Consider the following 56,694-nt stretch of genomic DNA (forward strand, 5'->3'; position numbering starts at 1 on the left):
GCGCGCACCCCGTCCAGCACCGCGGCGGCCATAACTTCCGCCGCCAGCATTCCGACGATATTGACGCTGGCATCCACGCCGCCGGTGGTGGCGGCAAACAGCGTATCGCCGTCGCTCAGGGTGTGTACCGGGTAAATGGTGCGCGCCAGGCCGTCATGGGCCATTTGCGCCACTTTCTGCATCTGGCTTTTGGTGAAGGCGGCGTTACAACAGATAATCCCGATGGTGGTGTTGGTGCCCGCGCTGAAGTGGCTGTCGCGGTTATTCAGCACGCTGGTCTGTAAATCAAGCAGGTTGCCCTGTGCATCGCAGGCACCGGCAATAGTTTGCCCGGTATGCGGATCGCGAATTTCGCCTACCGCGTTGACCGCGACCATCGCCGCGACGATTAACCCATCCGGCCCGGTGGCCGATGCCGTACCCAACCCGCCCTTCATGGCTTTTTCCATCCCCGCCATTTTGCCGAGGGTGGCCCCGACGCCTGCGCCGGTATTGCCGGACGGGAACGGCTTTTCCGATGCGGCATTCACCGCGCGGTAGCCCATCCGGGCATCGGGCCGCACCGCCGGGTCGCCAAAGGTTAAATCAAACAGTACCGCCGCCGGCACGATGGGCACCACCGTCACGCCGACGTCAAAGCCGATGTTGCGCTGCTCCAGCCACCGCATCACGCCAGAAGCGGCATCCAGCCCGAAAGCACTGCCGCCGCTCAGCACGACCGCGTGAACCTTGTCGATAAGGTTGGTGGGATTGAGTAAATCGGTTTCGCGGGTGCCGGGCGCCGCGCCGCGGACGTCCACGCCGCACACGGCGCCCGCTTCGAACAGCACCACGCTGCAACCGGTCTGCTTTAACGCATCGGCGGCATGACCCACTTTGACGCCGGGAACATCAACAATACTGCCGTGTGCGCTTTGCATGTATGTCTCCCCAGGCTAGTTGATTTCGTTATAGATGGCTTTCTGGATCGCCGCCCATTTTTCATCGCTTTTATCGCGGGTGGCGGCGGCTCGCGCCTGGGCCTGAGCCGCATCGTTGGCCTGCCGCTTCACCACGGCGGGCGTGGTGCAGAACGCTTTTAAATACGTTTTACGAATGGAGGTGAATGGCTGCCCCTGCGACAGCGCGTGCCCGAGGTTGGCGATCATCCGCCGACAGGGTTTGGGCTCGTTCATTTGCATACGATAGCTGAGCAGCAGATCCAGCACGTTATGCTGCTTGCTCGCCAGCGCCTGTTCGGTCCAGGAGACTTTCCATTCCATGCCCGCCTGTAGAAATAGCCGGGCGATGCGGTCATCATCGCGGTCAATAGCGGAGCGAAAATGGTTTTCGTCCCAGGCGATACCCAGACGATTTAATTGCTGGCGCGGCGTGCTTTCGCGCGCGTCAAGGGGTTCTACGGGGGCGGCATAGGCCACTGACGGGCTTGCCGTCACGGGTTTTCGGTTCTGGTTTACCAGGTGCAGCCCGCCCACGGCAATTGCCACCGCCACCAGCCCCACAGCCCCCCATAACACGCCGACCACCAGCTGCTCGCGCTGTTCACGGGTGCGCGGCGGCTTGTGGCGTGGCGAATCAATCACATCACGGATCTCGAAAATATCGCCGCTCATCGCCTGATGCTTTTGTTCGGCGTCGGCAAACCAGGCCTCCAGCTCGTTATCATCACAGGCGCTGAAGCTGGCCGGATCCACCGGGGTTTTGCCCTGCACATAGCGTTGCCGTAGGGGCGCGGTAATGGCGGTGGCGTAATTCTCCAGCAGCGTCATCTGCACCGGGGAAAGCGACTGCTGGCCCAGCGCGTGATTGCGGATCAAACGCACATCGTCCAGAAACGTCAGCAGGGATTTACGGGGTTCAACCAGAAAACTTAACGCGCCGCTTTCCGGGAAATGGGCGGCGTAATGTTTGGCGAACTCTTTTTTATCCACCACCAGTTGCGCCAGCTCGCTAAACTGCATGCCGCTGAGAATGTCGCCAGGTTTGGCGAATTTGAGCCAGCGCCGCACTTTGTTGGCCCCAAAGAGCAGTTTGAGATGGTTCACCCGCGCGACCTCATCCGGCCAGGCTTCACGGATAAGTCCCTTAAGAGTGAGCTCCAGGCTTCGTAGTTGAACGCGCGCGGCGCGCGGCTGCGGCGGCTGGCTGAGCGCCAGTTCCGTGTTGTAATGCAGCAAAGGTTGGCGCAGGCGGACCCGTTCCAGCGTCGCGACAAAACGCAGCGCGGCGATCAGCGCCGTGGAACTGACCTCGGCCCCGCTTTCATACTGCGGCACCAACTGCTGGAGGTGGCGCAACTGGAGAGTAAACTGCGACAGTTCGGCATCGTTGACGTGCAGCCGCTTCGCCACCAGCCCCCAGCTGCCGAGATGCTGCCGGGCGTTATCCATCTGCTGTAAAAACCATTGCGGATCTTTGGCTTCCGCAACCGGATTGCCGAGCAGGGAGAGGATCGCTTTTGACGCTTCACGTATCGTCTGCAAGGCCGCTTCGAATTGTTCTCTTGCGATAAGCTGTGCTGAACGAGTCATGGTTATCCTTACACTCGTTAATGCGCTACGCCGCTTTGTCCGGCATAGCGCCTGATCATTATGATTATGTATATTGCTGTGTTGAGACGTTCTGACAGTTAACTCAAAGATAGACTATTCACTCGTCATACCATCGGGCGAAAAGCATTCGATATATTCTTTAATTAACAGGAGCCCGTGTGCAACCGGCAGACTACGTAACTTCAACCCGCATCACTTATCAACAAATCACCCCGGAAGACTGGGCTTTTTTTGTCGCGCTCCAGCGCGATCCGCGTATTTCGCGCTATCTGGCGTCGTCCCGCGACGATGAAGCCATGCGCGTCGCGTTTGACAGCCGATTACCGCGCTGGGAGCCGGGCAGCAATCACTGGCTGTGCCTGGTGATGCGCGAAAAGCGCGGCGGTGAGCCGTTCGGCGTGACGGGGTTTATCGATCGCGGCGACGGGATTGCGGAAGTCGGGTATCTGCTGGCGACGCGGGTGCACGGTCAGGGGCTGGGCTATGAATCGTTGCAGGCGATTTGCGACTACGCGTTTCAGATCTGCGGCTACCGGAAACTGGTGGCGACGGTGACGGTAGGCAATGAGCCGTCGAAGCGGGTGCTGGAAAAGGCCGGATTTGTGCTGGAAGGGACGCTGCGGGAAAACTACTTTCTCGACGAACGCTGGCAGGACGACTGGTTGTTCGGCCTGCTGGCGCGTGAATTTACGCCGGGCTGATAGCGCCGCCCGGCGTGTCCAGGCATCAGATATACATGCCGCCCGACACTTCAATGCGCTGGGCATTCATCCAGCCGAGGCCGTCGCCCAGCAGCGCGGCGATAGCCTCGCCAATATCATCCGGCAGGCCTACGCGCCCTAAGGCGGTTTGCGCCGCGATAGCCTTATTCAGTTCGGCGTTGTCGCGCACCGCGCCGCCGCCGAAGTCGGTTTCAATCGCACCCGGGGCGATGATATTGGCGGAGATGCCGCGGGCGCCCAGCTCTTTGGCCTGATAGTGAGTAAGCACTTCCATCGCACCTTTCATGGCGGCGTAGGCCGAATAGCCCGGCAGTGCAAATCGCGTCAGGCCGCTGGAGACGTTCAGGATACGTCCGCCATTTTTCATCAGCGGTAACAGATGCTGCGTCAAAAAGAAGGGTCCTTTGAAGTGAATGTTCACTAACTGATCGAACTGCGCCTCGGTAATGTCAGTAAACGGCGCGTTAATGCCGATCCCGGCATTGTTCAATAAATAGTCGAAGCTATCGCGCTGCCAGACGTGTTTAAGCTGTTGCTTCACTTCATTGGCGAATGCGGAAAAACTCGCGCTTTCGGCGACGTTAAGCTGTAATGCCAGCGCTTTTACGCCTTTTTTCTCAATTTCTCGCACCACGTCATCCGCGTCTTCACGCTGGCTGTTGTAGGTGAGGATAATGGCAATTCCCTTCTCAGCCAGCTTTAGCGCTGCGTTTTTCCCAAGGCCGCGGCTGCCGCCGGTCACAATTGCGATACGTTGCGTCATAAAAACCTCGTCTGCGTTATTACGGTGGTTGAGGGAAAGCTTATTAGCTGCTATGAAATCAATAAAGATGCCTCGCTGCGCATCACTGTTTCATTAATAACAACAATAAGCCCAACCGATGGATAAAATTCACGCAATGCAGTTGTTCATTCGGGTGGCGGATCTGGAGAGTTTTTCCCAGGCCGCGCAAACACTCGGACTCCCTAAAGGTAGCGTATCGCGCCAAATCCAGGCGCTGGAAAATGCGTTAGGCACGCGGCTATTGCACCGCACCACGCGGCGGGTGCAGCTCACCCAGGACGGCATGGTCTACTACGAGCGCTGCCGCGACTTGCTGGCCAATCTGGAAGAGCTCGACGGGCTGTTTCTGCACGATCCCTCCAGCGTCAGCGGGCGTCTGCGCGTGGATATGCCGGTTGGCATCGCAAAAAATCTGGTGATGCCAAAATTGCCCGCCTTTCTGCAACAGTATCCGGGGATTGAGCTGGAGCTGAGCAGCAGCGACCGGCTGGTGGACGTGGTACGCGAAGGGTTCGACTGCGTGGTGCGCGTCGGCCATCTGAAAGATTCCGGTCTGGTGGCGCGCCCGCTCGGTAAACTCACCGTCGTCAATTGCGCCAGTCCGGGCTATCTGGAGCGTTTTGGTTTTCCGGAACGGCTGGACGATTTAGCGACCCATGCGGTGGTGCATTATTCCACGCACTTCGGCAGCCGCCCCCAGGGGTTTGAATATGCGGTGGATAAGCAAACCCACTGGATAAAAACCGGCGGCATCTTAACGGTCAACAGTACCGAGACCTACCAGGCGGCGGCGCTGACCGGGCTGGGCATTATTCAGGTGCCGCGCGTAGGGATTAAAGACGCCCTGCGCAGCGGGACGCTGATTGAAATCCTGCCCCAGTACCGGCCGGAACCGATGCCGGTGTCGCTGCTTTATCCGCATCGACGCAATCTGTCGCGGCGGGTGCATTTGTTTATGGAATGGTTAGGCGGCGTGATGAAAGGTTACGTTGATTAACGTAAGTCTATACTTTTCCCATGATGCTTATCACTGACAAGGAATTGCGTTCAATGACAACACCGGAGAACACCCCGAAACGCCCAACCAACGATCTGGACTATAAGCCAGTGCCACAACTGGATACCCGCTCTGAAGAGGCGAAAAAAGATCAGCCTGAACAGGGTGATAGTCATGAAAAAGGTGAGGGGCCGATTGCGAAGGTCACCGAGACGGTGGAAAAACTGGAGCGCCGCCCGATGATTGCCCACCTGATTCGGGCCACGGAGCGTTTTAATGACCGGCTCGGTAACCAGTTCGGCGCGGCGATAACCTATTTCTCTTTCTTATCAATGATCCCGATTTTGATGGTGTCATTTGCGGCGGCGGGCTTTATCCTGGCGTCGCATCCGACGCTGTTGCAGGATATTTTTAATAAAATTCTGATGAACGTCAGCGACCAGACGCTGGCAACCACCCTGAAAAGCACCATCAACACCGCCGTGCAGCAGCGCACCACCGTGGGCATTGTCGGTCTCGCCGTGGCGCTCTATTCCGGGGTGAACTGGATGGGTAACCTGCGCGAGGCCATCCGCGCCCAGTCGCGCGATGTCTGGGAGCGCAACGCTCAGGACGAAGAGAAGTGGTGGGCGAAATATCTGCGCGATTTCGTCTCGCTGATTGGCCTGCTGGTGGCGCTGATCATCACCATTTCCATTACCTCCGTGGCCGGCTCGGCCCAGGAAATGATCATCCGCTGGCTGTATCTCGACTATATCCCGTGGCTGAAGCCGGTCTGGCAGCTGATTGGCCTGGCGATTTCCATGTGCGCCAACTTCCTGCTGTTCTTCTGGATCTTCTGGCGGCTGCCGCGCCACCGTCCGCGTAAAAAGGCGCTGATCCGCGGCAGTATTCTGGCTGCCGTGGGGTTTGAGGTGATCAAAATCATTATGACCTGGACGCTGCCGTCGCTAATGACCTCGCCTTCCGGCGCGGCATTTGGATCGGTGCTGGGGCTGATGGCGTTCTTCTATTTCTTTGCCCGTCTGACGCTGTTCTGTGCGGCGTGGATCGCCACCGCAGAGTACAAAGACGATAAGCGGATGCCGGGTAAACCCCACCGTTAATCAGGCCGGGCTGGAGTAAAACGCAAAAAACTTCAGCCCGGACCAGCGTTTTAGAGGATAAATCCATTCCGTAACTTTTATTTAACCAATTTCTGGTTTTTCATGCTGATTTGAAATTTGTGTGAAGCATTTCATAGAAGTGAAATGGCGAGCATGAAAATTATCCTCTTTTTGCCGCTTTTCTGAACAAGTTCACGTTTTGTGGCGCATTGAAATGTGGCTTTTGCTATGCGTAATATGGAATTTCGTTTCACATAAATAAGAAAAAAATATGCAAGCATCCATCACCACATCCGTTGATCACGACGCACCTCCGGTTAATTCGCGCAGTAAAGTGGTTGTCGCCTCGCTCATTGGCACCGCCATTGAGTTTTTCGATTTCTACATTTATGCCACTGCGGCGGTTATTGTTTTTCCTCATATTTTCTTCCCGCAGGGCGACCCGACTGCCGCTACGCTACAGTCGCTGGCGACCTTCGCCATCGCGTTTGTGGCGCGTCCTATCGGTTCCGCCGTGTTTGGGCACTTTGGCGATCGCGTCGGGCGTAAAGCCACGCTGGTGGCCTCGCTGTTAACCATGGGTATTTCCACGGTGGTGATCGGCCTGCTGCCGGGCTACGAAACCATTGGCGTATTAGCGCCGCTGTTGCTGGCGCTGGCGCGTTTCGGCCAGGGTCTGGGCCTGGGCGGCGAATGGGGCGGGGCAGCGCTGCTGGCCACTGAAAACGCGCCTGCCGGGAAACGCGCGCTGTACGGCTCCTTCCCGCAGCTGGGCGCGCCGATCGGCTTCTTCTTCGCTAACGGCACCTTCCTGCTGCTGTCGTGGGTTTTGACCGATGAGCAATTTATGTCCTGGGGCTGGCGCGTGCCGTTCGTGTTCTCTGCGGTACTGGTGCTGATTGGCCTGTATGTGCGCGTCTCTCTGCATGAAACGCCAGTGTTCGCGAAAATCGCCAAAGCCAACAAACAGGTGAAAGTGCCCCTGGGTACGCTGCTGACCAAACATCTGCGCGTCACCATCCTCGGCACCTTTATCATGCTGGCGACCTATACGCTGTTCTATATCATGACGGTGTATTCCATGACCTTCAGTACCGCGGCGGCTCCGAACGGGCTGGGCTTTCCGCGTAACGAAGTGCTGTGGATGTTGATGATGGCGGTTATCGGCTTTGGCGTGATGGTGCCGATTGCCGGCGTGCTGGCGGATAAATTTGGCCGCCGTAAGAGCATGATCGTGATCACCACGCTGATTATTCTGTTTGCGCTGTTCGTGTTCCCGCCGCTGTTGCAGTCCGGCAACCCGGCAATGGTGATGGCGTACCTGCTGATTGGCCTGAGCATCATGGGCCTGACCTTCGGCCCGATGGGCGCGCTGCTGCCGGAGCTGTTCCCGACCGAAGTGCGTTACACCGGAGCGTCATTCTCCTATAACGTGGCGTCGATCCTGGGTGCGTCCGTGGCGCCGTATATCGCCACCTGGTTACAGGCGAACTACGGGCTGTTTTACGTGGGGATTTATCTGGCATCGATGGCGGCGCTGACGCTGATTGCGCTGCTGCTGACCCATGAGACGAAACACCAGTCGCTGTAAGTCCTGAAAGGGCGCAGGCCGCGTGTCGCCTGCGCCCATCCTGCTTTAGATTTTCTCTTCCGGCGTGGCAATCATTCGGTTCAGCCACGGCACCATCAAGCCCATCACGATCGATACGCCCAGCGTCACCAGGCCAATTTTACTGAATACCCCGGTATAAATCGGCAAGGTTTGCAGCGGATCGGTGATCCCTTCGGGAACGGCGGTAAAGGTAGCGACGTAACCGCCCAGCAGGAACGCGGCGGCCTGAGTCAGAAACCACATCCCGAGAATAAAGCCCATCAGGTGCTGCGGCACCAGCGCGGCGACCATCGCCAGCCCCAGCGCGCTGATCAGCAGTTCGCCCAGGCTCTGGAACAGATACACCAGCACAATAAACCACGGTGAGGTCAGCCCCTGGGCGTCGGCGAACCACATGCCTGCGGCAGCGGCAGTCAAGAAACCGAGGGCGCACAGAAACATCCCGAGCGTAAATTTCATCGGCATGGTCAGGTCTTTGCCCCGGCTGCCCAGCCGGGTATAAATCATCGCCAGCACCGGGCTTGCCACCACCACCCAGAACGGGTTCAGCGCCTGGAAGCTCACCGGGTTAAGGGTGAAGCCGAGGATCTCATGATGGACGTTGTTAATGGCGAAGAAGTTCAGCGAGGTGGGCATCTGGGCGTAGAGGATGTAAAACAGCACCGCTTCCAGCATCAGAATAAACGCCACAAACATCTTGTTGCGACCGGTTTTATCCAGCCGGAACGCTTCGCGGAAGAAGAAAATAATCACCACGATGGACAACACAATCAGCACCAGATTGGCGACCTGCACGTTATGCATCAGCCAGGCGCAGAGGAAAATCATGGCGACCGTGCCCACCAGCACCAGCAGCAGGTTTTTGAAACTCATCGGCGCGTGGTCCGGCTCGGAACCGATGTGCTTCACCATGCCCCGGCAGGCAAAATAGACCAGCAGGGCGATAATCAGTCCAATGCCGCACAGGTTATACGTTACTGCGTAGCCGTAACGCTCGGCGATCACCGGCGCCAGCGACAGCGACAGCAGCGACCCGATGTTGATCGACATATAAAACAGCGTAAAAGCGCCGTCGAGACGCGGGTCTTTGGGAGGATAGCATTTGGACAGCAGGCTGGCGGGGTTAGCCTTGAACAGCCCGTTGCCCACTGCGATGGTGCCTAAGGCGATGAAAATCAGGTCAGGCTGGTGTAGTGACAGCCCGGTCATAAAATACCCGACGGCCAGCACAATCGCGCCCAACACCAGGGTGCGTTTGGTGCCGAGCAGGTGGTCGCCCACGTAGCCGCCGATAGAGATCAGTCCGTACACCAGCGCGGCAAACGCCCCAAAGGTGACGAAAGCTTGTTCCTGCGAGAAGCCGAGCTGCTGGACGAAGAAAACCGCCAGAATGCCCTGTACGCCGTAGTAGCCAAAGCGCTCCCACAGCTCGACAAAGAAGATCATAAAAAAGGGTTTCGGCTGTTGCAGTAAACCGACAGGTGCAGTGTTGTTCATTTTTACGTTGCCTTAAGGTGACGCCAGTAAAAGTATGTACGCGGCCTCAGGATCGCGCCGCCATGCCATTTATCGGCGAGTAATGCCGAATAAGAGCGTTAAAGCAGGTTATTGTATTGTCTAAAAACGATCGCAGCGGCAGATCACACTAATGAATTTATTGAAGTCAGTGATTTACGTTGGCAAGGCGGAAATAAAAACGCCCGCATTAGCGGGCGTTGGGGGTAAGAAAGGACGATTATTCCTCTTCTTCGTCGCGCAGCGGCACAATCAGCATATCAATGTGCACGGTGTTTATCAGCTGGCGGGCAGACGACATCAGTTTGCTCCAGAAATCCTGGTGATGGCCGCACAGCACTAAATCGACGTCGTATTTTTTAATCGCGTCAACCAGCACCTGGCCCAGGTCGCCGCTGCCGCTGAGGGTTTCCGCAATCGGGTAACCTGCATTGGTGGACAGCTCAGTCAGCGCGTGGTGGGTTTCTTCAGAGATGCGTTTCTGCATATCGCCCAGATTTACGTCGATGAGGCCGGTGTAGAGATCGGAATAATTTACATCGACATGAATCAGTGAAACTTTGGCGTTATACGGGCGTGCCATGGAGACGGCTTTTTCGACCAGCACTTTACTTTCTGGGGAGAGGTCGACTGCGATAAGTATATGTTTGTAAGCCATAATTTTACTCCTTCCATAAGATGTCGATGACAATGGATCAGACAACGCTTTAGGTTATCGATGATGTCCTTGCCCCGCGTCCTGCATACCGCTCTCGCGGGAACCTGAAACGATATCCTTTAGCCTGAAGCATGAGGATATAGAAAGACTTAAGCATAACGGTCTCTTTTTACCTTATCGCCCAGGAAGAAATCCGTCAATCCGCTGCATCGGCATTCATTCTAAATCGAAATACAGTTATCACGAATGATTGACCAGAACGATGTGGCAAAAAAATAACCTGATCTTCTACACTATTAAATGAGTCACTCGGGTAAATAAATGTGAACCCGATCGACTTTTGGTATCTCTCTCATTTGGAACGAGTTGACTGACTTGGTATCGGGGGTGCGGTTGTCCCGGGGAGTGACTCCGTGGCTATCGCCGGGGAGGTGTTATGATAAGCACTGTTGCGCTGTTTTGGGCCTTATGTGTGGTATGCGTCGTCAATATGGCACGCTACTTCTCATCGTTGCGTGCGCTGCTTGTGGTGCTTCGTGGTTGTGATCCCTTGCTCTACCAGTATGTAGATGGCAGCGGTTTTTTCACATCCCATGGTCAGCCAAATAAGCAAATGCGACTGGTCTGGTACATTTATGCTCAACGTTACCGCGATCATCATGACGACGAATTCATCCGCCGCTGTGAGCGAGTCCGGTGTCATTTTATATTAACCAGTGCGTTGTGCGGCCTTGTAACGGTCTGCCTCATCGCCATGATGATATGGCACTAATAAAAAAAGCGGGCAAAGCCCGCTCTTTTTTTAATTGCTCGCGCTGTCAGATAAAGTGCAGCGAAATCCAGTACAGCGCGCCGGAGAGGGCAATTGAGGCCGGCAGGGTGAACACCCAGGCCATCAGAATGCTTTTCACCGTGCGGCTCTGCAATCCGCCACCGTCAACCAGCATGGTGCCCGCAACGGACGACGACAGCACGTGCGTGGTGGAAACCGGCATACCGGTATAACTCGCCACCCCGATAGAAATCGCCGCGGTCATTTGCGCCGACATCCCCTGAGCGTAAGTCATGCCTTTCTTACCGATTTTCTCACCGATGGTGGTGGCGACGCGACGCCAGCCGATCATGGTGCCGATACCTAATGCCAGCGCCACCGCCATAATGATCCACACCGGTGCGTATTCGATGGTGTAGAGCAGGTCGGCTTTCAGCTCTTTCAGGTAGCGTTTGTCGTCTTTAGAGGTTTCCGGCAGGCCAGCCACTTTGTCGGCGGTATCAGAGATACACAGCAGCATACGGCGCATATGGCTGCGCTCTTCAATGCTCAGCTTGTCGTAGCTCTCAAGGCCGGTCAGCATGGTTTTGGCGCGTTGCAGGGCCAGCATGGCGCGGTTCGCGTCACAGTGGAATTCCTGCGGTTGGCTCTTCACCTCTTCCGGCGTCGGGATCACCGGATTCATATCAATCACGTGCTTGATGGCTTCGCCGTGCTGCTGGAAATAGCTCTCAACGTGGTTGATGGCGTCGCGGGTACGAGTGATGTCGTAGCCAGAGGCGTTCATGTTGACCACGAAGCCTGCGGGCGCCACGCCAATCAGCACCAGCATGATCAAGCCGATGCCTTTCTGGCCGTCGTTAGCGCCGTGAGAGAAGCTCACGCCAATGGCTGACAGGATCAGCGCGATACGGGTCCAGAACGGCGGTTTTTTCTTGCCGTCTTTTTTCTCACGCTCGGCAGGCGTCAGGTGGATACGGGCGCGTTTTTTAGTGCCGCTCCAGTAGCGACGCAGCAAAAACACCAGACCGCCTGCGAACACCAGACCGACAACAGGAGAAATAATCAGCGAGCCGAAAATGTTGATCACTTTCGGGATATTTAATGCATCGACCACTGACGTGCCGGTCATCAGGGCGTTGGTTAAACCAATGCCGATAATCGCGCCAATCAGGGTGTGGGAGCTGGACGCCGGCAGACCCAGATACCAGGTGCCGAGGTTCCAGATGATCGCCGCCAGCAACATAGAGAACACCATGGCCAGGCCATGTGCGGAACCTACGTTAAGCAACAGATCGGTGGGAAGCATATGAACAATGGCATAGGCTACGCTTAACCCGCCCAGCAAAACGCCGAGGAAGTTAAACACCGCTGCCATGACTACTGCCAGTTGCGAACGCATCGCTCGCGTGTATATAACGGTTGCAACTGCGTTCGCTGTGTCATGAAAGCCGTTAATGGCTTCATAAAACAGGACAAAGCCCAGAGCAAGCAAAAGCAAAAGGCCGGTATGAAGATCCAGGCCGGCAAATAAATGTAGCATAGACGTTACGCCATCTTGAGGACATGAACGCGCCGCATTATCAGGGACTTTCGCGGCAGGGGCAAAGTGAAATATAGACTTTTTTTGATGCAACGTCGCTTAACGTCAACGATTGAAAAGATTTACCCTTTAAAAAACAACTGGCTGCATTCTTGCAAAGGCATATCGCTGGTGCGACCAGCTAAGAAACTTTACAATTCGCAGCCTTATTTTCAGGGGAGCAGGGTGTGGAACAGTTTGATGCAGTGATTATCGGCGCAGGCGCGGCGGGGTTATTTTGCGCGGCCCAGGCCGGGCAGGCGGGTTTACGGGTGTTGCTTCTCGATAACGGCAAAAAGCCGGGGCGCAAGATCCTGATGTCCGGCGGCGGGCGCTGTAACTTCACCAACCTGTATGTCGAACCGGCGGCCTACCTGAGCGCCAATCCGCATTTCTGCAAATCCGCCCTGGCGCGCTACACCCAGTGGGATTTTATCGATCTGGTGGGAAAATACGGTATCGCCTGGCATGAGAAAACCCTCGGTCAGCTGTTTTGCGATGACTCGGCGCAGCAAATTGTCGATATGCTGATGGCGGAGTGCCAGAAAGGCAATGTCAACCTGCGCCTGCGTAGCGAAGTGCTGAGCATTGAGCGCGACGAGCAGGGTTACCTGCTGACGCTCAACGGCGACAGCGTGCGGACGGCGAAACTGGTGATCGCCAGCGGCGGGCTCTCGATGCCGGGGCTGGGCGCGTCGCCGTTTGGCTATAAAGTGGCGGAACAGTTTGGCCTGAAAGTCTTGCCGACCCGCGCCGGGCTGGTGCCGTTTACCCTGCATAAACCGCTGCTGGAGGCGCTACAGGTGCTGTCCGGCGTCTCCGTGCCGTCAGTGGTCAGCGCCCAGGACGGCACTCTTTTTCGTGAAAACGTGCTGTTCACCCACCGTGGGCTATCCGGCCCGGCCATTCTGCAAATTTCCAGCTACTGGCAGCCGGGTGAAAAGGTCACCATTAATCTGCTGCCCGATAGCGATGTGAATGCGTTTATTGATGAGCAGCGCAACGCGCACCCCAATCAGAGCCTGAAAAACACGCTGGCGATACTGCTGCCGAAGCGGCTGATCGAGATCCTCCAGCAGATGGGGCAAATCCCTGACTGTACCCTGAAGCAGCTTAATGCCCGCCAGCAGGAGGCCCTGGTCGAACTGCTGACCGCCTGGCAGGTACAGCCGAACGGCACTGAAGGCTATCGCACCGCCGAAGTCACGCTGGGCGGGGTGGACACCCACGCGCTCTCCTCGCGCACCATGGAAGCCCGCGACGTGCCGGGGCTTTATTTTATCGGCGAAGTGGTGGACGTTACCGGCTGGCTGGGCGGGTATAACTTCCAGTGGGCCTGGGCATCGGCGTGGGCCTGCGCCCAGGCGTTGAAGAAAGAGAAAGCGTAACCGCCTCCTCCCTGTGCAGCATAAAACGAAGAACGCGTTATGCTGCACGTAGGTCATTCAGGCTGGTGGGCAAGCATGCTGTATGCGCTTCTTTAACGTTTGATACCAACCGGCGGGATTTTTCAACTCAGTTTCCATCATGCGATGCATTCTTTCACACGTAAATCCGGCAGCGAGTACGGTTTCGAGCCCCTGATCGTCTGCCGTAATATGCAATAATTGTCTGTCAGATAGTTCAATGTTTTGCTTAACAAGGGTCTGTAAAAGCAGACCAAAGTTATGATGGATTGCAGGGTTATTAAAATCTCTTCGGTGCTGGAAGTCTATAATAATATCATTATTCGCACTTTTGTTATCGATATAAAGCGACCAGTTAATCATTCCAGTATTGAGTATGGCTTCGACAGTCTCAGAAGAGGAAGTTGTGAAGATATAACTCACCAGGCTTTGCCAGAGTGGTTCATCGGGCAAGAGATAATCAGGCGTAAGCATTAATTCTTTTACTAATTGTTCTTTTTTATTCATTGCCGCCAATTCTTTTAACATCAACAAACGATCTTCTGGCGGTTTTTTATTCCAAAAAAAAGCAATGACTTCATTGTCTCTGCTATTAATAATATTTTGATGGACAGCGTCAGTAATCAGTTCCGGTATGATGGGGTAAATAAGATTGGTTAGCGCAAACAGTGCGGTCCGTTCATTTTGACTATACTGAAAATTATAGGTTTTGGGGACGAGAGGGTTATCCTCGATAAGGATCTCGCGATGATGTTGAGCACGGTATTCAGATCCGATTAACTGTTCGCTAAATATGCGTACGGCATTAATATTATTGGCCTGAAACGCGATATAAAAGGGCGTATCCCCGTTGCTGTAACTAAATTCGCCAGCGGCGAGTGTGACTTCATATGGTGAATTTACCTGGTCAGTTAAATACTGTAAAACCTTAACAGGAGTGGCAGGGTCCGCTGCAGCCAGTTTTAATAACTTCTCCCGCGTAGCAATCCCCTCGAACAACGCCAGTTCGCGTGTATTGCCATGGCTGGCTCTCGCCAGGACCCTGAGCAACAGGCGCTTTTCCCATGCCTCGCTGATCTCTGTAAATCCGCGGTTATCTTGCATGTAATGGGTCATCGACACTGTTAGCGTCAGGCAAAGAATATGGCTGGTAATAATGACCCGTAACGTATTGCGCAAGTATTTGTTTCCCAATGGCGCAAGGCACAACAGAAGTGAGAAGCAGCAGGAGAAGATTAGGCCTAACCTCAGTGCGAGGAGATCCAGTTCCAGCCATAATAAAAAAATAATGCCGGTCAGCATCACCAATAGTTGCGGAATAATGAGCCGCGTGAGGGCGATTTGACAAAACCTTGACGCCATAGAATTCGATAAATACACGATAAATATTATAAACAATATCATGGGGGAGCTATAGAGCGCCGCAATAATCAAAAAATCAGTCAGTGTAAAGCCCATTCACACATCCTTAGTTATGTTTAGAACCCTGTGATGACGAGAATGTAGTGAGCATTTGTGTGTTTATTGTGAAGTATTGGCAATATGGCCCGATGAGGTTTTGTATGAGACGCAAAAGAAGTTTTAATGCAAATGTTAGTATGATGTGAAAATTATAATGGATATATTAAATATAATGAAATCAATGAGTGAATAATCAGATCTTGAGATTATAAAAATGAAAATTAACTAACAAAATCCTGAATAATCGGATTTTATAAAATTCTGCCTGTTCAATAAAAAACAATTGAATAGTTCCGTTTTAGCATATTCGTAGCAATGTTATAGCATCTTTTAAGATTTAATTCAGAACAAAGCTTCATAAGGAATGAAGCGCTGTTTTATTTTTCACAAGCTTAAGTAAAATATATTTTCTTATTTTTACTTTTTAAAAAAGTCCTCTCCCGATTTGGGAGAGGTTGTTAAGTTCGTTACTACAAAGGTTATTATTATGTTTAAGATGAATTTTACCATTCCTCTTTCAGTATTTATTGCGCTTTCATGCGGAAGTGTGAACGCTGCCGATAAAAGCACGGCATTTGATGATGCGGTAGCGAATTTAGCCGGCGCGCAATCGTTCAGGGATGCGGCTCAGCGTAATTACAAAACCCAGCTTAATGCTGCTCATCATGCGCAAGCCGCCCAGCAGGATGCGTTGAATAATTATAATAACGCAACGCCTGGTGACGATCGGTTGGCTGCGGGCGCACCCCTGAATAAAGCGACCCAGGACGCCGATGACGCGCAGCATGCCGTGCAGCAAGCGCATCGTGACGTACAATTTGCAGAAGCCATGATTGAGAAAACGCAGAATCAGATAAATGGTACGAATTACCGTACCCAGATTCAGGCACTCCAGGCGACAATGATCGGGCCCCAGACGCCTCCGCAACCCATCCAGCAGCAGACGCCTCCGCAGCCCACTCAGCAGCAGACGCCTCCGCAGCCCACCCAGCAGCAGACGCCTCCGCAACCCATCCAGCAGCAGACGCCTCCGCAACCCATCCAGCAGCAGACGCCTCCACAACCCATCCAGCAGCAGACGCCTCCGCAGCCCACCCAGTTGCAGACGCCTTTGCAGCCCACCCAGCCGCAACCGACTCAACCGCAGCCGCAGATCCCTGTGCAACACTATACTGCCGCGCTCCCCGGCGTGACCGACACCATTCAACAGGCGGCATCCAGTCTGCCGAAAAATATCCCTGTCGATGTCACTCTTGGCGATAAAGTGTTACACACAACCGTCGGTGAAATCGCCAAAGTCAATCCACAGGCGCAAATCAGCATGCCGTTCGTCAGTGCGTTTACCCCCTCAACACGCAGAGGGAATAATAACGCTACCGGCAATAACGGGATGCGCGCAGGCCATGAAGGCCGCGGTGCGGATAACGCGCATTCCCATGCGTTCGGCGGCCACGGTTACGGCCATGACAACAGCCGTTCAGAAGGATTTGGCGGGCATTCCCACTTCCATTAATTCACCAAACGGGCAATAAAAAACGGCGCCTTGATGAAGGCGCCGTTTTGTTTGTAAAGCCCGCTCATTACTCCTGAGCGTCTTCCGCTTTCTGCACTTTGCGATACCAGCGCGGGTGGTGTTTAGCCGCCCAGCGACGGCTGACTTTGCCTTCGATCATGCCTTTGATCGATCCTTTGACCCAGAACGCCATATACATATGGATCAGGATCGCATGGATCAGCACGATGGCCGCCAGCGCGTGAACCAGCAGGCTCCAGCGCACCATCCACATGGGGAAAAAGTGCGTGAAGTAAGGACGCCAGATAATAATGCCGGTCACCAGCAGCACAAAAATCATGCTCATGATGCTCCAGAACATCATTTTCTGTCCGGCGTTGTATTTGCCCACGTCCGCCACATGGTGTTCGTTGCCTTTCAGCACTTCCACAATGTTCTTCAGCCACGGCAAATCCTGCTTGTCCGGGATGTTATGTCTGACGAAGCGAACAAACATAAACATCAGCGCGAAGAAGATCAGCACACCGAAGAAGGGGTGCAGAATACGCCCCATCTGCGGCGTCCCGAAGGTTTGCGTCAGCCATTGCAGAGTCGGGAAAAACAGCGCGATGCCCGATAACGCCACCAGGAAAAAGCAGATCACCACCGTCCAGTGACACGCCCGGTCGATAAAGCTGGTCCGAACGATCATCTTACTTTTCTTAGTCATGGTGCTCCTCCTCTTCGTCGTCATCGACTTCCTTGTTCGGACCGACGCCCACATAGTGGAAAATCAGACCGGCGAAGGTTGCGATAAAGCCCGCAGCGGAGAGCGGTTTGAGGATCCCTTTCCACAGGCTAATCGGCGTATCGATTTGCGGATCTTTCGGCAGGCCGTGATACAGCTCCGGCTGGTCGTTGTGGTGCAGCACGTAAATCACGTGAGTGCCGCCCACGCCCGCCGGATCGTAAATACCCGCGTGCGGGTAACCGCGTTTTTTCAGCTTCTCCACGCGCTCGCTCGCCACTTCCAGCATCTCTTTTTTGGTGCCGAAGTGGATTGCGCCGGTGGGGCAGGTTTTCACGCACGCCGGCTCCTGGCCCACGCTCACCCGGTCGACGCACAGGGTGCATTTGTACACCCGGTTGTCTTGCGGATTGAGGCGCGGCACGTTGAACGGGCAGCCCGCGATGCAGTAACCGCAACCGATGCAGTGTTCCGACTGAAAATCGACGATGCCGTTGGCGTACTGGATAATCGCACCCGCAGACGGGCACGCCTTCAGGCAGCCCGGATCTTCACAGTGCATACAGCCGTCTTTGCGGATCAGCCACTCCAGCTTTCCGTTGGCGCGGGTTTCGCTAAAGCGCATCACCGTCCAGGCTTTGGCGGTTAAATCCGTCGGGTTGTCGTAGACGCCCACGCAGTGACCGACCTCAGCGCGGATGTCATTCCACTCCGAGCACGCCACCTGGCAGGCTTTACAGCCGATACAGGTGGAGACGTCGATAAGCTTCGCGACTTCTTCCTTGAAGTCACGCGCCTGAGGCGGCGGGGTCATTCCGTTGGTGGCGGAACGTTTAATAATGTCCTGAGATTGCATTGACATGAGTTCGCCCCTTACGCCTTCTCAATGTTAACCAGGAACGCCTTGTACTCCGGCGTCTGTGAGTTAGCATCACCCACCGGCGGCGTCAGGGTGTTCGCCAGGTAACCTTTGCGCGCGGTGCCTTCAAAGCCCCAGTGCAGCGGAATACCCACGGTTTCAACCTGCTTGCCGTCCACGTTCAGCACCTGCAGACGCGGCGTCACCACCGCAACCGCACGGATAAACCCGCGCTTGCTGCTGACCTTCACCGTATCGCCGTTCGCGATGCCTTTCGCTTTCGCGAGGGTTTCGCTAATCTCCACGAACTGCTCCGGCTGGGCGATGGCGTTGAGCAACGCATGCTTGGTCCAGGTGTGGAAATGCTCGGTTAAACGGTACGTGGTGCCCACATACGGGAACTCGCTGCGATCGCCGATACGTTTGGCGTCTTCCGGCAACAGGCGCGCCGCCGGGTTGGACACCACGTTCGGGTGCAGCGGGTTAGTGCCAATCGGCGTTTCCACCGGCTCGTAGTGTTCCGGGAACGGCCCTTCCGCCATTTTGTCGATGGCGAACAGGCGGCCCAGCCCTTCCGGCTGCATGATAAACGGACCGGTGCCGCTGCCTGGCGCGGCGGTGTTGTAGTCCGGGATATCGTTCCCGACCCACTTGCTGCCGTTCCATTTGATCAGCATGCGTTTGCTGTCCCAGGGTTTACCCATCGGATCGGCGGACGCGCGGTTGTAAATGATGCGGCGGTTAAGCGGCCATGCCCAGGCCCAGCCCAGCGTGTTGCCCAGACCGGACGGATCGCTGTTGTCGCGGTTCGCCATCTGGTTGCCTTTCTCGGTCCAGCTCCCGGCGTAAATCCAGCAGGAAGATGCGGTGGTGCCGTCGTCGCGCATCAGTGCAAACGAACTGAGCAGCTCGCCTTTCTTCGCCAGCAGATTGCCGTTCGGATCGTAAAGGTCCGCCAGCGCCACGCCGTTGTTCTCTTTCGCCACTTCCGCCGATTCCGGATGATCCGGGCGTTTGTACGTCCAGCTCATTTTCAGCAACGGTTCTACGCCTTTGCCGCCTTCGCTGCGGTACATCTCGCGCAGACGATGGTACAGGCCGGCGAGGATTTCCCCGTCATTCAGCGCTTCGCCCGGGGCGTCCGCCGCTTTCCAGTGCCACTGCAACCAGCGTCCGGAGTTGGCGATGGAGCCGTCTTCTTCCGCAAAGCAGGTCGATGGCAGACGGAACACCTCGGTCTGAATGTTCGCCGGATCGACGTCGTTCATGTCGCCGTGGTTCTGCCAGAAATTACTGGTTTCGGTAACCAGCGGGTCGATGACGATCAGGTACTTCAGCTTGCTGAGGCGGCTGACGATCTTATTTTTATCCGGCAATGACGCCACCGGGTTAAAGCCCTGGCAGATGTAACCGTTCACTTCGCCGCGATCCATCATGTCGAAGTACTTCATGGCGTCGTAAACCTGGTCCCACTTCGGCAACCAGTCATAACCCCACTGGTTCTCTTTCTGCGCATCATCGCCGTAGAACGACTTCATCAGGCTGACGAAGAACTTCGGATAGTTGCTCCAGTAGTTCACCTGATTCGGCAGCGTCGCTACCGGCGTATTGGCCTTCAGATAGCTTTCCAGATCGGCTTGCTTCTCCGACGGCAGCGTCAGGTAGCCCGGCAGGCTGGTGGACAGCAGGCCGAGGTCGGTCAGGCCCTGGATGTTGGAGTGACCGCGCAGGGCGTTCACGCCGCCGCCCGCCATCCCCATGTTGCCGAGCAGCAGCTGGATCATCGCCATAGTGCGGATGTTCTGCGCGCCGACGGTGTGCTGCGTCCAGCCAAGGGCATACAGGAACGTGGTGGTCCGGTCCGGGGCGCTGGTGGAGGCCAGCACTTCACACACTTTCAGGAAGTCCGCCTTCGGCGTGCCGCAGATGTTCTCCACCATGTCCGGCGTATAACGGGAAACGTGCTGTTTCAGCAGGTTCCAGACGCAGCGCGGGTTGGTCAGCGTCTCGTCGCGCAGGGCATAGCCGTTTTCGTCGAACTGATAGTTCCAGGTGGTTTTATCGTATTTACGTTTTTCCGCGTCATAGCCGCTGAACAGACCGTCCTCGAAGGAATAGTCTTCGCGCACCAGCAGGTTCGCGTTGGTGTAGTGCTTAACGTATTCGGCGTTAATCTTGTTGTTTTCGATCAGGTACAGCAAAACCCCTGACAGGAAGGTAATGTCAGTACCGGAACGGATAGGGACGTAGAGATCGGCAACCGACGCCGTGCGCGTAAAGCGCGGGTCGACCACGATCAGCGTCGCGTCATTGTTGTTTTTCGCTTCCATCGCCCAGCGGAAACCCACCGGATGCGCTTCAGCGGCGTTACCGCCCATCACCATCACAACGTTGGCGTTTTTGATATCAACCCAGTGGTTGGTCATCGCACCGCGACCAAATGTTGGAGCAAGACTTGCTACCGTTGGTCCGTGTCAGACGCGCGCCTGGTTATCTACCGCCACCATGCCTAAGGAACGAGCGAATTTCTGGGTCAGCATCCCGGTTTCGTTGCTGGCGGCAGACGCGCACAGCATGCCGGTTGTGGTCCAGCGGTTCACCGTGGTGCCTGCCGCGTTTTGCTCGATAAAGTTAGCGTCGCGGTCCGCTTTCATCAGCCGCGTGATGCGGTTGAAGGCGTCGTCCCAGCTGATGCGCTGCCATTTATCCGAGCCCGGCGCCCGGTATTCCGGGTAGCGCAGACGGCCTTCGCTATGAACGTAATCCAGCAACCCTGCGCCTTTCGGGCACAGCGCGCCGCGGCTCACCGGATGGTCCGGATCCCCTTCGACGTGGAACAGCGCGGATTTCGCGTTCATCGAGCCGTCGCCGAGGCTATACATCAATAATCCGCAGCCAACGGAACAATAGGTACAGGTGTTGCGGGTTTCGGTAGAGCGCAACAATTTATAGTCGCGAATACCCGCCAGTGCCGTCTTGGGCGCAAATCCCAGAGCGGCAACGGTGGTACCTGCCAGGCCACCGGCGCAAATCCGGAAAAATTGCCTGCGATTCACATCCATTGTTTACCCCATGTGATGGTGAATGTTTTTGTTTTGAACCTCATTCCTTAACCAAAAACAGACGTTATTTTTCTGTTCATCTTTATTGGTCAAGGGTGATGCCAGTTAAATAATCCCGCCGCTAACTAAAATTAATTACTCATTAATGGTTAGTTATTGGCCGGAGAAATTTCCCGGGTGTTGGGTGTAGGAAAAGCACCACATTGCAGAAATTGCCGTGCGAAAATTATCACAGGCAAAAACGTCTATTTTTGTTCAAGGTCAATTTGTAGGATGAGTGTTACTGAGGGGTGGGCGTTTTGTGATCTCAAATAGCGTTGTTAAAACGGGTTAAATGTTGACCATAAGGTAAAAAAACGCCTGATACAGACTATTAAAATCCGCGAATAACTATTAATGCTACGTAATCCTATGAAAATTATCGCATTTAAGTTAAATCTTTCATGGCGATTTTTTTGGCGAAAACAGCAAGGTATTTAGGGGAGAAAAATTATACTTAAAAGGGAGTATTTAACGAGGGTAAATTATTCATCCCCTTTGCTTTTTTTAATTAACGACGAAATGTTAAATATCCAAAACTGCCATCAATATCTGAAAAAATAAATGCTTCCTGAACCCCTGATATTGTTGAAAGCAGGCTCTGTAAATTTTGAAAATAAAATGATGGCCAGAACCGTTGTGACTCGATTCAGCGCTGCATAGTTTATTTCATTGATGCGGACAGGGGAGATGCGGATAAATCGCCCTGCCCAACGACTCCGGGAAGGTTCGCCAGGCAAATGCCCAAAATTTTACGCCAGGCAAAACGCGCCCTGACGCCCTGATTTGAATCCCTTATACTGGCGAAAAACGATTAAAAAATTATCAACTTCGTGATTCGGCAGGGATAAGAATGGAATCAATCGGCTTTTTTGGGCAACTCTCGCATCAGGTTGTGCTTTCGGCGCCGCTGTTTTTATTGATGGCAACCGGTTATGGCATCGGGCGCTTCGCCGGCTGGCCGGATTCCGTGGCGGAAGGGCTCAACCGCTTCTGCTTTACCGTGGCGCTGCCGTGCATGTTGTTTAAGGTCATGAGCAAGTTCTACGAAAGCCCGCCGGTTGACATGCGCTTATTGATCGCCTTTTTCGGCAGCTGCTTCGTGGTCTATTTCATTGGCCGGCTGGTGGCGAAACATCTGTTTCATCTGGACGCGGTTTCTTCGTCGGTGTTCAGCCTCGGCGGGATTTTCTCCAACAACGTGATGCTCGGCATTCCGGTGGCGATTATCCTGCTGGGGCAATCCAGCCTGCCCTCGGTGGCGCTGGTGCTGGTGTTTAACAGCCTGATCCTCTGGACGCTGGTGACGGTCTCGGTGGAATGGGCGCAAAGCGGCAGCTTCTCTCTGCGCGGCATCATGAAAACGCTGCTTAACGTGGTGCGCAACCCGATCATTATCGGCATCTTCACCGGCTTCGCCTGGAGCCTGCTGCATCGCCCGCTGCCGTATGTCATCGATTCGCCGGTGACCATGCTGGGCCAGGTGTCCGCGCCGCTAACGCTGGTGACGCTGGGCATGAGCCTGGCGCGCTATAAAATTCGCCACGGTCTGCGGGAAAGCGCGGCCATCAGCATTTTAAAATTAATCGTCATGCCGCTGATGGTCTGGGGCGCGGCGATTTTACTGCATCTGCCGCAGCAGGAAAGCCAGGTGGTGGTGCTGCTGGGGTCGATGGCCGTTGGCGTTAACGTCTATCTGATGGCGCAAAAATTCAATGCGCTCCAGGGCGCAACGGCGACCAGCATGTTGCTGACCACGGTGCTTTCCACGGTGACCACGCCGTTGCTGATGCTGATGATGGCGCGCTTTTATCCCTAGCGACGACGCAGTGAGATTTCGGTTAAGTGATTATTTTATCTTGATTTTAACCCAGTCACGCCGCTGAGATAAAACTGTCACAATTGCCTCATACCCTAAGATAATTCTTACGGTAATGAGTTATCACCCATCATGGATTTACCTCTGGCAATGGTTTCTTCGTCACGTGAGCTGAACGCGGGGATGCTGCGTATCGTGGTGCCGCACGTGACGCCCTCGTCCAATAACCAACAGGTTATGGCGCTGTTTAATCAACATAAATCGTTGATTGGCCTGCCGGTGCTGGAGCTGAACCGGCCTGTCGGCATGATTAACCGCCATATTTTCCTCTCCCAGATGAGCCGCCCGTTCTTTCATGAACTCTACGATCAGAAAAGCTGCATCGCCTTTATGGATAAAACGCCGCTGATCGTCGAGGCCGACGCCGGGCTGGATTATCTGGCGGATCGGGTGATCGAAACCGGCGATAAGGCGGTGACGGAGGGGTTTATCCTCACCGACGACGGTCATTATGTGGGTATCGGGCTGGGCATCGACCTGATTAAAACCGTGTCCGAACTCCAGGCGAAGCAGCATCAGCAGATTATGCAGAGCATTGAGTATGCGCGGGTGATCCAGGAATCGATGCTCAACCGCTCGCGCCAGTCGATGGAAAGCCATCTTGATGACTGGTGCCTGTACTGGCATCCGCGCGATTGCGTGGGCGGCGACATCTACGCCTTTTACCCGTTCGAACACGGCTGGCTTCAGGTGGTGGCGGACTGTACCGGCCACGGCGTGCCGGGCGCGTTTATGACCTTTATTTTCTCCTCGGCGCTGGAAAAAGCGCTGACCCTGGTGCCGCCCCACGAGCCGGAGCGCCTGCTGAGCATCATCAATCAGCATATTAAACAGACTCTGAGCCAGCTTCATCCCAGCGCCGGGAAAAGCCAGTCCAACGACGGCTGTGACGCAATCGCACTGTTTGTCGACACCGACAACCAGCAGCTGATTTGGGCCAATGCGCAGATGCACGCCTTTCAACTGGCGAGCGACGCGGATGCAGTGGCCGTACTCGGCGGCAACCGCCAGGGCCTGGGCTACATCGACACGCCGTCCGACTATCAGTGGCAGCGCCATCAGTGTCCGCTCAGGCGCGGCGATCAACTGCTGATTGTCAGCGATGGTGTTACCGATCAGATTGGCGGCGAGCGCGGGATCATGTTCGGTAAAAAACGTATCCAGGCGCTGCTGTTGCAGGAGCGCGAGCGGCCAATGACGCAACGTTCCGACGCGCTGCTGGCGGTGCTAAAAAGCTGGCAGGGCGAGCAAATGCGCCGGGACGACATGACATGGTTTGGCTTTCGCTGGTGAGACACAGATGAAAATGAACGACATTCAGGTAAAAGACGCGGTGCTGATGCCTCTGTTCGGGCTGTCGCGCCACAGCGACGTCGCGCTGTTTTATACCGGCTATTTTTCCCAACAAAACATTATTGCGATGGGGGAGGTGATTCGGGTCTGGCTGGATAAGCACGAATCCTCTTCGGCGATCCGCCGTCGGCTGTTTTCGGTATTTGTCGAGATGGGGCAAAACATTGTCCGCTACTCGTCAGATGAACGCTATCTGTGTACCGGGCAGGAGGAGTTGCGCTTCGGCTCGCTGTGCTTCCACACCGATCATCGCCACTACTACCTGGAAACGGCCAATCTGGTGGGCGAGGAGGAGTCCTCGCTGCTCCAGACCAATCTGGACGTCTTGCGCACCATGACTCAGGACGAAATTAAACAGGCCTGGAAGCAGGGCCTGCGCAGCGAAGCGCCGCCGACCAGCAAGGGGGCCAATATCGGCTTGCTGACTATGGCGCGAGACACCAGCGAACCGCTGGAATATCGCTTACATCCACTGGCGGCCAGCCCGTTGTCCGCCTTCCACCTGAAGGCAACCTTTTGCCATGACTGATACTACGTTAACGCCGTCCATTACGCTTGCCGCCACGCACTCCACGCCGGAAGTCCATTTTGACTTTGCGGCCTGCCGCCTGATGATGAAAGGCGAAGCCTACCCTGAAAATGCCGCCGCGTTTTTTCGCCCGCTGCTGGAAGCGGTTGAAGCCTGGCTACAGGAGCGCGCCGCCGTGACTCAGCCCGTGGAGGTTCACGTGGCGCTGAGCTACTTCAACAGTTCCAGCACCAAGCTGCTGTTTGAATTATTCGACTGTCTGAACCGCTTTGCCCAGGCGGGTAAACCGTGCCATCTGCACTGGTACTACGACGCCGGGGATGATATTTCCGAAGAGTTCGGCCAGGAATTGAGCCTTGATTTCCCGGCGCTGAACGTCACGCCCATCGCGGATTTGAGCGCATGCTAGATATTAACGAACTGTTCAGGGATGAATTTTCGGTGCTGGAAGAGGCGCGGGAAGCCGCCGCGAATACCTCGCTGCCTGCGGACGCCTGCCGCGAAGAACTGCTGGTGCTGGCCCTGCGCTATCAGCGCCTGATCCGCGAATCCTACCGGCTTATCTCGCGCAGCGACCGCGCGGAGCGCGAGCTAAACCGCATCAACGAGCAACTGCAACAGCTGGCGAAACAGCTGGAATACGAAGCCACTCACGATCCGCTCACGGCGGTGTTTAACCGCAGCGCGATCATCACTCAAATCAACCAGGCGTTAACCCAGGGCAACGTAGCGCTGATCCTGCTGGATATCGATCATTTCAAACGGATCAACGATGCGCACGGCCACCCGATGGGCGATAAAGTGATTTGCTCGCTGGTGGCGCGGGTTCGCCGCGCGGTGCCGGAATTTGCCGCCATCGGCCGGGTAGGCGGCGAAGAGTTCACCATTCTGCTGCCCAACGCGCGGATTGAGGACGCCATGATCACGGCGGGTTATATTCACGCGTCATTAAACGCGTCGCCGCTGGATGCGCTGCCGGGCCAACTGGTGACTGCCAGTATTGGCGTCAGCCTGGGTTTACGCGGCAGCGATTTTGAATCGTTATACGGCGCGGCGGATACCGCGCTCTATTCCGCTAAACACCGGGGCCGAAATCAGGTGGCGCTGCACGATGCTTTTTTTCGCGGGGTCTGTGAAACCCGGACACTCAAAATTTATTCAGCCTGAACAAATGATGCTTTTCTTTTTTTAGCCAGCCGGCTGGTTTATATATCACGCCGCCTTTGCGCAGGATCAGGCAAAGTTTATTGCCAATGCGTACCGGGAAAAACAGATCGTGTATCGCGCCTTTTTTATGAACCAGCCAGTGCGAAACCATAATAATCTCCATTACCAGGTTGATGGTTAAGTATCAAAGTGTTAACGGAAACAACAAAACGTGAATCTGATTCACGTTTATTTTTAGAATGAAGCGTCATTTTGTGTATCAGAACAATCCTGAACCCCGCGCAAAAATAAACGAAGCGGTAAAGCGCGACCGCAGCGAGAATAAATTTTGGGTATGACAAATCCGCCAGCCTGGACCATACTTTTTAGGCTGAAAATATTTCATCAGAATATATCGACCGTCAGTTCAGGCAATCATTGAGGAGGCACAATGAAATTATTCGCTAATTTACACGTAGATGAAAAAGAAAAAGACGATCCGACTAATGCGCCAGAATCGGGTGATAAAAAACCCGAACAGAAATAACGCTCATAAGCTTATGCCACCGGGATCTCTCCCCGGTGGTTCACCTTATTTCACTTAGGTGATGAAAGAATTTCATTTTAATAGAATTTTTGCTTTATTTTCATGCCACTATCCTCCGTTTACACCTAAAAATCACGCCTTTATCCCTTAATTGATTATGGCTTTTATGCGCATACTCCTCTGACTACTTTATTTCTTAGTCAGGCTGGTTGTTATTTCCAAAAAATTAAAGGTATTCTGAGACGGCTTTCACTCGCTACACTTAGCTTATCTCCTTAGTGTGTCTCCTGGGCAAAAGGACTTGATTTGATGCTTTCGACGTTAATCTACCGGAGTCGCTTACATTCAGGATGCAGTCCTGAACAATTACCGCCGCTGGTGGCCAGGGCGCAGGCGAAAAATGAAAGCTTACAGGTCACGGGCATCCTGCTTTTTGACGGTACGCATTTTCTGCAAGTGCTTGAGGGACCACTGGAATCGGTTAATTTGCTGTACCAGACCATCCGCCAGGACCCCCGGCACGACAGCGTGGTGGAGCTGATGCGCGATTATGCGCCGCGGCGGCGCTTTAATAATCTGGGCATGGAGTTAATCGACCTGCGCAGCGCGCAGCAAAGCGCGGTGTTCCGCACGCCCGCTATTAAACGTTCGCGGTTTTTCGACCTGGCGGGCGAAGATCGCGTTTATAAGTTTATTAAAGCCTTTATTAAAGGCGACTGGAAAACGCTACTCACGCACAGCACCGAACCGCGCGACTGGTCGTTTATCCAGGACAGCCGCGCCTTTGAATCCATTACCGTTCCGCTGGCGTCGGCGCAGCCCTGCCAGTTTGCGTTGCAGCCTATCGTCGAGCCGCTGGAAGGCAAAATCAGCTCCCTTGAAGCCCTGATCCGCAGCCCGGACGGCGGTTCTCCCCAGGAATATTTCAACGCCATTCCGCACAATAAGCTGCACGAGGCCGATCTCTACTCCAAAGCCTGGGCTTTTGCGCTGGCCAGTAAAATCGGCATTGGCGACCATAAAATTTCCATCAATTTGCTGCCGATGTCGCTGGTGACGGTGCCGAACGCGGTGAATATTTTGCTGGAGCAGATCGCTCGTAACGGCCTGGTGCCGGAGCAGGTGATTGTCGAGGTGACGGAAGATGAAGTGATTTCCCGCTTCGACGCCTTCCAGGTGGCGGTGCGCGAGCTGCGTTCGGCTGGCATCGGCCTGGCGATTGACGACTTTGGTTCCGGGTTTGCCGGGCTGTCGCTGTTAACCCGCTTTCAGCCGGACAAACTCAAAATCGACCGCAGCATCGTCAGCGATATCCACGTGCATGGACCAAAACAGGCGATTGTCCAGGCGATCCTGAGCTGCTGTTCGGCGCTGGAAATCAGCGTGGTTGCCGAAGGCGTGGAAAAGGTCGAAGAGTGGTGCTGGCTGGAGGCCGCTGGCGTACAGCGCTTTCAGGGCTTTTTATTCGCCAGACCGGTGCTCAATGGCGTGCCAAATGTGGTGTGGCCGGAAAGGGTACTGTAACGTATCGCCGCCGTTACGCGCATGGCGCAACGGCGGCCAGGGTTACTCGTCGTCTTTCACCCAGAAGCGGTTTCCGGCGATGCCGTCCGCCGCGCAGATCAGCGCCAGATGGCTTAAGCCCTGCGGCACGTTGCCGCGCCATTCACCGGTGCGGACGTCGAACATCTCATTAAAGGTTTCGACGTTGCCTTTATCGCACAGTGTTTCCAGGATCTGATTCATATAATCGCGCGCTTTTTGCCGATCGCCCAGCCGCGCCCAGGCTTCCACCAGCCAGAACGAGCAGGCGACAAAGGTGCTTTCTTCGCGCTCGACTTCGCTGTAGCGGTAGAGCATCGGGGTGCCGTGCCCCAGCTCTTTGACCATCGCGTCATAGGTGGATTTCATGCGCTCCGGGTTAACCTTCAGCCCGTAATACCACACCAGCCCCAGGGCGGCGTCGAGTTTGTCGGTCCCGGCGTAAAAGGTATAGGCCTGCTTTGCCTCAGACCAGCAGTGGTTCTCGACCCAGTCGCTGATGCGGGTTTTTTCCCGTTCCCAGCGGTGCAGCCAGGTGGTCTCGATATGGCCTTCCTCCGCCAGGCGGATGGCGATATCCAGCGTGATCCAGCAGGCGATTTTCGAATGGGTGTAATGGCGGCGTTCGTGCAGCTCCCAGATACCGGAATCGTCCTGCCGCCACAGATCGGCGCATTCGTTGGCGAGCTTGGTCAGCAGGCGCGCGGTCGTCAAATCCAACACGTGCCCGGCGTTGACGAACAAAAACGCCGTTTCCAGCATATCGCCATACATGCTGAGCTGCTGCTGGCTCTGGGCGTTATTGCCGAGCCGTACCGGCTGAGAACCCATATAGCCTTCCAGCGGCAGGAATTTTTCGTCCGGTACGATATCGCCGTCAAGGGTGTAGCAGGCCCGCAATGACCCTTCATGGCGAATAATGGTGTTGGTCAACCATGAAAACGCCGCTTTACACTCCGCCAGCGCGCCGATAAACGCGAAGGCTCGAATAATCAGACAGGCGTCGCGTATCCAGGCGTAACGATAATCGTAGTTCTTGATCCCGCCAATACCTTCCGGCAGCGAAGTGGTTGGGGCTGCCGCCAGCGCGCCGGTCGGGGAGTAGAGCAGGAATTTCAACGCCAACGCCGAGCGGTTGACGTGGGTTTTGAATTCACCCTGATAGGTTAAATGCTCGGTCCAGTGCCGCCAGGCGTGATCGCTGTTTTCAATACGCTCGTCAATCGACTCCATGGTCGGCACCGCCAGCGGCTCTTTCTGGCTAACCAGCAGCGCCACCAGGGCGCGTTCCCCTTTAGCGACCCGGAATCTGCCCTCGATCTTTTGGTCATCCTTGAGGGTACATTCCATGTTTTCGGGGGTTCGCAGCATCGCCATCAGGTCGCCGATATGCACCACATCCCCCAGGCGGGAGGGCGCTATCCACGGCGCGCGAGTGCAGGCCGCCGTCCCGGGCGCGAAGGTCAGTTTCAGTTCAACGTCGCCTTCCACCCCTTCAACCCGCCGCGCCAACTCGCACCAGGGCAAGCGTCCGGCAAAAGTGCTGTTCAGGGATTCAGTAAAGCGCACCTCGCCGGATGCGGTTTTATAACAGGTTTCCAGCACATTGCTGTTTTCCCGGTAGCGCCGCTCGGTCCGATAGTCGCCCACAGGCTCTATCTGAAAGTATCCGCCCGACGCCGCGTCGAGGATGCGGTCAAACAGCGGCGGCGAATCCATATTGGGAGCGCACCACCAGTCGATCGCGCCGTCTGGCGCGATCAGGGCGACGGAACGTCCGTCGCCGATGGCGGCGTAATCGCCCAGGCCCGCATAACCGTTAATGCGTGGGTGATGGTGATACGACTGGTTTTTCATCAGGCAATCCCCTTGCGCCAGCGACGGCCGTCGGTAGCGACGACCGTCTAATTATAGCGTTCCTGTACCGCCGTCTGAGCACCACACCTGGCCGGACGCGAACGAGCACACGTCAGAGGCGAAAGTCACATACAGCGGCGCGATTTCCGCCGGCTGGCCCGGACGGCCCAGCGGCGCGGTAGCGCCGAACTGCATCACTTTCTCCTGCGGCTGACCACCACTGGACTGCAATGGCGTCCAGTAAGGGCCTGGCGCAACGGCGTTAACGCGGATGCCTTTCTTGCCCAGCTGCTTCGCCAGCGATTTCGTGAAGGCCACATTACAGGCTTTGGTCTGGGCGTAATCGAGTAAGATGTCACTCGGATTGTAGGCCTGTACCGAGGAGGTATTGATGATCACGGCGCCTTCCTGAAGATGCGGAACAGCGGCTTTGGTGATCCAGAACGGGGCATACACGTTGGTTTTAAAGGTATCGTCGAAGGCTTCGGTGGTCAGTTCTTCAATCGATTCGCAATACTGTTGGCGACCGGCGTTGTTCACCAGAATATCCAGACCGCCCAGTTGTTGAACGGCTTTTTCAACTAACTGTTGGCAAAAGGTTTCTGAACGAATATCGCCGGGGATCGCCACAGCATTTTTTCCTTCTGCGGCAATTAACGCAATAACCGCAGCGGCATCGGTTTCTTCTTCCGGCAGATAATTAATCGCCACGTCTGCGCCTTCACGGGCAAAGGCAATGGCTACCGCGCGACCAATACCGGAATCCCCTCCGGTAATTAATGCTTTTTTTCCTTCCAGTTTGCCCGAGCCGATATAGCTGGTTTCGCCATGATCCGGCAGCGGCTTCATTTCTGATGCCAGTCCCGGCGCTTTTTGCGGTTGTTCAGCAAACGGGGGGCGGGGATAGTGAAGATGGTGTTTATCATTAATCGTCATGGTTCGCGTCTCGTTTATATGCGGGATTAATAAAGGTAGACGTCATGCGGCGAACCCGCGAATAGTTTTGATTTTCTGTTCGGATATTTAATTGACTTTACATAGCTTTGCTTGAGTAATTTTCAGAATGTTCTATGCGGTAAAAATAAATGCCTGGGTTTTTACGACGTTTACCCACAATAAAAATGAAAAGGCGGGTGCAGAATATATTTAATTTTTACAGTGAATAATCTTAATTTTATTTGTACTGGTCTATTTGCTGCTATTTTAAAGGCGATCGCGCTACCTCCCGATAAGTAAACGAAGCGCAAAAAAAAGCACATATCATACATCATATATTTTTGGGTAATTATTAACCCTTGATTATTATAGGGAATAATTATTCGCTAAATTAATCAGGATGGTTAATAAATAAACGTATATTTCCCCGCTATAAAGGTCCACAATGGGTCTCCATCCCCGGATTAAATCCGACGGCCATTCCCCTCACTAAGGGGTTCGAATGAAAACTTTTTCAACCGAAGCGATTTGCGCAATAACCGGCAGTCACCCTGCCTGTCTCCTGCGCTGGTCAAAAGCGGGATTAATCAGCCTTCATGATTCAAAAACCGGCTGGAAGGTTGAGCAGATTGGCGATATTCATCGCGTCGTTAATATGGCAGCCAGCGGTGCATCGTTAACTGAAATCCGCGTCTGGCAATTAGAAGGTAAGCGCAGCTGGACGGCAGGCTGGCCCGCCCATCGCGGTGAACTATTATGGCAGCTTGAATATGGTTCCGATCGTGCGCTGGCGCGTATGATGCGTAAAATTGACCATGATTATTGCGGCGATGATTATATTAATTCTGTACTGCGCCCCTTAAATAAGTGGCTGCGCGAACAGGATACCATGACAGGCGCGACGCGACGCCTCGCCCGATTTCATGAGGCGGTATTACATCGCGCCCATTGCGTGATGCGCGATGGTTACCGACATAAACGCGCGCCGCTGTTTCTTGAAGCGATAAGCGTCGCCGACGAAACGGAGATCTGGATGGAGGCAATCCGCCTGACGCGTCAGGGGTTTGATGTTGAGCTTTCCTCGCAGGTCTGTGATAACCCGGCGGTATCCACCAAAAGCTATGAACATCACCTGCTGTGGTGCGGTCACGGGATCAGCACGACTAAACACAGCCAGTTCCTGGAAAAACTCAGCGCCGGGCAGCCGATTCGCCTGTGCGGGCCGGACATCCGCATCACGCTGTCATGACGGCGCGTGCTCAACGTTCTGTTGCTGAGTAAGCTGGCGATAACGTACGTCGGCTTGCTCCAGCACCTCCCCTGAAACCGAGACTTCCCATCCGCAGTGAAACAGATACCGGGCGACTTCATCCACCAGCGTGTATTCCATGAGCCGTGTGTCGCTACCGCGCAGAAATAACCCCAGGGTTAACATTCCCGGTAAATCTTCCAGAATGCGGATTTCCGACACGCGCGCCGGCAGATAAGTGAAAAATTGATTCATCAGTTTCTGGATAACGCTTTCCAGAGGCGTACCCGGCGTAATGTACTGTGTGATAAGCGGCATCTCTATGGATAGCAATGCATCTTCGACAGCGTACGTTTTACCATAAACCGTAAGTCTGGCATTTGCCTTATCAAAATTGCGCGCCAGCCAGGTTAAATTAATCAACGCCATTTTTTTACGGGCACGTTTTTTAACGTGCCGTAAATGTAACGCGTTCCGAATGAAATCCCACTTCATGAAATGTTGTGCCTTGCCAGTGGCTAAATAAGACGCCATATTTTTTTGCCGCGATTAAGCGATTGTTTTTGTTATTTTGCCGCAAACCGACAATAACGCGAATGAAATTATGACGGACGGCTTTAACTTCAGATTAATCTGTAGTGGCAGAAAAAAACATTAACATTGTTGCGTTAGTCGTTTATTAACTCATTGAAAAATAAAAATAACATATGGCTTAATCACTTTTTTAGTGGATATAAATTGAGCAAACCATAGTCGGTTGTTAGTGTGTGCTCCTCGAAAAGGTTATTCGAAAGCGGGTAATACCCTTAAGTAAGGAGCGAATCACTCAGCGATTAATGGTTATGATTAAGTTATTATTTATTGTTTTATTGGTTGTTATTTCACGAGTAACTTTTGCAGCTGAATTCGTATCGCCTTTTTTTGTCGATCGCATGCACAGCGGGCAAATGTTTATTGCTCGCGATATGACAAATGAAGTTTTGAAGGCGCGGTTATTAAAGCAATATTCTGCCTGGAAAGGCACCCGGTATCACAGGGGCGGTAGCAGCCACCGTGGGGTGGATTGTTCGGCGCTGATGCAACACCTGTTTTCTGAATCCGCTGACTTATCATTACCGCGCACCGCCGCAGAACAGATGCAGCGTGGGAAAGCGGTGTCGCGCGGGGAACTCAAACCTGGCGATTTAGTCTTTTTTAAAACGGGTCGTAACCAGCGTCACGTGGGGGTATTTATTGGTGGCGATGAGTTTATTCACGCCTCGACCCGCCAGGGCGTAACGATTTCATCCCTGAGCAATGAATACTGGGGCGCGCATTATCAGGCCGCGCGGCGCGTGGCGGTCAAGGCGGTAGGTTAAGCGCCAGTCATCGCGCTAAGATTAAGTTCAAACGGATGGGCGGCGCAGACGGCAATCATTGCCGTCGCGCTCTGATGCCATCCGGTAAATAAATTCTGCTGGTTCAGCGCGTCGGGCGAGACGTCCAGCGCCGCCATTTGCCAGACGCTGCCGCCACGCTGTTTCAACACCGCTTCCCGCAGGGTCCAGCCGCGCCAGAAGGCCAGTAACTGTTCAGCGTGCGGCAGGGCGACTAAGCGCTGGCGTTCAGTCTCGCCGAAGTAGTCGGCGGCGATGCGCTGCCAGGCGCGGCGCGGGCGCAGGATCTCGATATCCACGCCGACCGGCGTATGGGGGTCAACAGCCAGCACAATCCGGTCGCCGCTGTGGCTCATATTGAAATGCGGCGCGCCGGCGCGGGCGAACGTGGGTTTGCCGTGCTGATTATAAGTAAGCGCCTGCAAACTCTCTGACGGGCAATTTGCCGCCAGCATTACCCGGCCCGCCAGCCAGCTCTGGCGGCGCGGGCCTTCGGGCGCGGCGGCGGCGATGTCCGCTGGCAGCCAGCGCGCCACGGCTTCCGGCGCGCTGAGCCGGGAAATCTCACCTTCAATCAGCCGCAGCATAATTATGACCAGCGGCGGATCACCAGCGACGTATTGATGCCGCCAAAGGCGAAGTTATTGCTTTGCAGGAACTCGCAGTCGATATAGCGCGGCTCGCCCATGATGTAATCCAGTTCACCGCACTGTTCGTCGGGTTGCTGGAGGTTCAGGGTCGGGGCAAACCAGCCTTCACGCATCATCTCCAGGCCCATCCAGGCTTCCAGCGCGCCGCACGCGCCCAGCGTGTGCCCAAAATAGCTTTTCAGCGAGGAGATCGGCGTCTGCGCGCCGAACAGCGCCGCGGTAGCCTGGCTTTCGGCGATGTCGCCGCGATCGGTTGCCGTGCCGTGGGCGCTGATATAGCCGATATCGCGCGGTCCGAGGCCCGCCATCTTCAGCGCTTTTTCGATGCAAATCTGCATAGTTTCCCGCTGCGGCTGGGTGATATGCGCCGCATCGCAGTTGGTGGCGAAGCTGACGATCTCTCCGTAAATGGTCGCGCCGCGCGCTTTGGCGTGCTCCAGCTCTTCCAGAATCAATGTTCCCGCGCCTTCGCCAATCACCAGGCCGTCGCGGTGTTTATCAAACGGCGACGGGGTGGTTTTCGGCGCGTCGTTGCGCTGGCTGGTGGCAAACAGGGTATCGAATACCGCCGCTTCCGACGGACACAGCTCTTCCGCGCCGCCCGCCACCATTACCGTCTGGTAGCCGTGGCGAATCGCTTCCCAGGCGTAGCCAATCGCCTGGCTGCCGGAGGTGCAGGCGCTGGAGGTGGGGATGACCCGGCCTTTCAGCCCGAAGAACAGCCCGGTATTCACCGCCGTGGTGTGCGGCATCATCTGCACATAGGTGGTGCCGGTGATGTTGTTGGTATGCTTCTCGGTCAGCATGGTGGCGAATTCGCTCACCGGCCCGGTGCTGCCGGTGGAGGAACCGTAGGCGATCCCGGTTTCGCCATTAGTGAGTACTTCCTCACCAATCAACCCAGCCTGCTCAAGGGCCAGTTCGGTGGCGCGGGTCGACATCAGCGATACCCGGCCCATCGAACGGATGCGCTTGCGGGTGTAATGCTCCGGCAGCGTGAAATCATCAATCGGCGCGCCCAGCAGCGTGTGCAGCCCGTCGTAAACCTGCCATTCCGGCATCTGGCGCACCGCGTTCTCGCCCTGTTTCAGCCGTGCCGCCACCTGTTGCCAGGTTTCGCCAAACGCGGTGACCCCGGCCATACCGGTAATAACTACGCGACGTGTCATAACATCCCTCCGTTTACAGAGATAACCTGGCGGGTGACGTAACCGGCAATATCCGACATCAGGTAGCTGGCGAGCCCGGCGACTTCGTCCGCCTGGCCCATACGTTTCATGGGAATGATGCTCATCGCTTCTTTCAGCGCGGCCTCTTCCATCTCAATCATCCCGGTGTCGATCAGGCCGGGAGCAATGCAGTTAACAGTGATTTTGCGCTTCGCCAGTTCGATCGCCAGCGCTTTGGTCGCGCCGATAATCCCGGCTTTGGCGGCGCTGTAGTTCACCTGGCCGCGATTGCCCATCATGCCGGACACCGATGACAGGGTGATAATGCGCCCGCCGCTGCGCAGGCCGATCATCGGCATCACGCAGGGCTGGATCACGTTATAAAAGCTGTCGAGATTGGTATGGATCACCCCGTCCCAGTCTTCGTCGCTCAGCGCCGGAAACGCGCCGTCGCGGGCGATGCCGGCGTTGCTCACTACGCCGTACCATGCGCCGTGGGCCTCGATATCCTGTTCAATTACCGTGCGGCACTGCTGCCGGTTGCCGACGTCAAAACTCAGCAAACGGCCCTGGCCGCCCGCCGCCGCGATCTGCTCCAGCGTCTGCTGTGCGCCTGCATGGTCGCGATGGTAATGCACGCCGACGGTAAACCCGTCCGCAGCCAGTTTTACGGCGATGGCCCGGCCAATGCCTTTGCTGGCCCCGGTGACCAGAACTGAACGACTCATTGTGGTGATCCCTGATTAAATAACTGTGCTAATTCAGCCTCGTCCGGCTGAAACGTATTAATACGCCCCGTCGCCAGGGGCTGTTGGCCCTGAAAAATCGTCGCCTCGAAGCTGCCGAAACGGCTGTCCTGCATCAGCAGGTGTACCGCGATATCCAGCGTGGCGTCGGCGGGGAAGTGGCTGACTTTCGCTTCCAGATCCCGCGCGCCCAGCACCATGCCGAGCGAAATCCGCTTTTCGCCCTGCTGGTGGCGGTGCCAGCCGGACCAGACGCCGACGGTTTGCGCCATCAGCTCCAGCGCGTACCAGCCGGGCAGGCGGCCTTCGTCGTCAAGAAACGGCGCAAGCACGCCGTCGGCACTCAGCGTTACCCGGCAACGGGCGCTGTCGGCGCTGACGTTGACCACGTCATCCAGCAATAGCATCGGCGCGTCGTGGGGTAAATAGTCGCCTGGTGTGAGGTAACCGCTCATCAACATCTCCCAATAATCAGGCTGGCGTTATTACCGCCGAACGCGAAGGAATTCGACAGGATAACCGGGCGGGCCAACGGCGTGGGCGCATGCAGCAGCCCGCACGGCGGCAGGCTGTCGTCCGGCGTCGAGTGGCGGAAGTCCTGAGCCGGTAAATCCAGCCCGCGCAGCAATATCAGCGCGCTGAGCGCCGCTTCGGTCACGCCCGCCGCCCCCAGGGTATGCCCGGTTAAGTGTTTGGTGGAGCTGCCTGGCGTGTCAGCGCCGAAAATCGCGTTAACCACTTTCGACTCAATCTGGTCGTTAAGCGGCGTGGCGGTGCCGTGCAGGTTGATGTAGCCGATATCCTGCGGCGTTAATCCGGCATCCTGTAGCGCCTGGTGAATGGCGCGGATCGCCCCTTCGCCTTCGGGGTGCGGCGCGGAAATATGAAACGCGTCGCTGGATTCGCCCACCCCCAGCAGCGCCAGCGGTTGCGGCTCGCGGGTGAGCAGCAGCAGGCCCGCCGCTTCGCCGATGGTGATGCCGCAGCGCTCGCGGGCAAACGGCTGGCAAAGCGTGGTGGAAAACGACTCCAGGCTGTCGAAACCGTTCACCGGCATCCGGCTCAGCGAGTCTGCGCCGCCGACAATCGCCACGTCCGCCAGACCGGCTTCAATCAGGCGGCGGCCGCTGATGATGGCACGGGCGCTGGAGGAGCAGGCGGTGGAAAGCGTGTACGCCGGGCCAGCCAGGTTCAGATACTGGCTCAGGAAACGCGACGGATCCCCCAGTTCCTGCTGGTAATAGTGCCAGTTATCGTCGCGTTCGCTGTGATGGTGATGGCTCACAAACCTGTCGCCCTCATCCAGCCCGGACGTGCTGGTGCCGAGGATCACCGCCACGCGCTCGTTGCCGTAGCGGGCGATGGCCTCGTCCACCTGCGGCTGGATCTGCGCCAGCGCCGCCAGCAACAGCTGATTGTTGCGCGAGCGGTGGGCCGCCAGATGCGTGGGAATGGCGGGCAGCTCGCCCTCCACGCCGCCCAGTACCGCGTCCACGCCGTTAACCAGCCAGCCCTGGCGCGGCTTCATGCCTGGCGCGACGCCGAGCGACAGCTGGCGGGCGATATCGTCGAGCGTGTTGCCCAACGCGTTAACCATGCCGATGGCAGAGATATAAATCATGTCAGTCACCAAGGTATTGAATGGTGATGTGATAGTGGAACACGTGCTGCTGGATGCTGATCGGTTCACGTTTGCCTTTGCGCAGCAGGTAGGTGATTTCCGTGACAAGGTTGCCGCTGGCGTCGCGCAGCTCGCGGCGATCGCCAGTATCGCGCAGCGTCCAGCCCTTCGGCAGCTGGGTTTGCCAGGCGGCGAGCGGCCAGTGGCTGAGCATCACGTCCGCCAGCACCTGGCTGGCAGGGGGCAACTGCGGCACCACAATTGACTGCTCGGTGTGGATGCCCGCTTTGTCATAGGTCAATAAAAACAGGCGGATGCCCACTGACGACAATCCCGCCAGCGAGAGCTTTTGCTCATCGGCATTCAGCAGCACCAGCAGCGACTGGCTTTGCCCGTTAAAGCTGCCGGTCAACAACTGCTGGGAGCTTACCGCCGGAGTGATGCCCGGCGGCGGTAGCGTGACCTGCACCCCCGGCTTCAGCCAGGCTTTGGGGCGCGTTTCCGTTGGCGTGGAGTGGCTGCAACCGGCGAGCCACAGCGCCGCAAGCAACAGGCCCGCGCGCCAGAGTGTCTGCTTCATCGTTTCTTTCTCTCTTTTCGGTCCGGCATCGCCAGCGGCGATAGCAAAAAGGCGGTAAAAATGCCGCTGCACAACACAATCCCAAAGCTGGCGATGGCCTGAGTGCTGCTGAACACCAGCATCCCGAGGGTCAGCAGCGTAGTGATCATCGCCACGGTAACGGCGAGCAGCGAGGTCAGCGGCGTGCCGCGTGGATTGCTGAAAAACAGCGTGTAGTTAATGCCTATCCCTAATACCAGCACTAACGCCAGCAGGGAAAACAGGTTCAGGCTGTGGCCGGTCAACGCCAGCACCGCCAGCCCGGTGGAGAGCGACAGCAGCGACGGCACCAGGCTTATCGCGCCTTTGCGCAGGCCCAGCCGCGCCACCGCGCCGGTGGCGATGATCGCCAGCGCCACGCCCAGCAAGCCGCCCAGCAGAGTGCGGTACAGCGCAAACAGGCTATCAAAGCTGGCTTTGCGATCCACCCACACCACGCCGGTGGCCTGTTCCGCCAGCTGATTCAGCGCGTCGCTGGCTTTCACGCCGTTGACCGGCACCAGCACGCCGCTCTGGCCGTTTTTCAGGGTGATCCACATCAGCCGCCAGCCTTCGCTCACCGGGCTGTTCAGCCACTGCGCCGGCGTGACCGGCATCGGGCGGGTGTCCGGGGCATTTAGCGTAATGCCCGCCTGGCTCAGCACCTGGCGCACGGCGGGCACGCTCTGTTCAATCAGCGCCACATCCTGCTGCTGGCGGGCAAGGGAGTTGAGCGGGATCTGCCGCCAGCTGTCAATCAGCCCCTGGTCTTTAGCCTGCGCCAGCACGGGCGTAAAAGCTTCGAGGCGCTGAAGCGTTTGCTCAGGGTTATCCCCATACACCACGAACCACTTCTGGTCGACGCTCTGGCCGGTTAGCGCGGTGATGGTTTTTTCCTGGGCCAGGATACCGGCGGGCAGCGCCTGGAGCTGGGCGATATCGTCGTTCACTTTCAACAGGCTGAACCCGGCGACAGAAACGGCGACCAGCGCCACCGGCAACCCGATGCGCAGCGCATTATTGCGCCGCCAGGCCGCCAGCCAGCGCATCAGCCATACCATGCCCGGCACCGGACGCACCGGCAAACGGCGGCACAGCCACGGATGCCAGAAAATCACCGTCAGGCACGAGGCGCTCAGGCCCGCCGCCGCGAACAGCGCCATCTGGCGGATGCCGGGGAACGGCGCGAGCATCATGATCAAATAGGCCGCCACGGTGGTGAGCAGCGCCAGCAGCAGCGCGTTGCGCACTTTGGCGAGGCTCTGCCACGGCGACATCTCCGCGCCGTGCACCATGCGTTCGGTCAGATAGTAAAGCGTGTAATCCGCCGAGATGCCGATGATGCTCATGCTCATCACCAGGGTCATTAAATGCAGCTCGCCGAACACCAGCAGCACCGACACGCTGCCCGCCAGCGCGCCGACGCCCACCGACAGCAGGCACAACAGCAGCGGCGTCACTGAGCGGAACACCGCGACGATCAGCAAGATCACTCCCAGCACCGTGGCGACGCCGAGCGTCGAGACATCGTGCTTCGCCTGCTGGCTGGCGTAATCGCTGTAGAACAAGGTGCCGCGCGACAAAATCTGCGCCTGCGGGAATTCGCTTTTCAGTTGAGCTTGCAGGGCATTCAGCGTCTCCACCATCTGGTGGGTCTGCTGCATATCGAACGACGAACCGGCCAGCTCGCCATGCAGCAGATACCAGTAATTGCCCTGCGCGTCCTGCGTCACCAGCCAGCCGTTGAGCAGCCGCAGATGGCTGGCGTTTTGCGCCAGATTCATCTGCGCGCCGCGCACCAGCATCAGCGGATCGTGCTGTAGCTCCTTGCCGCTGACGCCGGAAAATGCCGAATAGACCTGGGATAAAATCCACTGCGCCTGGGCGTTGCCGCCGTCCTGCAACCGGGCGCGGGTCGCGCTGTCGAGGCTGCCGTTGCGGTGCGTAAAGAAAAATTCGCCCCACGCCTGCTGCGCGGCAGCATCCACCGGGCCGCCGATGCTGGCCAGCGCGGGCTGCTGGCGCAACAAATCCAGATAGCGCTGGGCGGCAGCCGGATCGGCCTGCTTGCCGGGGCTGACCATCCACACCAGCTGCTGGTCGAGGCGCTGCATAAAGCCGTCGTTAAGCGCAGGCGGCACCGCACCGAGGCTCTGGCTCGGCAGCAGCGCCAGCACTGAACTGTTGATCCGCGCGCCGGGCAGCAGCGCCGCCAGCGTCGCCGCAAGTAGCAGGCAGACGGCCAGCCAGATCAGCGCGCCGCTGCGGCGCGGCTCAGAATGCAAAACGTTGGCGTTCGTCATCGGTCAGGGTCGCTGGCGTCAGGCGGTGTTGGCTGAAGGTGATGTTGGTTTTATCGCCCTGTTTATCGTCTAACCGGATGGCGTCGAGATACGCGCTGCCGTTCAGCGTAATAGCGGCGAAAATTTTATCCAGCGGCGTGGTGATGGGCGTTAACACCAGTTGCCAGGCATTGTTGCCTTTGTCCTGGAAATCGAGCCGGAAATTTTGCTCCAGCGCCTTGCGGTCAGCCTGGAACAGGGCGCGCAGCAGATGATTGAACTGGAACATCTGCGGGTTGGTTTGCGCGGTGATCACCTGCGGCGTCTGGCCGTTGATCACCTGAACCATCTGGCTGTCGTTGAGCATCAGCGTCATCGGGAACGGCGCGGTTTGCTGCCACAGCAGGCCGTTATCCCGGGCGATAATCATCTCGCCGGAAGATCGCAGCGGCTGGGGCATATCTTTAATCTGCCGCTCCTGCACAAAGTGCGCGCGCACCACCGGTTGTGAGGTAAAGCGCTGTTGCAGATCATCCAGCGTGACGGCGTGAACCAGCGGGCTAAGTAATAACAGGACCAGGGTCAGCGCTCTCATGGCATCACTCCCATACGTTCGAAAAGAATGGCGGGGCTCACGAAGCAGAGTTCGCGGGTGGCTTCTTCCACCGCCACCTGGATGGTGTAACCGGTGGTGGTGCGTTTGCCGGTGGCGGCGTCGAAAATTTCATAGCCGATGCGCAGCCGGTTCTCAAACTCTTCGATGCGCGCCCGCACCCGGATGCGCTGCTCAAAGGTCAGCACATCGCGGTATTTCACCCGGGTATCGACCACCGGCCACAGATAGCCGGACTCTTTCATCTGGCGGTAGCCGTAATCAAACTGATTCAGCAGCGCCTCGCGGGCCACTTCGAAATAGCGGAAATAGTTGCCGTGCCACGTCACGCCCATCATATCGACATCGTGAAACGGGATAGCCAGCTCAACCTCGGCGGTAAAACGCGGATCGTTCAGCACCTGTTACTCCTTATCTTCATGGCGCGCCGCGTCGGGCAACTGCCAGAAATCGAAAAAATTAAACCAGTCGAGCGGCGAGCGCAGGGCATAGTGTTCAAGCCGCGCGGCATAGCGATCCACCGTCTCCTGCAGCGCCTGCTGGCGGGTAGCGCGCGGCAGCGTCAGCGGGTCGGCGAACGGCTCGCAGTGCAGCACCAGACGGCCCTGCTCACGCAGCGCGAACAGCAGCACTACCGGGCAGCGCAGCGCCGAGGCCAGAATAAACGGACCCTGCGGGAACGGGGCGGGGCGGCCCATAAAGCGGCTCCAGATCACCCGCCAGTCGCCGCCGCGCTGCGGGTTAATCGCGATGCGATCGCCGACAATCGCCACCCATTCACCGGCATCCAGCTTCTCTTTCAACAGCATGGCGGTGTCGGGGCCGATATGGCTCACCGGGATCAGGTTAACGCCCGCCTGGGGCGCCATCTCTTCCATAATCTGCGTAAAGCGTCGGGCGTTATCGGTAAACACCAGCGCATTAACGGTGCGCGCGCCGCTGCGCTGGGCCAGCGCCCGGCAGGCTTCTACATCGCCAAGGTGCGAAGCGAGGATCAGCTTGCCGTCCGGCCCGGTAATATCCAGCGCCGCTTCCGCGCCTGGCGCAAATACCACCTGCTTGCCGAGCTGCAACTCGCCGCGCCAGCTGGCGACTTTATCGAGCATCGCGCTGCCGAAGCGCAAAAAGTGGCGATAGCTGCTCAGGCGCTGATTGTCGTGGATTTGCTGCGCGGCCCGCTGTTGCGTCACCGTGTCGATCCATTGCTGCGAGGCGCGGCGCGCGTCGTGAGCCAGCAGCCAGTAAACGCCCACCACCGGGCGCAGCAGCAGTTCAAACGCGCCGCGTCCCAACAGGCGCCAGACGGTGAGCATGATGCGCATCCCCAGCAGGCCCTTGACCTCTTCGGTGCGCGCCCAGTGCCGGCGGCGCTTGCGCATCAGCAGCCCCGGCGCGCGCGGCAGCATGCCGAAGAACAGCCGGGTGTGCATCCAGGAGATGCGCAGGTTGTCGCGCAGGGCGTCAAAATGCGACAGCCCGTCCTGCGGATAGGTGACGCGGGTCGGGATGAAATAGCTCGGATGGCCGCGCCAGTAGAGGCGCACCATCACTTCAGTATCAAAATCCATGCGCCTGCCAAGGGCGATATGCTGCGCCAGCGCCAGGGTCGGCGCGACCGGGTAAACGCGAAACCCGCACATGCTGTCTTTCAGGCTCAGGGACAAAGTTTCGATCCACACCCATACATGAGTAACCCAGCGGCCATACAGGCGCGAGCGCGGGATGGAGTCGTCGTAAATCGGCTGGCCGGAGATCAGCGCCTCGGGATGGCGTTCGGCCTCGGCGAGAAACTGCGGGATGTCTTCAATGGCGTGCTGCCCGTCGGCGTCCACCTGAACCGCGTGGCTGTACCCGGCGTCGCGGGCCACTTCCAGCCCGCGGATCACCGCCGCGCCCTTACCGGCGTTTTGCGCCAGCCGCACCAGCGTCAGCGCCGGGAAATCGGCCTGCAACCGCGCCAGCGCCTGCTGGGTAGCGGCGTCGCTGCCGTCGTCCACCACAATGCACGGCAAACCGAACGGCGCGAGGCGCGTCAGCACCTGCGCCATCATCGCACCGTGGTTGTAGCAGGGGATCACCACACAGGGCGAGAAGAGGTGGCTTACTGGCATAACCGGATTTTCCCGCTGCTGGCAGGCAGACGCTGTTCACCGCACAGGCGCTGATAGCTAAAGGAGAGCGTGTGGCGCTCCGGCTGCCAGTCGAGGGTTAAACACACCTCGTTTTCCGGCAGCAGCGGGGCCTGGAATTTCACGTTGATGATTTTATGGAACCGGGCCTCCGGGACCAGCAGTTCCCGGGCGTAATGCATGACCCAGTCGAGCTGGGCCACCCCCGGCAGCAGCGGCTGCACGGCGAAATGGCCTTTAAACCAGAACAGCGCCGGGTCGAGGCGCAAATGAAGCTCCCAGCAATGGGGAGCAAGCCGCGTGCGGGCAATTTCATGCGGGGTCATGGAAAAACTCCTGCAGTTGCGCATAGACGCGTTTATTCATGCTGTTAACCGGGATCGTGTCGATCACCCGCCAGTAGCGCGGGATCGCCACCGGCTCCAGCCACGGGATCAGCGCTTTGCGCCAGGCCAGCTCCAGCTGTTTGCCTGCGGCGGCGTTGAGGCGGGCACGGGTGGCGTCATCCACCACCACCAGCACGCCGATGCCCTGGCGGCCGTTACGGGTGATCGGCAGGGCGGCGGCTTCTACGATGCCGTCCAGCGCCAGTAGCCGTTGTTCTACTTCGCACAGCGAAATACGTTTTTCTTCAATTTTTACTACCCGGCCCCGTCGGCCATGCAGGCGAAACAGGCCGTTGTCTTCAAAGGCCAGATTATCGTCCAGCAGCAGACCGGCGGGATCGGGGATCAGCGGGGAGAACGCCCGCCAGGCGTCGTTTTCCTGCACGAAACGTATCCCGCTGAAGGGCAGCCAGGGCGTATCGTCCCCGGCGCGATAGCGCCAGGCGAGAATGCCGGTTTCGGTGCTGCCGTAAATTTCATCCGGCGTGACGTTGGCCCATGCCTGCGTTTGCACTACATCGCCCCAGGGCAGCATGCCGCCTGCGGAGACAATCAGGGCAATCGGCGGCGGCGTGAGGGTGTGATCGAGCCGCTTTAAAAACGCGGGGCTGCTGATAAAACCGTAGCGGCGCGTCGCGGGCAGCGCCGACAGTTGCTCCGCGTAGTACGTCATGGCGGCGTGCAGCGGTAACCCAAGGGACATCGGCAGGAAGATGCGGAACGTCAGGCCGTAGAGATGTTGCGGCACCACCGAAGCGACAATGTGGCAGCCCGTCAGCCGTTCAGCGAAGCGTTCCGCCAGCAGCGCGGCTTCGCGGTCAAGCGACGCGATGGGCTTGATCACCCGGCGCGGCGTGCCGGTGGATCCGGAGGTGAAGATCTCCACATAACTCTCGGGATCGATCGCCGGCAGGTCGATCGCCCCGGACGAACGCTTCGCCGAGGCCACCACCACCATCGGGCCATTCCAGCCAAGGGTGCGGTCGCTCAGGACGCCGCTAAACAGTTCACGCTGCTCGTCCAGCAGCGACAGGCGGCTGTGGCCGGGGATCACCGGCGTTTTGCCCGCATGCAGCGCGCCGAGTAGCGCCACGATAAACAGGTAGCTGTCTTCAAAGCACAGCGCCCAGCGCTCGCCGGGCTGCGTGCGCAGATGCCGGGTCAGGGTTGCGACGTCATGGCGCATCTGCCCCAGCGTCCAGGTGTGGTCGCCCAGCCAGGCGACGGGCGCGTCGTCAGGGCGCTGCGCGCTCAGCCACTGCGCCAGAGGTAAGGTGGTCATCATGATACATCCCGCTGGATCACGCGTTGGCGCACCAGCCATTCCCCCGCCATCAAAGCGCCCATCAACAGATAGGCGATCATGCCGTTCCACAGGGTCCAGAGATCGGTGTCGCCGTACCAGCAGGTAAAGGCCGCGACACTGCCGTTAACAATAAAAAAGCCGCACCACACCTGGGTGACGCGCCGGGTATAACGCACGCCCGCAGGCGGCAGATCCGGCTCTTTCAGGCGGGCGATGCGCTCCACCAGCGGCATGCTGCTCCACAGCGACGCGCCAAACATCCCCAGCAGCAGCGTGTTCACCACCACCGGATACCACAGCAGCAGATGATGGCTGCGCAGTACCAGACTCGCCACGCACAGCACCACGCCGGTCAGGGCGACGCCTTTGGCAATCAGCCGCAGCGGGCCGCCGCGCAGCCGCGCCTGGCGCAGGCGAATCAACAGCAGCAGCACCATCACCGGCAGCAGCCAGGCGAGGGCGTGATGCGTGATGCCGAACCAGATAATGAACGGCCAGGCGACCATCACCAGGGCAATGGCTGGCTGCGTCAGACGCCGCGCGACCGTGAGGGCAGCGTGCAGCATCAATTACGCGTCGTTCAGCAGATGTTCAACCGCGTCTACCACGTCCTGAACGGTACGCACCGATTTGAACGTTTCCGGTTTGATTTTTTTGCCGGTTTTCTTTTGCAGATGTACGACCATGTCCACGGCGTCGATGCTGTCGAGTTCCAGATCCTCGTACAGACGCGCCTCAGGGGAGATGTCCTCGGCGGGAATATCGAAAAGCTGGGTCAGAAGTGCGGAGACTTCCTGGTAAATCGCGTGTTTATCAACCATATCGTGCTCGTCTTCAGGCGCGTTGAGAATCAATGAAAGCAGCCAGTGTGGCGACGGAATAGAAATGCTGGCGCATCTCTTCGCTTTCGGCAGAAAGCACTACGCCATACTGGGTTTTCACGGCCAGCCCTAATTCCAGCGCGTCGATGGAGTCAAGACCCAGACCGTCGCCAAACAGCGGCGCGTCGGCGTCAATATCATCGGCGGACAGTTCGTCGAGGTTCAGGGTAGTGATAATCAGATTTTTGATTTCAGAGTAGAGCGCTTGCATCGTTGTTTCCTGGGCCAGGCGTCAGGCCTGGTGTTAATTGGTGCAAAAGGTGTCGATTAAGTTTGCGAGCCGCCAGCGCGGGCTCTTGATCCACTGTCGGATCGTAAAAGTGTTGGGTATGAATACGCTCGCGCACCACCACCTCGAACAGCGGTTTGCGGGGCGGAACGTCATACCAGCGGCTGTGCTTGTCCAGCAGGTGTTCGCTGCAAAGAATATGCACCACCCGTAAATCGCTGTGGCAGCGCACCGCGATATTGGCCGCGCCGCGCTGGAGCGTCAGCGGCTGGCCGGGCACGCTGCGGGTGCCTTCCGGGAAAATCAGCACGGTTTCGCCGCGGGCGAGCCGCTCGCGGCAGGCGGGAAGCAGCGCATCCGCCTGGTCGTTAACCAGGTAATCCGCCGCCCGCACCACGCCGCCGAGAAACGGGTTTTTCAGCAGCGCGTTCTTCACCAGGCAGTCGGTTTCCGGCATCACTGAGGCGATCAGCACGTAGTCGATCAGCGTGGGGTGATTGGCCACTATCAGGCAGCCGCGCTCGTTATCCAGCACCGATTTGCCTTCGATGCGGTAATCCAGCACGCCCACCGCGCGCGCCGCCCGCAGGAAGAAGCGGAAACTGGCCGCGATGCTGCGGCGCGCCAGGCGGCGGCGCGTGTCCGGATTGCGTTGCACCAGCAGCAGAAGATTGAACCAGACCACGGAGAGCAGCAGCCCGCCGAGGCCGAACAGCGCAAAACAAACGCCGGTCATCACCAGACGCCACAGCCAGTTCACCTGCGCCAGGATGCGCTTCATGATCTGCTCCATCGCCAGTCGGCGCGCTCGCCGTCCACGCTGAACGCCGCGTCGTCTTTGAGCCAGCCGCGCAGGAATTGCAGCCCCTGCGGCAGCGGCGCTTCACGGCGCAGCTCGTGAGGATGCGTTTCGCAGCGCAGTTCGTCGCCTGCCTCCAGCACCAGCGCCAGCGACCACGCCCAGGTGGGCATGTTGGCGGGCAGGTGAGGGTGGTAAAACGCGGGCAGCAGGCCGTCGAAATCCACCATCAATACCCGCTGGTAGCCCGCCTGGAACAGCGTCAGCGCTTCAATCAAACCTTGCTGGAAGGTGTCCTGGCCCGCGGAGAGCGAGGACGACGTCAGCGGCTGCTTCGCGGTAATGGTCAGATTGCCTACCGACGAGTTATGCACTGACATGGCGAAGTCGGTGGGCGAAATAGGCTGCGCGGCGGCAATGGCGTCCAGAATGCGAATATTGCGCTCCAGCTCGCCGTGACGGCTGGTAAACAGCACTGCATCCGGCGCGTGGCGGCGCAGCATCGCCAGACCGCTGTCCACCGCCAGGCGGCTGCCTGAGTTAAGACGGCGGCTGGTCATCATCGGCAATTCGCTGGGTTTGGCATACGGGGACGCCGGATCGATTTCCCGATCCTGTTGCGCCCAGGCGCGCCAGTCTGCGGCATCGCTGAGCCCCGGCGCTCTGGCTTGCCAGTCAATGATGTTGAGTGAAAATTTCATCTACACGCTTTCCGCGCTTTTTGTTTCTGTTTATGCAGCTACGCCGCCCGTTACGCTTTTTTGCGGCACACTAACAACGTATGCCCAACGCCCAGATCGTCGAGCCGTTGTTCAATCTCAAACCCTGCCTGCTCCACCAGTTTGATAAACGTGGCGGCGCTATAAAAACGACTGTTGCCATTCGCCATCGTCGTGAAATAGAGCGATGACGCGTTCAGGCTGAATGCGGCGGCTTCAAATTTTTGCGCATCCCAGAACAGCTCCATGATGCAAACGCGGGCGCCGGGCTTCATGACCCTGGCGATGTTCCCCAGCAGGGCAACGATTTGCTCGGCGGAGAAGCAGTCGAGGAACTGGCTCATCCACCAGACGTCGGCTTCGTCAGGCAGCGGCGCGTCGCTGAGCATATCCACCGGATGGAAATCGATACGCTCGCTTAAACCGTTAGCCGCGATATTTTCCTGCGCCAGCGCAATTTGCTGCGGCAAGTCCAGAATAGTGACATTCACCGACGGATTATAACGGCAGCAGCGAATAGCCCATTTGCCGGTATTTCCCCCCACGTCATACAGTTTTTCCGGTGCCAGCTCAAAGACATGCGGCAGTGCCGCGTTAAAAGCCGCGTCAGAATAATAGTGATCGAAGGCAAACCAACTGCAGCGCGCCGGTTCGGGTAATTGCGACAACGCCGGATAGATTGTCGGCCAGTCGCCAAAAACTTTTAGCCCTTCCGGTTTTCCGTTGCGCAACGCATCATGGAGAAAAAACAGCCCTTGATAACAAACATCGCGGGTGAAATCCATGTTCACGCGGGTCATCGGGTCGTGAAGTAAGAAATGTCCGACCTTAGCGATGTGATAATGTTCGTTTTGTTGAGTAACAATACGGCCGCTCAAACCCATATCCAGCAGTACGCTAACTGCATATTTATCGAGAGTACAATTTTCTTCGATGTTTTCTAATGTGGCTCCCGCTTTTCCCTGTTTATCGAGAAAACCGAGGATGCCGCTGTCGCGTAATATCACCGCCGTTTGAAATAACATCGGCGCAAACGCGATGCGTTGCGCTTCGGTAATAGCGTCCAGCGCAGAGAGTGTATCCCGATCGTAGTGATGACGCACGGTGCGATCCTTAACCAGAGGTAAACAAAAAAACCGGCCTTTCCAGGCCGGTTGTTAATTCATTGAAATTACAGGTTCGCGCCAGCGGACAGATTGATCTGAATATCCTGGTTCAGGTTATTAACCCAACGGTTGTAATTCTTATGAATTTTACCGTCAGCGGCTTTCAGGTTCAGGCTGCTGTCATAAATGATAGAGTAACTATTAGCAGAGTAAGGAATGCGTACTTCAGCAACGTGATCGCGCGCCTGCAGGCGGCCTTTGATCAGCCCTGCGCCCGCGTCGGTCATCACCCACTTGCGCTGTACGCCTGCTTTCAGGATCGCGGTACGCACTTGTTCAGCGGTATGTTTACCGGCCACGGTGGCGTTAACTTGCTGGACCGGTGCGGTATTTGCGCAACCTGCCAGAGCCCCTGCGAAAGCGATAGCGGTGAAAAGCTTAACGATTTTCTTCATACGATCTCCATAGACGTTTCATCAATACAACCCAATTACCCATTGCGACAAATCGTAATGAGCAAAAATGATTTGCTGGCTCACAAATACCAGTCAGTGAAACTGTGTAATGGACGGCGAAAACAGATGTGTTAGGTTTTATAGGTCATTAAAAATAATGATTTTTTCATCCGTGTAGGTTTTCGCTGTTCCTTCTGCTAATACATGCCGATTAACCTGAAGAGGTGTGATGGTAAATTATCAAAAAACATGACGCAATATTTTGTCTGGCATCAGGAGATTCTTAAGTGAAATAACCGTAGGTTTGTTAGGCCTAAGCAATAATATTGATAAAAATTGTGAGCTTAAATTTGTGCTGTCTGGTGTTTACTAATAAACAAAGCTTGTTTTACAGAATAAGAAAGAAGTAAATTTCTGTCAGAGCGAATTTTTATTCCGAAAAAAAATAACGCGCCAGATTTATTTCCTGACGCGTTATTGTTCATCTACCAATAAAGGTAGGTGATGTTACCCGGGAAGCCGACTTTTGGGCCGGCCCGGCCCCAGCAGTACCGCGACTTTACTGCCGCCCACCGTGGTTTCCATCCAGATTTTACACACGCTGGTTAACGGCACCGACAGCAGCATCCCCACCGGCCCCAGCAGCCAGCCCCAGAACAGTAACGACAGGAACACCACCAGCGTCGACATCCCCAGCCGGTGGCCCATCATGCGCGGCTCCACCATGTTGCCCAACACCATATGCACTACCAGGAACAGCGCGCCGACCAGCATAAATTCGTAGAAACCGTTAAACAGCAGCGCCTGGATCATGGGCGGGATCGCCGAGATCACCGAGCCGATATTGGGTATGTAGTTGAGCAAAAAGCCCAGCACTCCCCACATCAGGGCAAACTGGATGCCCATTAACTGAAGACCCAGCCAGATAATCACCCCGGTCCACAGACTGATTAACGTTTTCAGCGCCAGATAATGGCTTACCCCCTTTAACGCGCGATGCAGGCCGGCGATATGAATTTGCGGATTAGACAGCGCGAAACGCAGTTTGTACGGCACGTGGCGCACTTCAAACAGCATAAACACCACCGTCATCACCAGCAGCACTATGCTGGCCATCGCGCCGGAAAGCTGGGTCATCAGCGCCGTGGCGAAGGTCATGACCTTTTCTGAGTCCATGCGCTTCAACATGCGCTCAGGGGAGATATGCAGGTTCAGGAACGGAAAGATTTCCTGCAAATCAAGCAACTTACGTGTGAGCTCCTTATTGTACTTGGGCAACAGCGCGATGAATTCGTTGAGCGACGCCGCCAGTACGCCGAACAGCAGCGTCAGGCCAATCAGCATCACCACCACCACAATGGTAATCGCCATAGTGCGATTAAATCCCCGGCGCAAAAACCAGGTGACTAACGGGTTAAGAACAATGGCGAAAAACAGCGCCAGTAACATCGGTACTAAAATATCGGCGGCCGCGTGAATGCCGGCCAGGATGATCACCAGCGCTGCCAGTTTTTGCAGCATATGCAGACCCACTTTATCGGGCTGCGGAGACGTTAGTTGGGGGTTCATTCTTGCCATCTGCGTGGAATATCCTTAATTCGCCTGGCGCAGGGGATCTGCAATTACGGGGCGACGGATAAAGTGTAGTGCGTGGCGCATAAGGTGAGGGAGGAGATCGCTCCGAAAGTGGTGGGTGTGAAGCGCGATGCTATCAGGGTTATACTGAACCCTCGTTTTACCATTCCGGTGATTGTCATGCCCGAAGCCGCTGAACCGGCAATAAGTGGATTGCGTTTAAATCTACGCATCGTTTCTGTCGCTATCTTTAATTTTGCCAGCTACCTCACTATCGGCCTGCCGCTGGCCGTTCTACCGGGCTATGTCCATGATGTGATGGGATTTAGCGCCTTCTGGGCGGGGCTGGTGATCAGCCTCCAGTATTTCGCGACCTTGTTGAGCCGTCCTTACGCCGGACGCTACGCTGACCTGTTCGGGCCGAAGAAAATTGTTATTTTTGGGCTTTGCGGCTGTTTTCTTAGCGGAGTGGGCTATTTTGTGGCGGGGCAGAATACCGACGCCGCGCTGCTAAGCCTTGTCCTGCTGTGCGCCGGGCGGCTTATTTTGGGTGTTGGACAAAGTTTCGCCGGGACCGGATCGACGCTGTGGGGCGTGGGCGTCGTGGGTTCGCTGCACATTGGCCGGGTGATTTCCTGGAACGGCATTGTCACATACGGCGCGATGGCGATTGGCGCGCCGCTGGGGGTGTGGATTTTCCATCTTGGCGGCATGAAGCTGCTGGCCGGGGTGATTATGGCGATTGCGCTGGTCGCCATCCTGTGCGCGCTGCCGCGCAAGCCGGTTACCGCCAGCAAAGGCAAGCCGCTGCCGTTCAGGGCGGTGCTGGGTAAAGTCTGGCTGTACGGCATGGCGCTGGCATTGGGGTCGGCGGGTTTCGGCGTGATCGCTACCTTTATCACGCTATTTTACGACGCGAAGGGCTGGGATGACGCAGCCTTCGCCTTGACCCTGTTCAGCGCCGCTTTCGTCGGCACCCGTTTGCTGTTCCCCAACGGCATTAACCGGTTTGGCGGAGTAAACGTGGCGCTGGTCTGTTTTGCCGTGGAGATCGTCGGCCTGCTGCTGGTGGGTATGGCGTTCAGCCCGTGGATGGCGAAACTGGGCACCTTCCTGACCGGCGCAGGCTTTTCGCTGGTGTTCCCGGCGCTGGGCGTGGTGGCGGTAAAAGCCGTTCCGGCGCAAAACCAGGGCAGCGCGCTGGCCACTTACACGGTGTTTATGGATATGTCGCTCGGCGTCACCGGCCCGCTGGCGGGCTTGCTGATGGCCTGGGCGGGGGTGTCGAGTATTTATCTGGCGACGGCGGGGCTGGTGGCGCTGGCGGCAGGATTGACGCTGAAGCTGCGGGCGTCATCAAAAGAAAGCGCGGCATAAAAGCAATAAAAAAGCCTGCCGGTTTTCACCGGCAGGCTTTTTCCATGAAAGCGAATCGTCTTACTTCACTTCCAGAGTGTTAATAATGTTTTCAGCGGTTGCCTGCGCCTGCTGCTGGTTATCCGCCGGCAGGGTGATTTGCAGGGTCAGCAGTTTGTTATCCACTTTGCCCAGCACCACGGAAGAGTACGCGGTCTGGCCTTTGGCGGAAATAATGCTGTCCAGCTGCTGCAGGGTGTGGCCTTTTACCTCAATGGATTTATTGGTCACGACCTGGAGCTGCGGGTCACGGCTGCGCTGCTGATCTTCCAGGCGCTTCGCCAGCACATCCAGCCCTTCGGTGGTATCGTCGCCGACAATCACGATCACTGCTTTCTGCCCGGTGGCGTCAGAGTAGACGTGCATATTATTGGCCTGGGTGCCCAGCTTCCCGCTCTGATCCGTCATATCCGCCGGTAGCGAAAAACTCAGTTTGCCGTCCAGCAGCGTCACCTGCTGCGCCGCCGCGTTGCTTTCGGCTGCGGCACCTTCCGCCGGCTTGCTGCTGTCATTGTTGTCACAGGCCGCCAGCCCCATCACCAGCAGGCCAATCCCGACATATTTAACCAGATTGCGCATTGAATTCTTCCTTTACGATAACGGTCAAGTGACCTTGTACCGCATCTTATCACAAGAATTCCTGGCGACCGTCAACCCGGCTGATAGCGCACGAAATCAGATTTATCTGCCAGCTTTTTCAACAGCATATTCAGCAGTACGCCGTACATCGGCAGGAAGAAAACGATGCTGATAAGCACTTTAAAGCCGTAATCCACCAGCGCGATTTCCACCCAGTGTTCGGCCATAAAGGCATCCGGGCTGCGCCAGAAGGCGATAAAGAAGAATGCGAGAGTATCGCTGACGTTGCCGAAAATAGTCGATGCGGTGGGCGCCAGCCACCAGCGGCGGCTTTTACGCAGGCGATTAAACACATGCACATCAAGAATTTGGCCCAGCGCGTAAGCCATAAAACTCGCGGTGGCAATACGGGCCACGAACAGGTTGAAGTGGGTTAAGGCTTCAAAACCCTGCCAGCTTCCCATGTAAAACAGCGAGGAAATACCGTAGGAAATCACCAGCGCCGGGATCATCACCGCAAAGATGATGCGTCGCGCTAACGGCGCGCCAAAAATCCGCACGGTCAGGTCGGTCGCCAGGAAGATAAAGGGAAAGCTGAACGCGCCCCAGGTGGTGTGAAAACCGAAAATCGTGATCGGCAACTGCACCAGATAGTTACTGGACGTGATGACCAGCAAATGAAACAGCGATAGCCAGATAAGCGCATTGCGGCGCTGGCGTGAGGTAAACGTCGTCATATTGTGACCTTTTTGTCGGATGGGGTGAGGGAACCCAGAATCAAAACCGCCGCATCATACTGCTTCAGCACAGCTTTGCAACGGTTAATTTTAACGCAATCGTTAACCTCGCTTGCACCGACTCAATCGCAGGGTAAACTAGTGCCGTTTTTACCTTTCCCTGAGATAACCATGACCGACCTTTTTACCCATCCTGACCATACCCTGGATGCCCAGGGGCTGCGCTGCCCGGAACCGGTAATGATGGTGCGCAAAACCGTGCGCGGCATGCAGACCGGCGAAACGCTGCTGGTGATTGCCGACGACCCTGCCACCACCCGCGACATTCCGGGTTTTTGCCGTTTTATGGAGCACGATCTGATCGCTTCGCAGACGGAAGCACTGCCTTATCGCTATTTACTCCGCAAAAAACACTAATTAATCGGGCGCAGAGGAATAATGCTCTGCCCTGAACTCCCGGTACATTCTCTTTAAACCTTCGTTTCATTATTTACCGCTTTTGTGAGGCGCTTCACCGCGTCTTTTTTCGGCTTCAGCTAGTTTATAAACTGAAAATCAAAACAGCGTTTTACTCTCTTACCTACCGTATCCTTTGGAGCTGACCCGATGAAAAAGACTTTAATACCGGCTTTAGCCGGGCTGTGCCTCTCCACCGTGTTATTTGCACCAACCGTACTGGCGCAGACCATCAAAGCCGCCGATGTTCACCCGCAGGGTTATCCCAACGTGGTGGCCGTACAAAATATGGGTGAAAAGCTCAAACAACAAACCAATGGCGATCTGGAAATCAAAGTGTTTCCTGGCGGCGTACTGGGCGATGAGAAGCAAATGATTGAACAAGCGCAAATGGGCGCGATTGATATCATTCGCGTCTCGATGGCTCCGGTTGCCGCCATTCTGCCGGATATCGAAGTGTTTACCCTGCCGTATGTCTTCCGTGATGAAGACCATATGCACAAAGTCATCGACGGCGATATTGGCAAACAGATCGGTGACAAGCTGACCAATAACCCGAAATCGAAACTGGTGTTCCTGGGTTGGATGGACTCCGGCACCCGTAACCTGATCACCGTAAAACCGGTGGTGAAACCGGAAGATCTGAAAGGGATGAAGATCCGCGTTCAGGGTAGCCCGGTGGCGCTGGCTACGCTGAAAGATATGGGTGCCAACTCCGTTGCCATGGGCGTGAGCGAAGTGTACAGCGGTATGCAAACCGGCGTGATCGACGGTGCGGAAAACAATCCGCCGACTTTCATCGCCCACAACTACATGCCGGTCGCGAAAAACTACACCCTGAGCGGCCACTTTATCACCCCGGAAATGCTGCTCTATTCCAAAGTGAAATGGGACAAACTCAGCGCCGATCAGCAGCAAAAAATCCTGACCCTGGCCCGCGAAGCGCAGATGGAACAGCGTAAACTCTGGGATGCCTATAACGCCCAGGCGCTGGAAAAAATGAAAGCCGGCGGCGTTCAGTTCCACGACATCGACAAAGCTGTTTTTGTTAAAGCCACAGAGCCGGTGCGCGCCCAGTTTGGCGATAAGCATCAGGATCTGATGAAAGCGATAGCAGACGTACAGTGATCTCAGGCGCCGGCTCGCCCGGCGCATCTTTCCGGAGTACTTATGACCCCTTTCTATGTTAAGTGGATGGATCGCCTGTACCTGCTCGCCATGTTTGTGGCCGGGTTTTCGCTGCTGCTGATGACGGTTGTCATCCCGATTGGCATCTTTTCCCGCTATGTGCTGAACCGTGGCGAATCCTGGCCGGAGCCCATCGCGATCATTTGCATGGTGACGTTCAGCTTTGTGGGCGCAGCGGTAAGCTATCGCGCCAATTCCCATATTGCCGTCAACATGCTGATCGACCGTATCCCGCCGGCCATGCAGCGCCTGTGCGCAAAGCTGGTCGATCTGCTGATGCTGACCATCTCCGGGATTATGTTCTGGTACAGCGCCCTGTTGTGCATTGAACTCTGGGATCAGCCGGTGGCGGAATTCCCGATTTTGACCTCCGGGGAAAGCTACCTGCCGCTGCCGATAGGCTCGGCGATCATTATTCTTTTCGTTATTGAGCGGCTGTTGTTCGGTTCCCAGGAGAATCGTCCGGTAGTGCTTATCGGCAATCACGGTTAACGGGGGCTTCATGGACGCGTTCGTTTTACTTTTTACTCTGGGCGTATTGTTGGCGGTCGGCATGCCGGTGGCCTTCGCGGTGGGTCTGAGCGCCGTGGTAGGCGCGCTGTATATTGAACTGCCGCTGGAAGCGATCATGATTCAAATCACCAGCGGCGTGAACAAATTCAGCCTGCTGGCCATCCCGTTCTTTATTCTGGCGGGGGCGATTATGGCGGAAGGCGGTATCGCACGCCGCCTGGTGAACTTCGCCTATATCTTCGTGGGTTTTATTCGCGGCGGATTGTCGCTGGTGAATATTGTCGCCTCGACTTTTTTCGGCGCGATTTCCGGCTCGTCGGTGGCGGATACTGCTTCCATCGGCAGCGTGATGATCCCGGAAATGGAGAAAAAGGGCTATCCGCGCGAATACGCGGCGGCGGTGACCGCCAGCGGTTCGGTGCAGGCCATTCTGATTCCACCCAGTCATAACTCGGTAATTTACTCGCTGGCGGCGGGCGGCACGGTGTCTATCGCCACGCTGTTTATCGCGGGGGTTCTGCCGGGCCTGCTGCTGGGCATCAGCCTGATGGTGCTGTGTATGGGCTTCGCCCACCGTCGCGGCTACCCAAAAGGCGAGCGCATTCCGTTCAAACAGGCGCTGAAGATTTTCTTCGACGCGCTGTGGGGCTTGATGACCGTGGTCATCATCATGGGCGGTATTCTCACCGGGGTGTTCACGGCAACGGAATCGGCGGCGGTGGCCTGTATCTGGTCATTCTTCGTGACCATGTTTATCTAC

Annotated in this window: 55 protein-coding genes (2 of these 55 running past the window's edge); 20 read left to right on the top strand and 35 right to left on the bottom strand. The window is 56.6% G+C overall.

Annotated elements, in window-relative coordinates; all coding sequences use genetic code 11:
* Both GV764_RS00855 and GV764_RS00860 read right to left on the bottom strand, forming a co-directional pair.
* Positions 1-920: the 5' portion of a P1 family peptidase gene (locus GV764_RS00855; RefSeq protein WP_161658668.1), read on the bottom strand. It extends 43 nt beyond the left edge of the window; only the first 920 of its 963 coding nucleotides appear in the window; its start codon is at positions 918-920; its stop codon lies beyond the left edge, outside the window.
* A 15-nt stretch (positions 921-935) separates the two neighbouring features.
* A complete protein-coding gene (locus tag GV764_RS00860; protein ID WP_161658669.1) occupies positions 936-2,531 on the bottom strand; it encodes an STY4199 family HEPN domain-containing protein in 1,596 nt (531 codons plus the stop codon).
* 179 nt (positions 2,532-2,710) lie between these two features.
* Here GV764_RS00860 and GV764_RS00865 point away from each other — a divergent pair, with 179 nt between their 5' ends.
* The gene (locus GV764_RS00865; protein ID WP_161658670.1) at positions 2,711-3,253 is read left to right on the top strand and encodes a GNAT family N-acetyltransferase; all 543 of its coding nucleotides are present in this window, start codon (positions 2,711-2,713) and stop codon (positions 3,251-3,253) included.
* Positions 3,254-3,278: 25 nt separating this feature from the next.
* Here the strand turns inward: GV764_RS00865 and GV764_RS00870 are convergent, their stop codons facing one another.
* Positions 3,279-4,037, bottom strand: coding sequence for an SDR family NAD(P)-dependent oxidoreductase (locus GV764_RS00870; protein ID WP_161658671.1), 759 nt, complete (start codon positions 4,035-4,037; stop codon positions 3,279-3,281).
* 118 nt (positions 4,038-4,155) lie between these two features.
* Here GV764_RS00870 and GV764_RS00875 point away from each other — a divergent pair, with 118 nt between their 5' ends.
* The 3 genes from GV764_RS00875 (at position 4,156) to GV764_RS00885 (ending at position 7,752) form a co-directional block, all read left to right on the top strand.
* Positions 4,156-5,055, top strand: a complete 900-nt coding sequence (locus GV764_RS00875) for a LysR family transcriptional regulator (protein ID WP_161658672.1) — start codon at positions 4,156-4,158, stop codon at positions 5,053-5,055.
* Between the two features lie 53 nt (positions 5,056-5,108).
* Positions 5,109-6,161, top strand: a complete 1,053-nt coding sequence (gene yhjD / locus GV764_RS00880; RefSeq protein WP_161658673.1) for an inner membrane protein YhjD — start codon at positions 5,109-5,111, stop codon at positions 6,159-6,161.
* Between the two features lie 271 nt (positions 6,162-6,432).
* On the top strand, positions 6,433-7,752 hold the full coding sequence (locus GV764_RS00885) for an MFS transporter (protein WP_161658674.1): 1,320 nt from the start codon (positions 6,433-6,435) through the stop codon (positions 7,750-7,752).
* Between the two features lie 45 nt (positions 7,753-7,797).
* Here the strand turns inward: GV764_RS00885 and dtpB are convergent, their stop codons facing one another.
* Positions 7,798-9,270, bottom strand: a complete 1,473-nt coding sequence (gene dtpB / locus GV764_RS00890) for a dipeptide/tripeptide permease DtpB (RefSeq protein ID WP_161658675.1) — start codon at positions 9,268-9,270, stop codon at positions 7,798-7,800.
* A gap of 238 nt (positions 9,271-9,508) precedes the next feature.
* Positions 9,509-9,946 carry a universal stress protein UspA gene (gene uspA / locus GV764_RS00895; RefSeq protein WP_125292672.1) on the bottom strand — a complete coding sequence of 146 codons (438 nt, stop codon included), beginning with the start codon at positions 9,944-9,946 and terminating at the stop codon, positions 9,509-9,511.
* 436 nt (positions 9,947-10,382) lie between these two features.
* Here uspA and uspB point away from each other — a divergent pair, with 436 nt between their 5' ends.
* Positions 10,383-10,718, top strand: a complete 336-nt coding sequence (gene uspB / locus GV764_RS00900; RefSeq protein WP_161658676.1) for a universal stress protein UspB — start codon at positions 10,383-10,385, stop codon at positions 10,716-10,718.
* 46 nt (positions 10,719-10,764) lie between these two features.
* Here the strand turns inward: uspB and pitA are convergent, their stop codons facing one another.
* Positions 10,765-12,261 carry an inorganic phosphate transporter PitA gene (gene pitA, locus GV764_RS00905; RefSeq protein ID WP_161658677.1) on the bottom strand — a complete coding sequence of 499 codons (1,497 nt, stop codon included), beginning with the start codon at positions 12,259-12,261 and terminating at the stop codon, positions 10,765-10,767.
* Between the two features lie 227 nt (positions 12,262-12,488).
* Between pitA and GV764_RS00910 the strand changes: the two genes are divergently transcribed.
* Complete coding sequence (locus tag GV764_RS00910) at positions 12,489-13,688, top strand: BaiN/RdsA family NAD(P)/FAD-dependent oxidoreductase (RefSeq protein ID WP_161658678.1); 1,200 nt, start codon at positions 12,489-12,491, stop codon at positions 13,686-13,688.
* 57 nt (positions 13,689-13,745) lie between these two features.
* Here GV764_RS00910 and GV764_RS00915 read toward each other — a convergent pair whose 3' ends face one another.
* Complete coding sequence (locus GV764_RS00915; protein ID WP_161658679.1) at positions 13,746-15,164, bottom strand: hypothetical protein; 1,419 nt, start codon at positions 15,162-15,164, stop codon at positions 13,746-13,748.
* A 550-nt stretch (positions 15,165-15,714) separates the two neighbouring features.
* On the opposite strand from GV764_RS00915, the gene GV764_RS21925 reads away from it, so the two are divergent.
* A complete protein-coding gene (locus tag GV764_RS21925) occupies positions 15,715-16,680 on the top strand; it encodes a hypothetical protein (protein WP_201743010.1) in 966 nt (321 codons plus the stop codon).
* Between the two features lie 67 nt (positions 16,681-16,747).
* On the opposite strand, the gene fdnI is transcribed toward GV764_RS21925, so the two are convergent.
* The 3 genes from fdnI to fdnG are packed head-to-tail and all read right to left on the bottom strand — an operon-like array spanning position 16,748 to position 21,328.
* The gene (gene fdnI / locus GV764_RS00925) at positions 16,748-17,389 is read right to left on the bottom strand and encodes a formate dehydrogenase-N subunit gamma (RefSeq protein ID WP_161658680.1); all 642 of its coding nucleotides are present in this window, start codon (positions 17,387-17,389) and stop codon (positions 16,748-16,750) included.
* Complete coding sequence (fdxH, locus tag GV764_RS00930; protein ID WP_125292667.1) at positions 17,382-18,269, bottom strand: formate dehydrogenase subunit beta; 888 nt, start codon at positions 18,267-18,269, stop codon at positions 17,382-17,384. The genes fdnI and fdxH overlap by 8 nt, the downstream gene beginning before the upstream one ends.
* 11 nt (positions 18,270-18,280) lie before the next feature.
* Positions 18,281-21,328, bottom strand: a complete 3,048-nt coding sequence (gene fdnG, locus GV764_RS00935) for a formate dehydrogenase-N subunit alpha (protein WP_161658681.1) — start codon at positions 21,326-21,328, stop codon at positions 18,281-18,283.
* 892 nt (positions 21,329-22,220) lie between these two features.
* Here fdnG and GV764_RS00940 point away from each other — a divergent pair.
* The 6 genes from GV764_RS00940 to GV764_RS00965 all read left to right on the top strand — a co-directional run bounded on the left by GV764_RS00940 (position 22,221) and on the right by GV764_RS00965 (position 28,345).
* Complete coding sequence (locus tag GV764_RS00940; protein ID WP_161658682.1) at positions 22,221-23,186, top strand: AEC family transporter; 966 nt, start codon at positions 22,221-22,223, stop codon at positions 23,184-23,186.
* A 132-nt stretch (positions 23,187-23,318) separates the two neighbouring features.
* Positions 23,319-24,539: a SpoIIE family protein phosphatase gene (locus GV764_RS00945; RefSeq protein WP_161658683.1), complete on the top strand. Its 1,221-nt coding sequence runs from the start codon at positions 23,319-23,321 to the stop codon at positions 24,537-24,539.
* Between the two features lie 7 nt (positions 24,540-24,546).
* A complete protein-coding gene (locus GV764_RS00950) occupies positions 24,547-25,128 on the top strand; it encodes a SiaB family protein kinase (RefSeq protein WP_236651808.1) in 582 nt (193 codons plus the stop codon).
* Complete coding sequence (locus GV764_RS00955) at positions 25,121-25,537, top strand: DUF1987 domain-containing protein (RefSeq protein WP_161658684.1); 417 nt, start codon at positions 25,121-25,123, stop codon at positions 25,535-25,537. Before GV764_RS00950 ends, GV764_RS00955 begins: the two co-directional genes overlap by 8 nt.
* Positions 25,531-26,295, top strand: a complete 765-nt coding sequence (locus GV764_RS00960; RefSeq protein WP_161658685.1) for a GGDEF domain-containing protein — start codon at positions 25,531-25,533, stop codon at positions 26,293-26,295. The genes GV764_RS00955 and GV764_RS00960 overlap by 7 nt, the downstream gene beginning before the upstream one ends.
* An 835-nt stretch (positions 26,296-27,130) precedes the next feature.
* Positions 27,131-28,345, top strand: coding sequence for a diguanylate phosphodiesterase (locus tag GV764_RS00965; protein ID WP_161658686.1), 1,215 nt, complete (start codon positions 27,131-27,133; stop codon positions 28,343-28,345).
* 42 nt (positions 28,346-28,387) lie between these two features.
* Here GV764_RS00965 and GV764_RS00970 read toward each other — a convergent pair whose 3' ends face one another.
* The gene (locus GV764_RS00970; protein ID WP_161658687.1) at positions 28,388-30,220 is read right to left on the bottom strand and encodes a glycoside hydrolase family 15 protein; all 1,833 of its coding nucleotides are present in this window, start codon (positions 30,218-30,220) and stop codon (positions 28,388-28,390) included.
* Between the two features lie 51 nt (positions 30,221-30,271).
* Positions 30,272-31,156 (bottom strand): SDR family oxidoreductase, encoded by an 885-nt coding sequence (locus tag GV764_RS00975; protein WP_161658688.1) that lies wholly within the window; start codon positions 31,154-31,156, stop codon positions 30,272-30,274.
* Positions 31,157-31,658: 502 nt separating this feature from the next.
* Between GV764_RS00975 and GV764_RS00980 the strand changes: the two genes are divergently transcribed.
* Positions 31,659-32,405 carry a transcriptional regulator gene (locus GV764_RS00980; RefSeq protein ID WP_161658689.1) on the top strand — a complete coding sequence of 249 codons (747 nt, stop codon included), beginning with the start codon at positions 31,659-31,661 and terminating at the stop codon, positions 32,403-32,405.
* Here GV764_RS00980 and GV764_RS00985 read toward each other — a convergent pair.
* Entirely contained in the window at positions 32,400-32,723 is a 324-nt protein-coding gene (locus tag GV764_RS00985; protein WP_161658690.1) for a hypothetical protein, read from the bottom strand. The two genes, GV764_RS00980 and GV764_RS00985, sit on opposite strands and share 6 nt — an antisense overlap.
* Before the next feature lie 614 nt (positions 32,724-33,337).
* Between GV764_RS00985 and GV764_RS00990 the strand changes: the two genes are divergently transcribed.
* A complete protein-coding gene (locus GV764_RS00990) occupies positions 33,338-33,763 on the top strand; it encodes an NlpC/P60 family protein (protein ID WP_236651813.1) in 426 nt (141 codons plus the stop codon).
* Here GV764_RS00990 and acpT read toward each other — a convergent pair.
* The 20 genes from acpT to GV764_RS01090 form a co-directional block, all read right to left on the bottom strand.
* Positions 33,760-34,368 (bottom strand): 4'-phosphopantetheinyl transferase AcpT, encoded by a 609-nt coding sequence (gene acpT / locus GV764_RS00995; protein ID WP_161658692.1) that lies wholly within the window; start codon positions 34,366-34,368, stop codon positions 33,760-33,762. The two genes, GV764_RS00990 and acpT, sit on opposite strands and share 4 nt — an antisense overlap.
* A gap of 2 nt (positions 34,369-34,370) precedes the next feature.
* Complete coding sequence (locus tag GV764_RS01000; protein ID WP_161658693.1) at positions 34,371-35,600, bottom strand: beta-ketoacyl-ACP synthase; 1,230 nt, start codon at positions 35,598-35,600, stop codon at positions 34,371-34,373.
* The gene (locus GV764_RS01005) at positions 35,597-36,328 is read right to left on the bottom strand and encodes a 3-ketoacyl-ACP reductase FabG2 (protein WP_161658694.1); all 732 of its coding nucleotides are present in this window, start codon (positions 36,326-36,328) and stop codon (positions 35,597-35,599) included. The genes GV764_RS01000 and GV764_RS01005 overlap by 4 nt, the downstream gene beginning before the upstream one ends.
* Positions 36,325-36,801: a hotdog family protein gene (locus GV764_RS01010; RefSeq protein WP_161658695.1), complete on the bottom strand. Its 477-nt coding sequence runs from the start codon at positions 36,799-36,801 to the stop codon at positions 36,325-36,327. Before GV764_RS01010 ends, GV764_RS01005 begins: the two co-directional genes overlap by 4 nt.
* On the bottom strand, positions 36,801-37,967 hold the full coding sequence (locus tag GV764_RS01015) for a beta-ketoacyl-[acyl-carrier-protein] synthase family protein (protein ID WP_161658696.1): 1,167 nt from the start codon (positions 37,965-37,967) through the stop codon (positions 36,801-36,803). Before GV764_RS01015 ends, GV764_RS01010 begins: the two co-directional genes overlap by 1 nt.
* 1 nt (position 37,968) lies before the next feature.
* A complete protein-coding gene (locus tag GV764_RS01020; protein WP_161658697.1) occupies positions 37,969-38,547 on the bottom strand; it encodes a DUF3261 domain-containing protein in 579 nt (192 codons plus the stop codon).
* Complete coding sequence (locus GV764_RS01025; protein ID WP_161658698.1) at positions 38,544-40,868, bottom strand: MMPL family transporter; 2,325 nt, start codon at positions 40,866-40,868, stop codon at positions 38,544-38,546. The genes GV764_RS01020 and GV764_RS01025 overlap by 4 nt, the downstream gene beginning before the upstream one ends.
* Positions 40,840-41,442, bottom strand: coding sequence for an outer membrane lipoprotein carrier protein LolA (locus GV764_RS01030; protein WP_161658699.1), 603 nt, complete (start codon positions 41,440-41,442; stop codon positions 40,840-40,842). The genes GV764_RS01025 and GV764_RS01030 overlap by 29 nt, the downstream gene beginning before the upstream one ends.
* Positions 41,439-41,861 (bottom strand): acyl-CoA thioesterase, encoded by a 423-nt coding sequence (locus GV764_RS01035; RefSeq protein ID WP_161658700.1) that lies wholly within the window; start codon positions 41,859-41,861, stop codon positions 41,439-41,441. Before GV764_RS01035 ends, GV764_RS01030 begins: the two co-directional genes overlap by 4 nt.
* 3 nt (positions 41,862-41,864) lie before the next feature.
* Complete coding sequence (locus GV764_RS01040) at positions 41,865-43,571, bottom strand: glycosyltransferase family 2 protein (protein ID WP_161658701.1); 1,707 nt, start codon at positions 43,569-43,571, stop codon at positions 41,865-41,867.
* Positions 43,562-43,915: an ApeI family dehydratase gene (locus tag GV764_RS01045; protein ID WP_151602706.1), complete on the bottom strand. Its 354-nt coding sequence runs from the start codon at positions 43,913-43,915 to the stop codon at positions 43,562-43,564. The genes GV764_RS01040 and GV764_RS01045 overlap by 10 nt, the downstream gene beginning before the upstream one ends.
* On the bottom strand, positions 43,902-45,260 hold the full coding sequence (locus tag GV764_RS01050; protein ID WP_161658702.1) for an acyl-CoA synthetase: 1,359 nt from the start codon (positions 45,258-45,260) through the stop codon (positions 43,902-43,904). The genes GV764_RS01045 and GV764_RS01050 overlap by 14 nt, the downstream gene beginning before the upstream one ends.
* Positions 45,257-45,847, bottom strand: coding sequence for a COG4648 family protein (locus GV764_RS01055; RefSeq protein ID WP_161658703.1), 591 nt, complete (start codon positions 45,845-45,847; stop codon positions 45,257-45,259). The genes GV764_RS01050 and GV764_RS01055 overlap by 4 nt, the downstream gene beginning before the upstream one ends.
* Before the next feature lie 3 nt (positions 45,848-45,850).
* Positions 45,851-46,102, bottom strand: coding sequence for an acyl carrier protein (locus GV764_RS01060; protein ID WP_161658704.1), 252 nt, complete (start codon positions 46,100-46,102; stop codon positions 45,851-45,853).
* Between the two features lie 13 nt (positions 46,103-46,115).
* Positions 46,116-46,373, bottom strand: a complete 258-nt coding sequence (locus GV764_RS01065; protein WP_125292640.1) for a phosphopantetheine-binding protein — start codon at positions 46,371-46,373, stop codon at positions 46,116-46,118.
* Positions 46,354-47,190, bottom strand: a complete 837-nt coding sequence (locus tag GV764_RS01070) for a lysophospholipid acyltransferase family protein (RefSeq protein WP_439954641.1) — start codon at positions 47,188-47,190, stop codon at positions 46,354-46,356. Before GV764_RS01070 ends, GV764_RS01065 begins: the two co-directional genes overlap by 20 nt.
* Positions 47,169-47,891: a beta-ketoacyl synthase chain length factor gene (locus GV764_RS01075; protein ID WP_161658706.1), complete on the bottom strand. Its 723-nt coding sequence runs from the start codon at positions 47,889-47,891 to the stop codon at positions 47,169-47,171. Before GV764_RS01075 ends, GV764_RS01070 begins: the two co-directional genes overlap by 22 nt.
* Positions 47,892-47,941: 50 nt before the next feature.
* Positions 47,942-49,012: a methyltransferase gene (locus GV764_RS01080; protein WP_161658707.1), complete on the bottom strand. Its 1,071-nt coding sequence runs from the start codon at positions 49,010-49,012 to the stop codon at positions 47,942-47,944.
* 68 nt (positions 49,013-49,080) lie between these two features.
* On the bottom strand, positions 49,081-49,470 hold the full coding sequence (locus GV764_RS01085; protein WP_161658708.1) for a hypothetical protein: 390 nt from the start codon (positions 49,468-49,470) through the stop codon (positions 49,081-49,083).
* 507 nt (positions 49,471-49,977) lie between these two features.
* Positions 49,978-51,039 carry an AI-2E family transporter gene (locus GV764_RS01090; protein ID WP_161658709.1) on the bottom strand — a complete coding sequence of 354 codons (1,062 nt, stop codon included), beginning with the start codon at positions 51,037-51,039 and terminating at the stop codon, positions 49,978-49,980.
* Between the two features lie 186 nt (positions 51,040-51,225).
* Here GV764_RS01090 and GV764_RS01095 point away from each other — a divergent pair, with 186 nt between their 5' ends.
* Positions 51,226-52,422, top strand: coding sequence for an MFS transporter (locus GV764_RS01095; protein WP_161658721.1), 1,197 nt, complete (start codon positions 51,226-51,228; stop codon positions 52,420-52,422).
* Positions 52,423-52,482: 60 nt separating this feature from the next.
* Here the strand turns inward: GV764_RS01095 and GV764_RS01100 are convergent, their stop codons facing one another.
* Together GV764_RS01100 and GV764_RS01105 are read right to left on the bottom strand one after the other, a co-directional pair.
* Entirely contained in the window at positions 52,483-53,040 is a 558-nt protein-coding gene (locus GV764_RS01100; RefSeq protein ID WP_125292629.1) for a DcrB family lipoprotein, read from the bottom strand.
* 71 nt (positions 53,041-53,111) lie between these two features.
* Positions 53,112-53,777 carry a 7-cyano-7-deazaguanine/7-aminomethyl-7-deazaguanine transporter gene (locus GV764_RS01105; protein ID WP_161658710.1) on the bottom strand — a complete coding sequence of 222 codons (666 nt, stop codon included), beginning with the start codon at positions 53,775-53,777 and terminating at the stop codon, positions 53,112-53,114.
* Between the two features lie 171 nt (positions 53,778-53,948).
* Here GV764_RS01105 and tusA point away from each other — a divergent pair, with 171 nt between their 5' ends.
* The 4 genes from tusA to GV764_RS01125 form a co-directional block, all read left to right on the top strand.
* The gene (gene tusA / locus GV764_RS01110) at positions 53,949-54,194 is read left to right on the top strand and encodes a sulfurtransferase TusA (RefSeq protein WP_161658711.1); all 246 of its coding nucleotides are present in this window, start codon (positions 53,949-53,951) and stop codon (positions 54,192-54,194) included.
* 189 nt (positions 54,195-54,383) lie between these two features.
* Entirely contained in the window at positions 54,384-55,361 is a 978-nt protein-coding gene (locus tag GV764_RS01115) for a TRAP transporter substrate-binding protein (RefSeq protein WP_161658712.1), read from the top strand.
* A gap of 42 nt (positions 55,362-55,403) precedes the next feature.
* Complete coding sequence (locus GV764_RS01120; RefSeq protein WP_161658713.1) at positions 55,404-55,913, top strand: TRAP transporter small permease; 510 nt, start codon at positions 55,404-55,406, stop codon at positions 55,911-55,913.
* Positions 55,914-55,923: 10 nt separating this feature from the next.
* Positions 55,924-56,694, top strand: partial view of a TRAP transporter large permease gene (locus GV764_RS01125; protein WP_161658714.1) — the 5' portion only. 516 nt of this gene lie beyond the right edge of the window; the window shows 771 of its 1,287 coding nt (coding positions 1-771); its start codon is at positions 55,924-55,926; its stop codon lies off the right edge, out of view.

Origin of the sequence: Atlantibacter hermannii (assembly GCF_009907385.1) — a bacterium.
GTDB lineage: Bacteria > Pseudomonadota > Gammaproteobacteria > Enterobacterales > Enterobacteriaceae > Atlantibacter > Atlantibacter hermannii_A.

Excerpts from the sequence above, each read along its gene's own strand:
- fdxH (WP_125292667.1), bottom strand. The coding sequence starts at position 18,269 with ATGTCAATGCAATCTCAGGACATTATTAAACGTTCCGCCACCAACGGA.
- yhjD (WP_161658673.1), top strand. The coding sequence starts at position 5,109 with ATGACAACACCGGAGAACACCCCGAAACGCCCAACCAACGATCTGGAC.
- GV764_RS01025 (WP_161658698.1), bottom strand. The coding sequence starts at position 40,868 with ATGACGAACGCCAACGTTTTGCATTCTGAGCCGCGCCGCAGCGGCGCG.
- GV764_RS01015 (WP_161658696.1), bottom strand. The coding sequence starts at position 37,967 with ATGATTTATATCTCTGCCATCGGCATGGTTAACGCGTTGGGCAACACG.
- GV764_RS00940 (WP_161658682.1), top strand. The coding sequence starts at position 22,221 with ATGGAATCAATCGGCTTTTTTGGGCAACTCTCGCATCAGGTTGTGCTT.
- GV764_RS00885 (WP_161658674.1), top strand. The coding sequence starts at position 6,433 with ATGCAAGCATCCATCACCACATCCGTTGATCACGACGCACCTCCGGTT.
- GV764_RS00950 (WP_236651808.1), top strand. The coding sequence starts at position 24,547 with ATGAAAATGAACGACATTCAGGTAAAAGACGCGGTGCTGATGCCTCTG.
- acpT (WP_161658692.1), bottom strand. The coding sequence starts at position 34,368 with ATGCTGCGGCTGATTGAAGGTGAGATTTCCCGGCTCAGCGCGCCGGAA.
- GV764_RS01020 (WP_161658697.1), bottom strand. The coding sequence starts at position 38,547 with ATGAAGCAGACACTCTGGCGCGCGGGCCTGTTGCTTGCGGCGCTGTGG.
- GV764_RS01090 (WP_161658709.1), bottom strand. The coding sequence starts at position 51,039 with ATGAACCCCCAACTAACGTCTCCGCAGCCCGATAAAGTGGGTCTGCAT.
- GV764_RS01085 (WP_161658708.1), bottom strand. The coding sequence starts at position 49,470 with ATGAAGAAAATCGTTAAGCTTTTCACCGCTATCGCTTTCGCAGGGGCT.
- GV764_RS00975 (WP_161658688.1), bottom strand. The coding sequence starts at position 31,156 with ATGACGATTAATGATAAACACCATCTTCACTATCCCCGCCCCCCGTTT.
- GV764_RS00965 (WP_161658686.1), top strand. The coding sequence starts at position 27,131 with ATGCTTTCGACGTTAATCTACCGGAGTCGCTTACATTCAGGATGCAGT.
- GV764_RS01010 (WP_161658695.1), bottom strand. The coding sequence starts at position 36,801 with ATGAGCGGTTACCTCACACCAGGCGACTATTTACCCCACGACGCGCCG.
- GV764_RS00960 (WP_161658685.1), top strand. The coding sequence starts at position 25,531 with ATGCTAGATATTAACGAACTGTTCAGGGATGAATTTTCGGTGCTGGAA.
- GV764_RS01115 (WP_161658712.1), top strand. The coding sequence starts at position 54,384 with ATGAAAAAGACTTTAATACCGGCTTTAGCCGGGCTGTGCCTCTCCACC.
- tusA (WP_161658711.1), top strand. The coding sequence starts at position 53,949 with ATGACCGACCTTTTTACCCATCCTGACCATACCCTGGATGCCCAGGGG.
- GV764_RS01045 (WP_151602706.1), bottom strand. The coding sequence starts at position 43,915 with ATGACCCCGCATGAAATTGCCCGCACGCGGCTTGCTCCCCATTGCTGG.
- GV764_RS01075 (WP_161658706.1), bottom strand. The coding sequence starts at position 47,891 with ATGAAATTTTCACTCAACATCATTGACTGGCAAGCCAGAGCGCCGGGG.
- uspA (WP_125292672.1), bottom strand. The coding sequence starts at position 9,946 with ATGGCTTACAAACATATACTTATCGCAGTCGACCTCTCCCCAGAAAGT.
- GV764_RS00955 (WP_161658684.1), top strand. The coding sequence starts at position 25,121 with ATGACTGATACTACGTTAACGCCGTCCATTACGCTTGCCGCCACGCAC.
- GV764_RS01030 (WP_161658699.1), bottom strand. The coding sequence starts at position 41,442 with ATGAGAGCGCTGACCCTGGTCCTGTTATTACTTAGCCCGCTGGTTCAC.
- GV764_RS01040 (WP_161658701.1), bottom strand. The coding sequence starts at position 43,571 with ATGCCAGTAAGCCACCTCTTCTCGCCCTGTGTGGTGATCCCCTGCTAC.
- GV764_RS01000 (WP_161658693.1), bottom strand. The coding sequence starts at position 35,600 with ATGACACGTCGCGTAGTTATTACCGGTATGGCCGGGGTCACCGCGTTT.
- GV764_RS01095 (WP_161658721.1), top strand. The coding sequence starts at position 51,226 with ATGCCCGAAGCCGCTGAACCGGCAATAAGTGGATTGCGTTTAAATCTA.
- GV764_RS00985 (WP_161658690.1), bottom strand. The coding sequence starts at position 32,723 with ATGCCGCTTATCACACAGTACATTACGCCGGGTACGCCTCTGGAAAGC.
- GV764_RS00970 (WP_161658687.1), bottom strand. The coding sequence starts at position 30,220 with ATGAAAAACCAGTCGTATCACCATCACCCACGCATTAACGGTTATGCG.
- GV764_RS00870 (WP_161658671.1), bottom strand. The coding sequence starts at position 4,037 with ATGACGCAACGTATCGCAATTGTGACCGGCGGCAGCCGCGGCCTTGGG.
- fdnI (WP_161658680.1), bottom strand. The coding sequence starts at position 17,389 with ATGACTAAGAAAAGTAAGATGATCGTTCGGACCAGCTTTATCGACCGG.
- dtpB (WP_161658675.1), bottom strand. The coding sequence starts at position 9,270 with ATGAACAACACTGCACCTGTCGGTTTACTGCAACAGCCGAAACCCTTT.
- GV764_RS01005 (WP_161658694.1), bottom strand. The coding sequence starts at position 36,328 with ATGAGTCGTTCAGTTCTGGTCACCGGGGCCAGCAAAGGCATTGGCCGG.
- GV764_RS00990 (WP_236651813.1), top strand. The coding sequence starts at position 33,338 with ATGCACAGCGGGCAAATGTTTATTGCTCGCGATATGACAAATGAAGTT.
- GV764_RS00860 (WP_161658669.1), bottom strand. The coding sequence starts at position 2,531 with ATGACTCGTTCAGCACAGCTTATCGCAAGAGAACAATTCGAAGCGGCC.
- GV764_RS01120 (WP_161658713.1), top strand. The coding sequence starts at position 55,404 with ATGACCCCTTTCTATGTTAAGTGGATGGATCGCCTGTACCTGCTCGCC.
- GV764_RS01055 (WP_161658703.1), bottom strand. The coding sequence starts at position 45,847 with ATGCTGCACGCTGCCCTCACGGTCGCGCGGCGTCTGACGCAGCCAGCC.
- GV764_RS01100 (WP_125292629.1), bottom strand. The coding sequence starts at position 53,040 with ATGCGCAATCTGGTTAAATATGTCGGGATTGGCCTGCTGGTGATGGGG.
- GV764_RS00915 (WP_161658679.1), bottom strand. The coding sequence starts at position 15,164 with ATGGGCTTTACACTGACTGATTTTTTGATTATTGCGGCGCTCTATAGC.
- pitA (WP_161658677.1), bottom strand. The coding sequence starts at position 12,261 with ATGCTACATTTATTTGCCGGCCTGGATCTTCATACCGGCCTTTTGCTT.
- GV764_RS01105 (WP_161658710.1), bottom strand. The coding sequence starts at position 53,777 with ATGACGACGTTTACCTCACGCCAGCGCCGCAATGCGCTTATCTGGCTA.
- uspB (WP_161658676.1), top strand. The coding sequence starts at position 10,383 with ATGATAAGCACTGTTGCGCTGTTTTGGGCCTTATGTGTGGTATGCGTC.
- GV764_RS01050 (WP_161658702.1), bottom strand. The coding sequence starts at position 45,260 with ATGATGACCACCTTACCTCTGGCGCAGTGGCTGAGCGCGCAGCGCCCT.
- GV764_RS00875 (WP_161658672.1), top strand. The coding sequence starts at position 4,156 with ATGGATAAAATTCACGCAATGCAGTTGTTCATTCGGGTGGCGGATCTG.
- GV764_RS01065 (WP_125292640.1), bottom strand. The coding sequence starts at position 46,373 with ATGCAAGCGCTCTACTCTGAAATCAAAAATCTGATTATCACTACCCTG.
- GV764_RS00980 (WP_161658689.1), top strand. The coding sequence starts at position 31,659 with ATGAAAACTTTTTCAACCGAAGCGATTTGCGCAATAACCGGCAGTCAC.
- GV764_RS01060 (WP_161658704.1), bottom strand. The coding sequence starts at position 46,102 with ATGGTTGATAAACACGCGATTTACCAGGAAGTCTCCGCACTTCTGACC.
- GV764_RS00945 (WP_161658683.1), top strand. The coding sequence starts at position 23,319 with ATGGATTTACCTCTGGCAATGGTTTCTTCGTCACGTGAGCTGAACGCG.